The organism is Aminivibrio sp. (assembly GCF_016756745.1).
GTDB lineage: Bacteria > Synergistota > Synergistia > Synergistales > Aminobacteriaceae > Aminivibrio.
The window spans coordinates 56441-114111 of the sequence record NZ_JAESIH010000025.1; the positions used below are offsets into that span (position 1 = coordinate 56441).

The following is a 57671-nucleotide window of genomic DNA, read 5'->3' on the forward strand; positions in this document are numbered from 1 at the left end:
ACCCACGAGACGGTCCTTGTTCAGCCGGAGGACCGTGCGGAACTCGTCAACATTTTCCGCACGGCGGGGAAACCGGGGATCGCCCTCTGGGACATCTATGCCGCGGAAGGCACCGGGGCGGTGGGGAAGAACCTCGCAAGGCAGAGCATAGAATGCCTTGCCGACGGATATCCTTTCGAAGACCTGAAAGAAAAAGACAGGCTCGAGTTTGCCGTTTTGTGCAGGAAAATTCCCCTGTTGGGTAAATTTTTCTACGACACCTTCAAGAATCTGGGATTCCTTCCCCGTTTCCTCGTCATTCTTGCTGGAATCCTCGCAGTGTTTTCCATGTTCTTCTTTTTCTTCAGAAGGAGAAAATGACCATGAACCGAAGACAGGAGACAGAAAAATGCAGAAAACCAGTGTTCCCGTTCTCACCGTGGACAGCCTTCCCGGAAGAAACTTCCAATACCTTGGCTGCGTAACCGCTTCAAGCTGCCTCTCGAAATCCTTTGTCCAGGACCTCTCTTCCAACCTGAAAAACTGGACTATCGGAGGGGAACTGAACCAATACCGGGCCATGATTGACCAATCGGTGGCCCTGGTGATGGAACGAATTGCCGAAGAGGCAGGAAAAATCGGAGCGGATATGGTGCTTGGCTTCAAGTTGTCTACGACCAGCGTTTCTTCCGGAGCCGCAGAAGTTATCGGGTACGGGACGGCCGTAAAGCTGGAGAAACAAAAAAGTGCTGCAGATTGATTCTCCAGAAAGTCCCTCCGGAGGTAGGGTGGGTCATAATGAATTCTGAATATTTGGTAGAAAGCCGAAATCGAATTTTCCTGCCGAATCTGTCTCAAGCAGCTCCGCAAAGTCCTTCAAATTCAGGGGGCTATTTCAGTTTTTGATTTATTTTGTGCAACTACTGATACTCCCGAATCTATGGTATTCTTTTTGGGGTGAGAAGAGGAAATCCCCCGGCTCTTTCCCCGTTGTTCCCTGTATCATGGCGGCTGATGTCAATATCGGACTTTGCATAGACAACCGTATGGAGGGGGAATAGGTATGGCCAAAAAAAAGTACAGAATAGCGATCATGGGCGCATCCGGCGCCGGGAAAACCGTCTTTCTGGGTTCCTATTTCAATTTGGTCACCAATCTCGGCCATGGTAAGCCCGTATCCCTGAATACTCCGGAAGCGGACGGTGAGGTCGGCCGGATCATCCGTACACTCTTCAAGCAGCAGGTTCCGGTGAAGGAAAAGGCAAAAAAAGACCTTATCTCTTATTCTGTGGTTCCTCTTGATATGGATGCCAGTTTTATCGAAGTACCGGAGGGCGGTTCCCCAAAACAGCGGAACTGGCAGGATCACAAATTTCTTCCCGAATTGAAATCCGCTGACGGTGTGCTTTTTTTTCTTCCTGCAGACGACCTGATGAAAAACCCTGAAAGAATTGCGCGAGAAAACGGAACCTTTCAGGAAGCTCTTTCCTTCCTTCTTGAAAACAATTCTTCACGATGGGGCAGCGGGGAAAAGGTCCCGGTAGTCTTTCTCTTTACAAAGGGAGACACCGTTCCTGATGTTTCCGTCGAACAGCTTACAGAAAGAATGATAGAGGTCCTGGGCAAAGACCGGCAGAAATCCTCCGCCCTGTCAATCTTTCTTTCCGCCGGCAGCGGAAACATCAAGGCTTTCAGGGTTGTTGCCATCGGCAAATGGCCGGACCAGAAAACCCTTCCGAGAGAATACGAACCTCAGAATGTCATAAAACCAATGGAGGAACTCTACAAAATGATGAGCAGCCAGGAGAACGAACGCAGAAAGATCAAGTCCGCCGTCCTTGCCGTGGTCGCCCTTCTCGTCGTATCGACGGCCGTTACCTGGGGCATGGACCACTACCGGTGGAGGAGCACCAAAAACGAGGCCCGGAAGCTCGCGGCGAACTCGAAATATGAGGATGCCCTGAAGATCGTGGATTCTTTCGGGAAAAGCTATATCTTTCCCGACCCCATCCCCCTCATTCCCTCGGCCCTGCGGGGAGGAGCGGACAAGGACGCTTTTCGGAGCAGAATTCTCAGATCCTACGAACAGGCTCTGTTTGACCGGCTTCTGCCGCTTATCCGGGACCTTGACACCGTAAAAATGCCTGACGTGACGTCGGGGAAGTACCTGGACGCATCCGGTAAAGTTGAAGAGTACCTTGCAAATTCCGCCTTCCGGACAGTAAACCAGGCCAACTATGACAGGGTCCAGTCCATTCGGTGGTACTTCGAAGCCGGGCAGGCGCTTCTGGGGAAAACCGCCGATGAAACGGAAAATGCGCGCGAAGCCTACAGCCTCATTGAAAGCTGGCTTGATTTTCTGCCGAAGCTTCCCGAACAGTGGAAGACCGAAGGGGCACAAAAGGCGGCTGACCTCTTCTCCTTCTGGGCAGATATGGTTTCCCCTGATGCGGAAATCGAAGAAGTGGAGGCTTTCGCTGCCTCAGCCGCACGGCTTTCCGACAATCCCAACGCGTCGGAAGAGCTGAAAAAACTCATAGCCGACCGGTGTGCGGCATGGAAGGACATGATTTCCGCCAAGTGGACAGAGCGGGGAGCCGCATGGGTTCAGGAGGCTTCCGCCCTTGTACCGGAAGAAGGGATCGAAAAAATCAAAGCTCTCATGGAGAGAGAAGGCCTTCCCGAAGACATCGGCAAAACCCTTTCAGACGCCCTGGAAGGCCAGTATATCCGCCTTGCCGAAACTCTTGCCGGGGACGAAGGCGCGGACAGCGAGAAAATCAAGGGAATTCTTTCCCGTTATCCGGAAATGCCCGGGCAAGCCAGGCAGATCCTCTCTGACCGCATTCTCACCATTGCAAAGAATGAAGTCTCCGTCGTCTCCGCAGGGATAGAGGCTTCCGAGTCCCTGGAAGCTCTTGGAGCCAGGCTCTCCGACCTGGAGCGTTCCTGGACGGACTACCCGGCCGGAAAGGAAGAAGTGGCGCAGAGTTTCGAAAAGACCTTCTCCAGGCTCGTGACTTCCGAATGGGAGAAAATTGCCGAAGAAGGGGCCGCCCTTGCGGACAAGAAAGACTTCGCCGGCGCAAGGGATTTGTATATATCTTCCGTCGAAACCCTCACCGCCAAGCTTGAAAAGGCAGGGCTCGGAGCATTCGGAGACGGCGCCGTGGCCGAAGCGGCTGAAGTCCAGGGCAAAAAGCTCGGGGAACTTCGCCAGGCCCACCTCTCTGCCTGCAAATCAGCTTTCGAAAGGCTCAAATCCTCCAAAAACAAAGAAGACATAGCAGCTGCATCAGAAACACTAAAGGATTTCGCCTCCCTCTGGCCGGATACGGAAGAAGGGGCGGAAGCCGGAAAGACCGCCCTCTTCCTTGACGCGGCCAGCAACGGGGCCAAAGCCGTCCTGACCATAGTCGGCGGCGACTTTACTTCTGCCGATTCGCTTCTTGACACCCCCGACATGAAGATTCTCCTGAAAAGGGACGGCACAACGCTGCTAGAGACCAAAACGGCGGACAACGAGGTCCGGCCGGTTTTCGGCGAAAAGCACGAATTTACCTGGGACGTGGACTCCCGCTTCACATTCATCGGAATTGAAACAGGGGGCATTCTCGGCTCTGACAAGGAAGTCTTCAACGTAACGGTTGATGCCGGGGGAATCTTCGGTTACGAAAAGCTCGGCGGAACCCTCAAAAACGGCGGTAATTCCATCACCATAAAACTGGACATCGACCTTCCGGAATCTCCCTGGAAATAGTCCCCTAGAAATATTGGAAGCGGAAAAAAGGCGGCACCCTGCAACGGGGGCCGCCTTTTTTCCGTCTTTTCATGGAGCGGGTGTCACTTCTCGGCGTATTCTCTTATAAATTCCCCAATAAGCTCTGCCGCATCTTGGAATTCAACAACTATTGACTTTTTATAGCTAGCTTTTTTGACATTAATTTTGTTGATCAGTTGACCCTCTCCCAGGCATCCTGCGTCAGCATGTATACCACGGTTTGTCCGAGCTCTTTGTTGTCCTGTACCGCAACTCGGATGGATTTTCCCGTTCGTGTGTGCTGTATCCGGAATATCTTCCCAAGCCCTGTCGTGCCGACAGGAAAACCTCCCTGGGATTCAAGCTCGTCACAGACCTCATATCCTGACATGTATCCCTTCTTGTAAATTTGCCCTAAAACATTGATTGTACCGTCAAGGCCATACGACACAAAGTACCAGTCGAAATACGATGAACCGGAAATCCTGTACATTTCAAGTTCTGCCTTGAAGGTAGTATTCCAGTCAATGGTATCCGGCTCGCCCACGTTGTTGTACACCCAGCTTCGTTCCAGAAAAAAGTCGAGCCGCTCGGCAAGATCCTGGGAAATGGAAGCCAATGCGGTGGAAGCCGAAAGACAGAGAAGAAAAACCGTAACGAAAACAATTGTGCGATTTGCGGCGTTCTTTTTTGGCATGAGAGCAACCTCCCTGAAAATTATTTCAGATATACCAAATATAGTATATCGAAAAGCATGGAAAGAAACAACCAAAAAAGACCGCGTTGCCTTTTCCGCAACTCTTTTCCCAGGGCACATCACTCAAAAGCAGAGGGAGGAAAAGGGTGTGAATTCACTTTTCCTCCCTCTGCTCCAGTATAAAGGCAAAAAAATGGCGGAGAAGGAGGGATTCATTACCATTTTCCTCTCTTTTTATGAATTGTTGCAAACACTGCATTCTTCAAAAGCCCGTTGTGCAGTTTTGTAACACCACTTTGTAACACCATATCAGACCCCGCAACGGTTTTATTCTACATTACGGAACACCAAGGTTCAAGAAGCAAGACCGATTTTTCGTATGGTAATCAGAAAGTTCAATATGACTCTGAGCTGTTCTTTGACAAGATTTTCCAACTGAATTTGGAACTTTTGAAGCTGAGTGTTTCGATGAAAGAAATGATTTTTTATTAGCCGTTAAATTTGGGCATGAAATTGTGTTTTTTTTCCTTCATCCCTCTTTCACTTCACTTTTTTTCAACTCGAAGAGATACTTCTAAAAATTGGGCTTTAGCAACCTATATTATGTTGTAGGGGTTGACAGCAGCTGATGATCACAGTAAATTGTGAGCATTATATGTTGTGTTTTTTTATTTGGTGAAATAAATCTATCAATTTCTCAGAAAGACATGTAATGTTTGATCGTCAGGAAATCCCGTCCTTTCTGAAGCAGCAGCTCAAGCAGCCTAGGTTCAGGAGGAGATTCAAAATGGCAGAACCTCTCGCCGATATCGTAATTCACAAAATGGAGCAGGCGGCAGAGTTGTATCACCGCCTGGTCATTCTTGTGGCTTCTGCTGGTTCGGGTAAGACCGCTGTTCTTCTGGACGTCCATAAACGCACTGCAGCTCCCTATATTAATGTAAATCTGGAACTCTCCAGGCGCATGCTCGATCTCACCGAGCGGCAGAGAGCATTGCAGATACCCCGTCTTCTCTTGGATATTGTGGGAGAAGACCCTGTCGTCTTGTTGGACAATATCGAAATTCTCTTCGACGTCTCGCTCAAGCTGGACCCGCTGCGGCTTTTACAGGGACTCTCCCGGAACAGGACGGTGGTTGCCGCGTGGAGCGGATCCATTATCGGCGAAAATTTAGTCTACGCAGCGCCGGATCATCCTGAATACAAACGGTATCCTGTGCAGGCCCTTCTCGTAGTCAGCCCCGAGGCGATTGCATGGTGAACCGGAAAGAACTCACAAGGGGGCAGACGCAATGAAATACGGAGAGCTCATCCAGTTCGAGCCCATTGAGACTACCATCCAGCTTCGGGACGCCGATAAGGCTTCAGCCGCGCAACATCTTGTTCAAACTTACGTCATCTCGGGGGAGATGGCCGAAAGGCTGGTGAACCTTGTCATTCCCCAGCTTCAGTTCGATCATCCCATGGACAACAAGGGCCTGCTGGTTGTGGGCAACTACGGCACAGGCAAATCCCATCTCATGTCGGTATTATCAGCCATTGCAGAAAACGATAGCCTGCTCCCGAACCTGAACGACAGAAACGTGGCTGCTGCGGCAGCCGGGATCTGCGGTCGCTTCAAGGTTATCCGGACCGAGATAGGGGCCACCACAATGTCTCTCCGGGACATACTTGTCGCCGAACTGGAGGAACACCTGACAGCCATGGGCGTACCCTATTTATTCCCGGCTGCTGACAAGGTGCCCAACAACAAACGTGCCTTCGAGGAAATGATGACGGCCTTCCACCAGGTTTTCCCCGATCACGGACTGCTTCTTCTGGTGGACGAACTGCTCGATTTCCTTCGCACTCGAAAGGACCAGGACCTGATACTCGACCTCAATTTTCTTCGGGAGGTCGGGGAGGTATGCAAAGACCTTCGTTTCCGCTTTATCGCCGGTGTCCAGGAAGCCATTTTCGACAGTCCCCGTTTTTCTTTCGTGGCCGACAGTATCAGAAGGGTAAAGGACCGCTTCGAGCAGGTACTCATTGCCCGCAGGGACGTCAAGTTCGTGGTGGCCGAACGTCTGCTCAGGAAAACAGCCGAACAGCAGTCAAGGATTCGTGACCACCTGAAACCTTTTACCAAATACTATGACCGCATGAACGAGCGCATGGACGAATTTGTCCGGCTCTTCCCCGTACACCCTGACTATATAGATACTTTCGAGCGTGTGACTGCCGTTGAAAAACGGGAAGTGCTCAAGACTCTGTCTCTGGCCATGAAGAAGATGCTTGACAAAAATGTGCCACAGGACGAGCCCGGCCTTATCGCCTTTGACAGCTATTGGAGCACCCTTCGAGAAAATGCCTCGTTCCGTGCCATTCCAGATATCCGGGCCGTCATCGACTGCAGCCAGGTGCTTGAATCCCGTATAGAGAGCGCTTTCCCGCGCAAACAATATAAACCTATGGCTCTGCGCCTTATCCATGCGTTGTCCGTGCACCGCCTAACCACCGGCGACATTTACGCCCCCATGGGAGCGTCCGCGGAAGAACTGCGCGACCGACTCTGCCTTTTCGATCCAATGATTGCCGAACTGGGCAGCGATGAACCGGACAAAGACCTGCAGACACATGTGGAAACTGTTCTTCGGGAGATCCATAAAACGGTCAGCGGGCAATTCATCTCGTCCAACCAAGACAACCGCCAATATTACCTGGACCTTAAAAAAACAGACGACTACGATGCCTTGATCGAAAAACGGGCCGAAAGTCTCAATGCCTCCCAGCTCGACCGATACTATTATGAAGCCCTTCGCCGTGTTATGGAGTGCACAGACCAGACCTACGTGACGGGCTACAAGATATGGCAGCACGAACTCGAATGGCTTGAACGCAAAGCGGCCCGCCTCGGGTATCTATTCTTCGGTGCTCCCAACGAACGCTCCACCGCTGTGCCGCAGCGGGATTTCTATATCTACTTCATCCAGCCGAACGATCCTCCTCGGTTCAAAGACACGAAAGAACCGGATGAAGTCTTTTTCCGGCTGAAAGACATCGACGAAGAATTCCAGATCGCACTGAAAAGCTATACTGCCGCCCTGGACCTTTCCGCCACGTCATCGGGCAATGCCAAGGCCACCTATGAATCCAAGGCCAACGGTTTCCTGAAGAAACTGGTCCAGTGGCTGCAGAAGAACATGACCAACGCTTTTGAGGTCACTTACCAGGGCCAAGCCCGGACCATTGCCGAATGGGCAAAAGGCAAATCTATTCGGAATCTGTCCGGTGTGGCCCCCAATGAGACTATCAACTTCCGAGACCTGGTAAACACCATCGCCGGTATCTGCCTGGCGCCCCACTTTGAGAACCAGGCACCGGACTATCCCTTCTTTTCGATCCTTATCACCGGCAGCAACCGCGCCCAGGCGGCACAGGAGGCTCTGCGGGCAATTGCCGGCCAGAGCCGCACCAAGCAGGCCACATCCGTTCTTGATGCTCTGGAACTGCTCGACGGCGAGAAGCTGGATCCCTACAAATCCAAATACGTTAGGATTATTCTTGACGCAGTCAAGGCCAAACCTCACGGACAGGTGATAAACCGCAGCGAAATAATTCAGAGTGACCACGGTGTAGAGTACATGAACACCGGAGGTTCCCGCCTCGAGCCCGAATGGGTGACTGTTCTGGCGGCGGCACTGGTGTACTCGGGGGATATCGTCCTCGCTATCCCGGGCAGGAAATTCGACGCAACCGGGCTTCAGCAGCTCGCTGCGTCCGGCATGGATGAACTGGTCCGGTTTAAACATCTGGAGCAGCCGAAGGACTGGAATATTCCCGCCCTCACTGCGCTGTTCAAACTGCTTGACATGCCCCCGGGCCTGGTACAGCTGGTCACCCAGGGGAAAGACGATCCGGTACAGAACCTGCAGCAGTCAGTGGGCAAGGTTATCAAGCGCATTGTCATGGCACAGCAGGCCCTGCGTGAAGGGCTCTCCTTCTGGGGGCTTGATCTGGCTTCCGTGTCACGGACAGCGAGCGGAGGATCGGATGACGACCGTCAAAACCGGAACGTGCAGCTGGAAAACGCGAAAACGTTCTTTGAGTCGCTCCAGGCCTATTCTTCCCCGGGAAAGTTGAAGAACTTCAGCTACAGTGTTCCCGACGTTCAGGGCCATGGCAATGCCGTGAAGACTCTCGATGAACTGGACGCTCTGCGCGAATTCATAATGGGAAACGGAACGACGGTGTTCTGGCTCTCTGACGCGGAGAGGGCGTTGCCTCCGGATCACGACTGGGTAGACCGCATGAGGACGATCCGGCAGGATGTGCTAGATATCCTCAAGAAAGCAAACCCGGCAGAACTCGCTTCACAATCCCGCAGCATCAGTTCACAGCTTCAGGGATTGAAAAAAGAGTACATTACTGCCTATATGGGGCTTCATACCAGGGCGAGACTGGGCGTCAAGGACGACAATCGCAAGGCGGGATTGCTCAACGATCAACGCCTGCAAACCCTGCTCAAGTTGGCCGGTATCGAACTGATGCCCCGGCAGCAGCTCACAGAATTCCAGAACCGGCTGGTCGAGCTGAAAAGCTGTTTTGCCCTGACAGAGAAAGATCTTGACGCTACACCTGTCTGCCCTCATTGCGGTTTCAGGCCGTCAGTAGAAACTAATGTACACGCTGGATCTCAGTTGATAGACCAGCTGGACGATCAGCTTGAGGCCTTGATAACGAACTGGACATCTGTAATCCTCAAAAACCTCGGTGATCCCGTCACCCGAGCCAACATGGAACTGCTGAAAGCTGACGATCGTGAGAAACTAAAGATTTTCATCAAAACAAAAGAACTGCCCGAACCTCTTGACAATAACTTTCTCCATGCTCTGAAGGAAGTTCTCTCCGGCTTGGTCAGGGTCACCGTAAAATCACAGGAGCTGCAGCAGGCCCTGCAGGTTGAAGGCGGACCGGCTACACCGGCGGAAATGAAAAAACGCTTTGAGGAGTATCTAGAACAGCTCACCAGGGGAAAAGATCCTGCAAAGGTGCGGATTGTCATGGAATAAGAGTGACTTCGCGGGTGACCAACTCTGCCGAGCTTGGTCACCTGCGAAGTGACCAAGCTGAGACACAAGACGAAAGCGAAGGATTATGAAGATGAAAGAAAACAGTTTGTTCGACTCGCTGCTTGAAGAGCCGCAGAAGCCCTCCGATCCGGTGACTTGTCTCGGCATGACTTTCGAGAACGACGAGGCCCGCCGTGCCCACTTTACCGAGGAACTGCGCAAGAAGCTGCAAGACCCTGAGTTCCGCAAGATCGAAGGCTTTCCCATCGGCAGCGACGAGGACATCCTGAACCTGAGTGATCCGCCGTACTAAACCGCCTGCCCGAATCCGTGGATCGCCGACTTCATCGCCGAGTGGGAGGCGCAGAAGCCGGAGCAGCCCGAAGCTTACCACTATCACCGGGAACCCTTTGCCGTCGATGTGAGCGAGGGGAAAACGCACCCATTATACAAGGCGCATTCATATCATGCCAAAGTACCTCACAGGGCCGTAATGCATTATATCCTTCATTATACTCAACCAGGCGACCTCGTTTTAGATGGGTTCTGTGGTAGTGGTATGGTAGGAATAGCTGCACAGATGTGTGATGACCGAAACGAAATCCTTTCGCTTGGATACAAAGTTGAAAAGAATGGGGATATAGAGTTTGCAGGCGAAAATGTACTAAATAAATCGGCAAATTCCTCTAAAATTGGATATAGACACTCGATAATAAGTGATTTGGGTGTTTCTGCAACAAATATTGCAGCAAATTATTTGCTGCCATTTGATATTCCTGGTTTCGAAGCTAAGGCACGAAAAATACTCAAAGATTTAAAAGAAGATCTTGGATGGATGTATCAAACATATCATATCGATGGAAAAACAAAATGCCAAATAGAGTACACGGTCTGGAGCGAGCTATTTTCTTGTCCAGAATGCGGCGGGGAAATTGTTTTTACAGAACAGGCATATGATGAAGAGAGTCAGATGGTTTCAAAAAACATAATATGTAATCATTGTGGAGCTAATGCAAAGAACAAGCAAGCCTTAGATCTGATGTTTGAGACAAGGATAGAGAATGGTGTTTTCATCGAAAAGCCAAAAAGAATTCCAGTTTTAATCAAATATAAGTATGGTAAATCAACTTTCGAAAAAAAACCAGATCAGCATGATGCAGACGTATTGAAAAAAATCGAGGCAATGCCCATGCCTGATGTAGTTCCATTCATACCTATTCCTGAAATGCAGATGGCGAATGTAGGTCGGATGAAAACAACTAAAATTAGTCATATTCATTTACTATTCCTACCGAGGGTACTTCATTCAATGAGTTATATCTGGAAAGCCGTATCACTTGAGAAGAACTCTCGTATCAGGCAACAATTATATTATCTATTCGAGCAGGGAATATGGACAAGCTCTATTTGTAATTCATATAGACCAGCTGGTTTTTCGCAAGTCTCTCAGTATATGAAGGGAGTGTATTATGTTCCTTCTCAACATTCAGAATTGAGTCCATGGTATGTCCATGAAGGAAAGTTGAAAAGACTTACCAAAGTATTTTCAAGCCAACCTCGCTCACTTGGAACTACAGTAATTTCAACAGCAAGCTCAACAAGTATTCATTGTCCAAATGATTCTATAGATTACATTTTTACAGATCCACCTTTTGGTGAGAATATCTATTATTCAGACCTGAATTTCCTTATTGAGGCATGGTTAGGAGTTTTTACAAATCCAGCTAAAGAAGCAATTATTGATAAGGTTAAAGAAAAAAAATTATCTGATTATCAATCACTTATGGAGCAATGCTTTAGCGAATATTTCAGAGTTTTAAAGCCGGGCCGCTGGATAACAATCGAGTTTTCCAATACAAAAGCATCTGTCTGGAACAGTATCCAAACAGCTATTGCAAATGCTGGCTTTATTGTAGCCAGTGTTTCAGCCCTCGATAAAAAACAAGGTACTTTTCAAGCAGTTAATACACCCACAGCCGTCAAACAAGACCTCGTTATCTCGGCCTACAAACCCAACGGCGGCTTTGAAGATCGCTTTCAGAAAGAGGCACAAACGGAAGAAGGCGTTTGGGACTTTGTTCGTACACACTTGAAGTATTTGCCGGTCACCAAGCAACAGGGAACCTTGCTACAGTTCGTCCCGGAACGTGATCCACGCATCCTGTTCGACCAGATGGTAGCCTACTACGTCCGAAAAGGCTACCCCGTGCCGATCTCCAGCCAGGAGTTCCAGATTGGGCTGTCGCAACGTTTCATCGAGCGCGACGGCATGTTTTTCCTGCCGGATCAGGTGGCCGAATACGACCGCAAGAAGATGACCTCGGGTGAACTCAAGCAGATGTCTATGTTCGTCTCCGACGAGGCATCCGCCATCCAATGGCTCCGCCAGCTCATCAAGGAAAAGCCCCAGACCTTCTCCGACATCAATCCGCAGTTTATGCAACAACTTGGCGGCTGGAGCAAGAACGAGGCCCAGCTCGACCTGCGCGAACTGCTGAACCAGAACTTCCTCTGCTACGACGGCAAAGGCCCTGTGCCCGAGCAAATCCACGCCTACCTCTCCACCAACTGGAAGGAACTGCGCAACCTGCCAAAGGATGCCCCGGCGCTGGTGACCAAGGCCCGCGACCGCTGGTACGTACCCGATCCCAACAAGTCGGGCGACCTGGAGAAACTACGCGAGAAGGCTCTGCTCAAGGAGTTCGAGGAATACAAAGAGGTCAAAAAGAAACTCAAGGTCTTCCGCCTCGAAGCTGTCCGTGCCGGTTTTAAGAAAGCTTGGCAGGAACGGGATTACGTCACCATAATTTCTGTGGCTGAAAAGATCCCCAATAATGTTCTGGAAGAAGACCCCAAACTGCTCATGTGGTATGACCAGGCAGTTACTCGTTTGGGTGAGGATTGAGATATGCCGAAAGTCAAGAGGGAAGTTACAGAGTTTAAAAGACGTGCCATCAATTCCTTAGTGCTTAGTGTCGAGTTGTTTAACCGACCTCATGAACAGGGCCGTGCTGAAGGTGTTCTGATTCTTATGCATCACGCATTTGAAATGTTACTAAAAGCAATCATAAAAGACAAAACAGGTACTGTTCACATAAAGGGTGGGAAATACTCGTATAGTTTTGATAAATGTTTGGAAATGACGGAGAATTCGCTCAAAACGCTTTCGGCCGATGAGCGTGCAACTTTGTCCATTCTCGATGCACATCGAGACACTGCGATTCACTACTACCAAGAAGTATCAGAAGACCTGCTTTATCTACAAGCACAGGCTGGAGTTACTCTTTTTGGCGATCTGCTTAATCGAGTTTTCAATGAGAATCTTGCTGATTGTATCCCAGATCGTGTGCTGCCAGTTTCGACTCGTCCCCCGAAAGATCTGAAAGTGTTAATTGATTGTGAACTAAGACAGGTCGATCAACTATTACTAGTGGGGAGCCGCAAAGGGATTCAAGCAGCGGCGAGATTACGATCGATCCTTGCGTTAGCCACTGCAACACGTGATGATTCAGAGCGGGTTTCTGAAGGTGAACTCAGAAATGCCATCAGGAGGAGACGGCGGGGAGATGACTGGAAATTAATTTTGCCTGAGGTCGCCCAACTGAAGTTAGAAACCCAAGGAAACGGAATTCCGATTTTCCTTCGAATCAAGAAAGATGCTGACCTTGCTGTTCGTCTAGCCAAGGACGGTGAGACGGTCGTTGGAGCTTTGATCAAGCAAGAATATGACTGGCTTGATAAATACAACCTAACTGTTACTGACATCGCTAAAAAAGTTAAACTTTCTATTCCAAAGGTGCGAGCCTATTTGTTTGAATTGGATATATGGACAAATCCTGAAATGTACGGTGAAAAGAAGATCAAGGCTCAAATTTATAAACGCTATACCAAGAAGACATTGGAGGCAATACGTGAAATACTAACACGGATTCCTGTTGAGGCTGTTTGGGAAAAATTTGGTAAAAGAGCGATGGGTAAAGAAAAATGATGGCATGGTATTACACCCCAGGCCACAAACAACTCTGCCAAATTATTGAGGAAAAAAGCCTCTGGGGACAGACAATGTGCCGTGTCTGGCTGCCAAACCAGGACACGATAGTTCGTGTGCCCCGTTCCGCCTTGCGGCCATTGAATGTAGATTTGTATCCGGAGGTCGAAGCGAACCGTATTGCCTATGTTTCCTCAGCGGCCAAAGTGGCTGATGTGCTCGAAGGCTCTGCCGGAGCTTCTGACGGTACTATTTTACTGGCACCCATGGAGTCTAACGTCATCCCGCTGCCCCATCAGCTCCAGGCCTTGTCCCGTGCCATCTCGGGAGACCGTGTGCGCTATCTTCTTGCCGACGAGGTAGGGCTCGGCAAGACCATAGAAGCAGGCCTTGTCATGCGGGAACTCAAACTGCGCGGTTTGGTGCGCCGCACTCTTGTTGTTGCGCCGAAGGGGCTGGCCACCCAGTGGGTAGCAGAGATGCAGACCCATTTCAACGAACAGTTCCAGCTCGTGCTGGGAGAAGACATTACCACGTTGCAGCGTATGGCTTCTGGTGCAGAAAATAGAGGTTCTGCATGGTCCTTGTTTGACCAGGTCATTGTATCCCTTGATTCCGTTAAACCTGTAGAAAAACGGCGTGGCTGGACGAAAGAACGAATTGCCGCATACAACCGAAATCGTTTCGAGGATCTTCTCACTGCAGGTTGGGATTTAGTGGTGGTGGATGAAGCGCACCGGCTGGGCGGAAGTACCGATCAGGTTGCCCGCTACAAGCTTGGAAAGGGGCTTGCGGAGGCGGCCCCTTATGTACTGTTGCTTTCTGCCACGCCTCACCAGGGAAAGACTGACGCTTTTCATAGGTTGATGAATCTGTTGGATGAGGAAGCCTTTCCTGACATGGACAGCGTCTCCTGTGAACGGGTGGCCCCCTATGTCATCCGCACCGAGAAGCGAAGGGCCATCGATGCAGAAGGCAAACCCCTTTTTAAACCCCGACGCACCCAGATGATTCCCGTGGCATGGGAAAACCGCCATCACCTGCAGAAAGCTCTCTACGAGGCTGTGACCGAGTACGTGCGCGAAGGTTACAACCAGGCCCTGCGGGAAAAGAAACGGCACATCGGGTTTCTAATGATCCTTATGCAGCGCCTGGTGGTTTCCAGCACCCGGGCTATTCGCACCACGCTGGAACGGCGCCTTTCCGTTCTCAGAGGTGGAGAAGCGCAGGCCGGCATGCGCTTGGCAGAGTTTGAGAATGGCCCGGAAAAAGCGGAGGATTACGATGAACTGTACGACATGGATGGACAGGAGCTGCTTGATGAGCTGCTGAAATCCCAAATTTCGGCCCTGCAGAGTGAAATGATCCATGTGGAAACCCTGTTGGATGCGGCAGTTCGCTGTGAACAGGCTGGATCCGACGCAAAGGCAGAGGCATTGATTGAGTGGGTTTATCAACTTCAGGCCGAGGAAAACGAACCGGACCTGAAAGTATTGGTCTTTACAGAATTTGTCCCTACACAGCAGATGCTGAAAGAGTTTCTTGAAGCCCGTGGAATTCCGGTTGTCGCTCTGAATGGTTCCATGGACATGGAAGAAAGAAAAGAAGTCCAGGATGCCTTCCGGAAAACGCACCGCGTCCTCGTTTCTACCGACGCGGGCGGCGAAGGCCTGAATCTGCAGTTTGCCCACGTGATCATCAACTATGATCTTCCCTGGAATCCAATGCGCCTTGAACAGAGGATAGGCCGTGTCGACCGTATCGGACAGCCTAGGATGGTAAGGGCGGTTAATTTCGTTATTGAAGATTCAGTGGAATTCCGTGTTCGCGAAGTGCTGGAGCAGAAATTATCGGTGATCTTCAATGAGTTCGGCATCGACAAGACAGGAGATGTGCTCGATTCCGCCCAGGCTGGTGAATTGTTCGAGGATGTATTCGCGTCGGCTATTCTTAACCCGGAAAATATCGAAGCCTCTGTCGATCAAACGGTGGAGCGGATACGGGATGAGATCCGGCAGACTCGAGAAACATCATTTTTTTATGGCATTTCGGAGGAAGTTGATGTGCAGGCAGCTGAGCGGCTGCGGTCCCATCCCTTGCCATACTGGATTGAACAGATGACGGTCGGTTATCTGAATTCATCCGGTGGGTTGGCGAAGCGCAAGCGCTCCTGGTGGGATCTCCGATGGCCGGATGGTGTTGAAATGCGCAAGTGCGTATTCAATGCCCGGGATGCTGACCGCCTGACAGATGCGTCACTGATTAATCTGGAGAACGCCCGTATTCGGGGACTGGTTTTGAACCTTCATCAAATTACCATGGGTCAGCCCTTGCCCTGCGTTGCGGTAAACGGCCTGCCGCCAGGTATTTCGGGTTTTTGGGGATTGTTTGAGATACGGCTCCAGGCGGGGGGGTACACGAAAACGCAGTTCCTCCGTATCCCTATGGTGCGGCGAAGCTACCTCAGTGTCTTTCTGAGTGAAGATAGGACGCTTTTTCTGCCCACGGCACGGCATATTTGGGATGCCCTTGTGAGTGGGGAAATCCGGATGGGTTCAGCACTTGATCAGGATCAATCCATTGCTGCCCACAGGCATTTGCATGAGGCTGCTGAACAGGCAGGCCGTGAGGTGTTCGAAGCCATGAAACATGCACACCTTCTTTCAGTAGATCGAGAGGAAGAACGCGGAATGGTTTCTTTTGTCTCCCGCCGGAAGGCCATTGAACGGATAGGCCTGCCGGAAGTGAGGCAATTCAGGCTGTTCCGCTGTGACGCAGACGAAGCTGAATGGAGACGTGAGCTGCAATCAGCCCGCGAACTTCTGCCAGAAATCAGACCGCTGCTGATGCTTGGGATAATTGAGGTTTCCAAATGCAGTTTATAACAAACGGCCCTGAAATCCCTGATAGTCTTTTGCATGCACATGAAGAAGGGCAAGTGGTGTTCTTCTGCGGGGCAGGTATATCTTACCCTGCGGGCCTGCCTGGTTATGAAGGATTGGTTAACGAGATCTATAAACGATTGGGAACTAGCTTTAATGATCTTGAAGAAACTGCTATGGATAATGGTCAATATGATGTTGCATTGAATTTGTTAGAGCAAAGAATTCCAGGGCAGAGATTTGCTGTTCGTAAAGCTTTGGCACAAATACTGAAACCGAAATTGCGCCGCAAAGGGGCCAAAGAAATTCAAATGGCCTTGCTGCAACTTGCCCGTAACCGGGAAGGAGCATTACGGCTTGTTACTACAAATTTCGATCGTATCTTCGAACACGTGATCAAACAAACCAAACAGTCCTGTTGTGTTTATTCCGCCCCACTTCTCCCCATTCCCAAGAATAGTCGATGGAATGGACTGGTCCATTTACACGGTTTACTTCCCGTCTCCCCAGATGAAGGCGCGTTAAACCACCTTGTACTGACCAGTGGTGATTTTGGCCTTGCCTATCTCACCGAGGGATGGGGCGCTCGCTTCGTTAGCGACCTTCTCAGCAACTATGTGGTTTGTTTCGTCGGCTACAGCATTGGTGATAGGGTGCTCCGCTATATTATGGATGCTTTGGATGCGGATCGGATGATGGGTCAGGTGACACCTCAGGCCTATGCTTTTGTTCCATGCGAGCCAGGAAAGGAAAAGGTTGTAGAAAAGGATTGGAAGGCCAAAGGCGTTACGCCTATAATTTATAAAATACCGGGAGGTTCCCAAGATCATTTAGTGTTGCGCGATACGTTAAGAGTCTGGGCAGAAACCTACCGTGACGGAATTTTTGGGAAAGAACGTATTGTTGTAGAGCATGCCCTGACTCGGCCTTCGGCAAGCACACAGCAAGATGACTACGTAGGGCGAATGCTCTGGGCCCTCTCTGACGATTCCGGGCTCCCAGCGAAGCGTTTTGCGGAGCATAACCCCGTACCTTCAATAGAATGGCTTTCTGAGTTCTCAAAGGAATGTTTTCAATGCGAAGACTTATCCAGATTCGGTATCCCCGCATGCCCACCGATTAAATGTAATGAGTTACGCTTTAGCCTTATCGACCGGCCGACACCTTATACCCTTGCTCCAAAGATGGCGGTTGTAAGCAGGCAACACGGGAGTAGTTGGGATATGAAAATGAGTCAGATTGCCCACTGGTTGACTCGGCATCTCAATAATCCTCAATTGGTTCTCTGGCTAGTGAAACAAAGCGGGGAACTCCATGAAAACATGGTAAGGATTATAAATGAGGAATTAGATTACCTTGTAAGCTTGGAACGTGAAAAAAATAAGAAAAAACTAGATGAGATTCGCGCAAATGCACCGAATTCAATACCCGATGCAAGGATGCGTGTTTTATGGCGAATCTTGTTAACAGACCGTGTCAAAGTGAAGCGTAATCTTGGAATTACTCGATGGATTAATAGCTTCAAACGTGACGGTATGAATACTTTTTTACGGATGGAACTGCGGGAATTACTTTCGCCGATGATTATCTTGAAAGAACATTTTCGTTTGAGAGATGAAAATGAAACATTGGAGTCTCAATCGTCTTTAAGGCAATTAGTGGATTGCGAATTGGTCCTTGCAGCAGATGATGTTTCCATTTTTTTGAGAGATCTTGTAGATGAAAAGGGTTGGCAGGAAGCATTGCCCACGCTGATGGAAGATTTCCAGCACTTATTGTTCGACGCCTTATGTTTAAAACGCGAAATAGGGAAAGCCTATGAGCAAAAGGACCGGTCTTATTTAGATTTGCCATCCATCAGCCCACATGAGCAAAACTATGGATTTCGCAACTGGGTTTTTTTGATTGAACTGCTTCGAGATGCGTGGTGTGCGGTTAAAAAAATAAACCCATTGCGTGCTGCCCAAACAGCGAAAGAATGGTTTCAATTGCCGTTTCCGACATTCAAACGATTGGCTTTTTATGCTGCAAGCCAAGGTGATCTGATCACTCCAGAAGATTGGGTGGATTGGTTGCTTATTGATGATGCCTGGTGGCTCTGGTCCGTTGAAACGCAACGGGAAGTTTATAGACTTTTCGTTCTAAAAGGAAAATCTCTTTCTTCCTGGTCACAGGAACGACTGGAAAATGCTATCCTGCTCGGGCCGCCCCGAAGGATGTTCCGGGATGACATTGAACCTGATTGTTGGCAGGAAATAGTTGATCACTCTGTATGGAGGCACCTGGCAAAGTTGGAAGCATCTGGTCTCCGTATGGGAGATGAAGCGCGAAATCGATTGGTTGATTTGTCGGTAGCTTACCCCTTTCTACAATTGGCTGCAAACGAAAGCGATGAATTTTCTATATGGATGAGCGGATCGTGGGAAACGGATTTCGAAGAGAAAAAAGAAATTACTTTCGCGCCGCGAAAAAGAAGTGAGTTGGTCCAATGGCTGCAAACTACACCAGTCGATAACGATCGATTTTATAAGGACACCTGGGGCGATACCTGTCGTACGAGGTTCTTTCATAGCATTTTTGCATTGTGTGATATTGCAAAGAAGAAAATTTGGCCAAAAGACCGTTGGCGTGAAGCACTTCGGGTATGGAGTCAAGAGGGGTTAGTCTTACGGTCCTGGCACTATGGTGCACCGTTGGTCCAAGAAATGCCTGATGATGTGTTGCAGGAGATATTGCATAGTGTCACATGGTGGTTAAGAGAGGTTTCCGAAACAATTGAGAAACACCAGGATATCCTGTTGAATCTATGCAAACGTATTTTGAATCTCCCATTAGAAGCTGGTTCTAACATAATACGAGAAGAGAAATCTCTGAGTGAACCTGTAACTGATGCGATCAATCATCCTATAGGTCACGTAACGGAAGCACTGCTCAACATTTTGTTCAAACGTAAGCCTAATGACTCTGATTGTTTACCGGATGATATTAAACCCATTTTTACACAACTATGTGAAGTCCGATCCGACCTGTTCCGTCATGGCAGAGTGATATTGGCATCCAGGTTGATCGCGCTCTTTCGCGTTGATCGATCCTGGACAGAACGTCATTTACTTCCTTTGTTCCAATGGGCAGATGATCATGAGGAAGCAAAGGCAGTATGGGAGGGGTTTCTTTGGTCTCCACGCCTGTATCAACCGCTTCTGATTGCCTTCAAGTCTCAGTTCCTAGAAACGGTGAATTACTATGACGAACTAGGAGAGCATTGCCGCCAGTTCGTGGCATTTCTAACATATACTGCGCTTCACGCGGTAGAAGGGTATTCAACTGGAGATTTCCAATCAGCTTTTCAAATGCTGCAAAGGGAAGGGTTAGAATATGCTGCTCAAACCCTGGCACAGGCGATGGAAGGTGCAGGTGAGCAAAAAGAGGAGTATTGGAATAATCGTATTCGGCCATTCTGGCACAATATTTGGCCTAAGTCGCGTGACCTTATTTCCGGTAGTATTGCAGAATCATTTGCCCGAATGATCATCGCTGCCCGAAACGAGTTCCCTTCGGCTCTGGAAACAGTCTACGATTGGCTATATTCGATTGACGACTTACATTTTATCCTGCATCTTTTAAAAGAATCTGGTTTGTGTAAGCAGTTCCCAAAGGATGCACTACATTTTTTAGACGCTTTTGATAACGTCCAATCATGGAATCTTCAGGATTTGAAGGAGTGTCTCGAATCTATTGTCGAAGCAAATTCGGTTTTAAAGAAAGACCACCGTTACGAAAGGCTGATGGAGTGTGTTAGAAGAGGTGCGCTATGAACCCTTGTCTATCAGGTTTAAATGGTTGGCGAGAATTTGTACTCAAAGAATTCGTGCCGGGGATTAGCAAGCTGATCCTTGTTGCAGACCCCGATGATCTTCTGACAGAGGAAAAACTGGCGTTTGGGCTTCAGGAGCGGGGATTCGACCTTATCGAGTTCAATGACCCGGTGGAATTTCGGTTCGCCTTTGAATCGAGATATCGCTCTATCTGGGACCAGGGAAAAGAGGCCAATTTGACGGTGGTTCTCCGCCTGCAGGCTTCCGAGCTTGGTTCACTGCCGTACGATCTGCTCGAGGCAGGCCGTAAGCTTTCGTTCAGCCTTGGGACACTCTTTCCCAACTTGAGCTGCCCTGTGGTAGAGAAGCTTGACCGAAGCCTTCTCGACACTCTCTTTGAGGCTCAGCAGAAGTCATCTCCGGATCGTATGGGGGAAAACGCCACTAAGGATTTCATTCTCCGTTCCGTGTTCGGCATTGCCGCAGAGCTTATCGGAGATGATGTGGAACTGCTTCGGGCATTGCTTCGGTTGCATTATGGAAAGTCGCAGATCCCGCAGATATTGGCGGAACGAGTTATACAGGTCCTCAGAAGTCACAAAGAATTTATTGACTGGCCGCTTGAGGAAATCGTCCCGGACGGCGAAGCGTTCTTTGCCTTTTTGCAGGAACGCTGGCCTCTCTTTTTATCCAGAATTGGCGCTTTAGGCCGTGCAGGAGAAGAATTGGCGAAATCCGGCTTCAGGTATAGCGGCCCCGATCATCTTCCCTTTGATCATCAGGATGTGAGGATATATATCGACAACCTGTTCCTTGAGGGGAAACTAATCCCCGTTGAGGTTGAAGGTATTGATTATGATCCTGGATCGTGGTTTCGAAGCGGCATTATTACGACCGGTGTGGACGATGAAGAACTGCGTATCGTCCGCCTGTTTGATATGGTTGAGCAAAATCTGCCTACAGCAGAGGCACGACACTCCGAATGGGCCGTCTTCGCACTGAAATGGGCAGAGCTTTCTTCCCTGGTTTTCTGCCGGAGCAACGATGAACATCAGACTAGGCTCAGGAAAATTGGTGAGGCGTTGAACACGAATTTTGCCGGTTGGCTGACAGGGCACTATTCCAACCTGGTGAATCTGCCGCCTACGAATCCTGCCATGGTGCACCATGTACCCCGCCGCCTGGCCCGTGATATTGAGGATTCCGCCGACAGTCGTATTGCGCTGATAGTGATCGATGGTCTTTCGCTTGACCAGTGGGTCACTATGCGCTCGTCTCTGCAAAAGCAGGATCCGGAATTTCTCATGCGCGAATTTGCTGTTTTTGCATGGATTCCCACGCTGACCCCTGTTTCGAGACAGTCAATTTTTTCCGGAAAGCCGCCACTTTATTTCCCGTCGTCTATACACTCAACGAATAGTGAGGCGAATCTTTGGAAACAGTTTTGGGAGGGGCATGATTTATCCAGAATGGATGTTGTGTACCAGCGGGGACTTGGAGATGGCGATGCATCCGCTCTTCTCGATGCTGTAATCCAGCCCGGGAAGACCAGGGTAGTGGGGCTCGTCGTGGACAAGATCGATAAGATCATGCACGGCATGCAGCTCGGTTCGGCTGGAATGCACAACCAGGTAAAGCAGTGGTGCCAGGGCGGATTCCTTGCTGAATTGGTACGGATGCTGCTGGATTACAGGTTTGATGTTTGGCTGACCGCAGACCATGGCAGTATTCAATGCGAAGGAAGAGGCCGCCCCTCTGAGGGCGTTATTGCCGAGACTAGAGGCGAGCGGGTTCGGGTGTATCCCACACCGGAACTTCGGTCCAGGGTTGCCTCGTTGTTCCCGTTTGCCCACGAGTGGGATCCGACAGGCTTGCCGGCGGACTATTTTCCCCTGGTGGCCTGCGGATTTGATGCATTCGTGAATCCGGGAGAGATGATTGTAGGGCACGGAGGTATTTCAGTCGAGGAAGTCATCGTGCCCTTTGTAAAGATAGAAAAGAGGACGCGTTGATGGGCAAAAGGCATGAATCTATCGGCATCAAGCAGGTGATCCGGTTTGAGTGGATGCAGAAAACAGTCAATCTGCTGCTGGCCGGGCTTGATGCTAAAAAAATCCGACAGGAATTGCATGAGTTCCTCGCTGACAAAAAAGGGAACGGTTCAAAAGGGGAGCGGAGTGACCAGACCCGGACATTTGCTGTCAACAATCTGATGAAGATATGGGTTTCTCCTGAATCAGAACTGATGCCTCTGCGGGATGCATCGCTTTCCTTTATGAGGGAAAACTCGTCAATGGCTCTTGCTGTTCACTGGGGAATGATTTCAGCAGTCTATCCTTTCTGGTTCAACGTCGCTCGTCAGACAGGTCGTCTGTTGGCCTTGCAGGAGCAAGTGACCCAGATGCAGATCATAGGCCGCATGAAGGAGCAGTATGGTGACCGGCAGACCGTTAGTCGCTATGCGAAATATGTCCTCCGTTCCTTTGTAGCGTGGGGGGTACTGAAAGACTCCAAGACCAAAGGCTGTTATGAGAAAGCACCTGTGTTGTGCATTACAGATGGAAACCAGGCAATCCTCATGCTTGAATCTGCACTTATGGCTGCCCCGGAGGCCAAGGGCATTTTGAGGTTGCTCCTGAATAATCCTGCTTTTTTCCCATTCCGGTTTCCGGAAATAGCCGGCGACTTTGTTTCCAGGCACAACAGCAGAATCGAAGTGGTTCGCTACGGACTGGATGAAGAGTTGCTGAAGCTGAGGGATTAGAAGAGCCGGCATTAAATGCTGAGCATTTAAAAAAACGATTTTTTTAGCAAAAAGATGGAAAATGAATTTTTTTCGCCTTCTCTTGCTCATCTTGAGACAAGTCGCGCCTTCTGCAGCATTAGTCATGTCCCCTTTAACAACCCTGTCCAGGACCGCCGATCTCGTCGCTTCTTTCAGGCTCAAAAAATCACTCCTCATCGTCCTTATAGAGCAGATAAAATTTAGATCTCTATTACCGGGTAATTGATCCCTGTCCGGTTTCAGGTATGAAATTATCACTGTCTCGTAACAAATTTCTGTTTCCGTAAAGTCGTTGTTTTTTTATTTTGTTTTTGGTATAGTGTCATTAAATAGACTATGAAACAAAGTTTCATAATATAAAACTAGGTGGATTATGGAAGAAAAAAAATACAAATTAAAATTATTGGAAAAAACGTCTGAGATTTTTGCCTGTTTTGATTTGAGTCATCCAAAGTTGACATTTTCTGAAATCCTAAAACTTAAACCAAATCTGGATAGGACCGCAGTGTACAGAATTCTAATTAACTTACATGAACTGGGTTTTTTGGAACTTGATAAGAAAACCAACTCATTTTCAATCGGTGCAGAAATATACCGGCTTGCTTACATAGGCATTCGTAGTTTTGAGCTACGAGAAGTTATTAATCCTTTTATCAATAAATTAAGAGATGAAACGAAGGAGACTGTGATTGTTAACGTCGTGCAGAACAATCATGGAGTATGCATTGAGAGGATTCAAGGAATACACAATATCTCCATTACAGCTAATCCTGGAAGAGTCGTCCCGTTGCTCCGAGGGGCGAGTGGAAAAATTTTGGCTGCGCACTTGCCACATGAAGAGTTGAGAAAAATCTATGAAAAAGAGAAAGATTCTCTGAGAGGAAAAAGTTTTGAAAGCGTTCTTGAAGAGATGGGGCAAATAAGAAAGAAAGGTTATGACACTACTTTTGCAGATCTAGATCCTGATACCGCTGGGGTTTCATTTCCAATATTTGCCAATAATATGGAGGTGATTGCCGGGGTAAGCGTTATAGGTCCAGTTTTTCGTTTCACGCCAGATGCATTAGAGAACATTGTGAGTAGGACTCGAGTTTGCGTTTCCAATATTTCAGAAAAACTCAAATATATTTTGATAGGGGGCAACAAAGGCAATGTATGATCTTGTTTTAAAGGGAGGAAAAATCTGTACTGCGCATGATTCCTATTTTGCTGATATTGGAGTCGTGGATGGAAAAATCATAGAAATTACAAATTGCATTGATTTTTCAAATGCAAGAGAAGTGGTTGATGCGGCTGGACTTTTGGTGCTTCCTGGGGTATGGCATACACACTGCCATTTCAGGGATCCGGGGGTCACAAACAAAGAGGATTTCGAATCTGGGTCTAAGCTTGCTGCAGCTGGAGGAATTACCTTTGTTATTGATATGACAAATAATGAACCTGCGCCAGCAACTGTTGAAACCTTTCTCGATAAGAAAAAAAATGCAGAAAGTAAAAGCCATGTTGATTTTGGATTGTACGGAGCTGGTCTTCACCCGGATCAGGTAAAAAGCCTGTTTGATCTTGGAGCTATTGGAATTAAGGTTTTCAACACAAGGCACCCGAAAGACGTATATCCTTATATTTCTACACTTGGGGTAGTCGACCACGGGGTGCTATATGAAATTTTTGAAGAAACGGCTAAAACCGGGCTTGTCTGTGCTGTACACCATGACGACTCTGACTGGGTAAAAAGGATGGTTTACAGAGACTACATAGACAAGGGGAACATAAATGCAGCTGCATACGTGGATGCCTTTGCAAAGGGGTACATGTACGGTCATGGGATGGTTTCAGGGCTTGCAAGCTCACTTTACCTCGCAAAAATCGCTGGGGTAAGGCTCTACGTTCTCCATGTAGGGGTCATGCCAGATGGTGCATACGACCTAATCGATTTTGCAAAGAGTTCCGGACAGCCTGTGTACGCAGAGCTTGAGGCGTGCTCCTTCCTTATTGACAGGGCAATGGCTGAGAAATTGGGTCCTCGTACATATGTCCACGGAAGAAATATTCCGAGAGCCAGAGATGCCTTGAATAATGGGCCGTGTGATGTTCTTGTTCTTGAACATGCCCCTCACCATAAAGATGAGGTTGCAAAAGGCTGGGATGACAACTTTGGAGCTCCTTTAGGAGTAATAGGAGCGCAAGAATTTTTCCCCATGATGCTCAATGAAGTAAACAACGGAACCCTTACACTTGAAAGATTGATCTACCTCACTTCAGAAAATCCATCAAAAATTTTTGGAATTTACCCGAGAAAAGGAATTATTGCTGTAGGTTCAGATGCCGATTTCACAATAGTTGATATGAATAGAGAACACGTACTGTCTTCCGAGGAATCTCTTTCCAGATCAGGCTGGACTTCCTTCGATGGAGTCAAGGTCAAGGGAATGCCTGTTTTTACTGTAGTAAGAGGAAATGTGGTTATGGAAAAAGGCGTTGTTAAAGGGGCTCGTGGTTTTGGGAAAATGATATCTCCGAAAAAACAATAATCAAGGGAGGTAAAAAGATGAGCATACCGTTTGGTCCCATTTATCCTTATACATTTGGCACCTGGGTTGGTGTGGGTTTTTGGTGGCTTTTGATTGGATCAGTGATTGTTTCAATAATCATCACTGTTAAAACCAAGGATTAAGTTATTCAGCTTAAGGAAGGAGAATGATCATGGCAAACCATACAATGTACTGGATTGCTCTAGCGGTTTATCTCTTGGCCACCATTCTTATAGGATATATTGCTTATAAAAAAAGCCTTACTCTCGAGGATTTTTATTTGGGTGGACGAAATATCGGGCCATGGGCACTTGCGTTTACTTACGTAGCTACATGGAACAGTGCTGTTACCTATATCGGGTTTCCAGGAACAGCATATAAGTTTGGAATGGCAATGGTTGCAAGTGGCGTACTGAGCGCTATTTTTGCAGGATTCTGCGGTTGGCTTTTGCTGGCACAAAGGCTGAAATTTCAGTCAAAAAAACTCGAAGCTCTTACTGTTCCTGAATATATCGAGCTTCGCTATAAAAGCCATGGCGCTAGAGTCTTATCCACCATTGCGATAATCATTTTTACTTGTGTCTATCTCGTTGCCCAGTATGCAGGAGTAGGATACATAATGCAGTTGTATCTTGGTCTTCCATATGGTGTCAGCATTGCAATAATGGCAATTGTCATGGCATTATACACTGCAATCGGGGGATATCTGGCTGTTGTATGGACAGATCTCCTGAGCGGAATAATAATGACCCTTCTCTCAGCTTTTCTGTTTGTTTTCTGTCTTGACAAGTTTGGTGGATGGACCGCCATTTTCCAGGCTTCTGCGGAAGCCATGGGGCCAAAGTTTAATGAGGTACCAGGTTTGATGGGCCCCTTGGCATTTACTTATCTTGCTTTTTATACACTGGGAGCCCTTGGTTCTCCTCAGCTGGTTGTAAGGTTTTTCAGCTTTAAGGATAAAAGGGTGTGGCGCTATTCCCTTGTTCTTATGGCTGTTGTATTAGCACTTCAGACTCCAATGATGGCTTTTACCGGTATTGCGGCAAGAGTTGCTGAATTTAAGGGACTTATACCTGCTGGAGTTATCGGGGCTAACACAGATTACACTATGCCCGCATTCATGATTCATGTCGCACCTACAATTGCGAGTGTACTATTCCTCGTTGCCGTCGTAGCTGCTTCAATGTCCACTGCAAATTCCATACTTCTTGTTGCAGGAACGGCTTTTGCACGGGATTTTCTGCAAAAGGGAATCAGGTTGAACATTACGGATGATCAGGTTAAAAAGATTACGTCAATCGCGGTTCTTGTTATTACTTTCGTTACAGCATTTGCATCTATGAGGAAACTTCCAATGGTCGTTCTCCTTTCCGCCATGCAGCTGACTATATGTGGAGCAGCTTTTATGCCCAGTCTAATATTCGGTGTTTGGTGGAAAGAAGGAACAAAAGCTGGCTGTGTTTCATCCATTGTGGTCGGTATTTTAGTTCCGATATTGCTCTTTACACTTCTCAAGCCTTACAATGTTTTTGGGCATCCTTTCTGGCCCTCACTCATCTCTTCATTTTTAACGTACTATTTCGTCAGCAAGGCTACCATTAAACTGCCTCAGGAACATGTAGAGTCCCTGTTTGCATTTGAAAAAAATTAAATAAAACTAAATAGCAATAAATAATGGTATAGGGAAAATATGGGGAAATATCTATTAGCCATAGATAATTCCCCATATTTTTTGTGTTTTGAGGGTGATTGGGTACACCGGAGTAAATTGAGCCACCGTTCCGATGAAGTGGAGCCGGCCTTCCGACGGGAGAGCCATATGCATATTCAGAACCTTCTCATAAGATGGATGAACGCGTTGCACGCCGGGACGTGAATCCATCTACAGGAGGTAGTCATGACAGACTATCGGGAGATACTTCGGCTGAACCATCAGGGAAAAAGCGGCAACGGTGCTTGAGGATTGTGCCTCTCTTCTGTTTGTTGCAAAATAGAAAGGGACAAAGTTGCAAAGTAAAATTCCTCACTATTGCATCGGGGGAATCCCCGGAATTGCAAAAGGGCCATTGAAAGCATGAACCCATGCCCTGTACCCTTTGAGTGTTATCCAGACACTTCAGGGGGAGGGAACGGAGGATGCTGACAATGACCCGGATCAATGATATCAGAAAAGCCTATTTCGAGAATGGCTGCACCATCAGCGCCATCGCGGCAAGGTTCGGCATCGACCGCAAGACCGCGAGGAAGTACATCGAGAAAGAGGACTTCAACGAACCGCCTCCGGCCCAGCCGGCAGCAAGCCGGTGGCCCAAGCTCGAGCCCTGGCGGAAGCAGATCGACGAATGGCTCGAGGGCGACGTGAAGGCAAGGAGGAAACAGCGCCACACGGCCAAGCGGGTGTACGACCGCCTGTGTACGGAGGTGAAGGACTTCGGATGCTCCTACCGTACAGTGGCCTCCTACGTGAAGGAGAAGAAGTACCAGATCTATTCGGGTGTTCGCGCCGCATTACCTTTGGAGCACAAGGCGGGAGAAGCCCAGGTGGACTTCGGCAGCGCCGACTTTTACGAAAACGGAAGGCTCTGTTCGGGGAAGTACCTCAACGTCTCCTTCCCCTACAGCAATGCCGGCTACCTCCAGCTCTTCAGGGGAGAGAACCGGGAATGCCTCTTCGAGGGCCTGAAGGCAGTCTTCGAACACATAGGAGGAGTACCTCCGCGGCTGTGGTTCGACAACATGTCCACCGTCGTGGCCCAGGTACTCAAGGAAGGAAAGCGGGATCTGTGCGAACCCTTCCTCCGCTTCAAGGAACACCACGGGTTCGAGGCGGCCTTCTGCAACGTGAACGCCGGACACGAAAAGGGGAACGTGGAAAACAAGGTCGGCTACCACAGGCGCAACCTCCTGGTCCCCGTCCCCCGGTTCGAGGATCTCGAGCAGTACAACAGGGAACTCCTCCGCCTCTCGGAGGAGGACCATTGCCGGGAACACTACAAGAGAAACAGCACCATCGAGACCTTGCACCGGCAGGACAAAGAAAACCTTCACCCCCTGCCGTCGGCGGAATTCGACTGTGCAGGCTACGAAACGGTGAAAACGGACATCTGGGGCAAGTTCCGGCTCGGCGGAGTTCATACGTACTCCACCTCCCCCAAATACGCCGGAGGGAGGGTTCTTGTCAGGATATCAGCGAACAGCATCACTCCCCTGGACGAGAACCACCGCCCCGTAACGGAGCACCGAAGGCTGTACGGCCCCGGGAAGCAGGAGGCCATGGACTGGCTGCCCTACCTCACCCAGCTCTCCCGCAGCCCCGGAGCCCTGAAGTACTCCGGAATCTGGACCATGCTGCCGGAGGAACTGCACGCCTTTCTGGACGGCAAGGACAAAAGCGGGCAGAGGAATGTCCTGAGAACCCTTGCCATTCTCAGCGAACGGGACGGATTTGAAAGAGCCGTGAAAAGCGTGTCCGAGGCAGTGCGGCGGGGAGTGGAAGACCTTGACAGCCTGGTGGTCCTTCATGACCACCTTCACAGGGAACACCCCGCCGACCGGATGCAGATTGACGAAACGAAGCAGCCTGGAATCCCGAGGCTTCCCGAAGTGCACTTCACGCTCTCAGCCTATGCAGACCTTATTCCCGGAGGAGGAAGGCTGCCGTGCTGAAGGACGAACTGCTCGCATGCTGCAAAAGACTCCGGCTGAGCCGGAACCTGGCGGACAACAGCGAACTTGTGGAGGCGGACAGCAGGGAGGAATACCTCCTCAGCCTTCTGAAACTTGAAATCGGGCACAGGGAAAAGGGCAGACGGGACCGCCTCATCAAGGCGGCCGGGTTCACCAGCTGGAAGACCTTTGACGGCTTTCACTTCGACGACGTCAAGCTCCCGTCGGGAGTCACTCCCGACTACCTGGCCAAAGCCCGTTTCGTGGAGGAGAAGAAGAACCTCATCCTGTACGGCAACGTGGGAACCGGAAAGACCCACTTAGCCACGGCCATAGGGATCGAGGCATGCAGACTCGGAATGAGCACCGGTTTTTACCGGACGGCCAATCTGGTCAACCGCCTCTCCGAAGCCAGGAAGACGGGGAAACTGGGGAAGCTTCTGGCGGCACTCGGCAAACTTGACCTGCTGATCTGCGACGAATGGGGGTACGTCCCGCTGGACAGGGAGGCGGCCCAGCTTCTCTTCCAGGTAATCTCGGACAGCTACGAAAGAAGGAGCGTGATAATCACCACAAACCTGGAATTCAGCCGATGGGTGGGAATCTTCTACGATGAGCAGATGACGGCGGCGATGATAGACCGTCTGGTGCACCACAGTTACCTGCTGCTTTTTGATGGCCCGAGCAACCGGGTGAGAGACTCTTTGATGCGCAGGGGGGTGTGAAAAATTCCCCACCCCCCTGCTGGGGAAAAATCTTTGCAACTTCGAGGATTTCCCTCTTGCAAAATACACTCTCTTCGCCTTGACTTGACCGACTCCATGCCGGCGCGCCGGGTGGTGTCTCTTTATGTGCGTGCCGGTGGCTCTAACACTCCACGCGGGTGGTTCAGTTTCGCCGTGTTTTCAATTTTGCGAAACGCGTTTTTTAAAAAGCCACTTGCTCGCAGATATGAGAGCCGCCTCCGCGCTTAAACAGAGCCATCGGCGCGAGGTTCTTGAGCCACCCCTTTGGACTGCATCGTCATAGGTTGTAAACTCCCTGATTTGAATTCGTACGCAATAATCCGGCATGCGTTCAAATTGTAGGGATAATGGCCCCCCTCGGGAAGAGATCGGCCAACTCCCTTCAGGGAGATTTGCCGGCTCTTTTTCAGGACACCAGTGGCTCTGGTTTTGAAGAAAGTCGGCTTTCTCACAGTGGGCTAAGAAGCACTGTCACTGTTAAATCGAGTTTTGCACCTTCGCTGAATGTATGACTTCCCCTATTTTTTCCACACCCTTTGCAATTTCGGAAAAACTTAGATGAGCATATCCCAGGATAATTTCGTTAACATGACGTCCATGATTCTGGAAGGAAAAGTCCTCAACGGGATAGACCGTTACGCCATTTGCTGTAATTTTGCGGACAAGGTCTTCGGTAAAAACAACATTATGGAACGAAACAAGCACGTGAAGTCCTGCGGTTTGTCCCTTGATTTCAAATTCGCCTGGAAAACGGGCATTGAGTTCGGAAATTAGATATTTTCGTTTTTGATTATAAATTTTATTCATTTTTGCAGTGTGTTTTTCCAACCGTCCGCTGTTGATGAATTCATGTAAAACGTGTTGTGACAAAGATTCCGAGTGGAGGTCGGTGTTCATTCTATATGCTTTATACCGGGGGATAAGGCTGTCGGGCAAAAGCATGAAACCAAGGCGAAGAGCAGGGGTCAAAATCTTGCTGAACGAACAGACATAGATCACCCGGTCAGGGTTAAGTTCATAAAGGGAGCTTATTGGTGTTCCTTCAAATCGGAATGTGCTTCCGTTACCGTAGTCGCTTTCTATTACATAGCAATCATTATCGGAAGCATACTGGACAATCGCCTGTCTTCTTTGAATGGGCAGTATGCTTCCCAGGGGGTATTGGTGAGAAGGAGTAGTGTAAATTAAGGAAATGTTGGGATCGCTTATCAGAAACGATGTGTTCATTCCTTTATCATCCGCCTCGATTCCTGCGAGAGAAAAACCGGCAGAGGCAAAGATATTCAGAATGCTGGGATGGATCGGATCTTCCACCAGTACCTTATTTTTGCTTTTGTAGAGAATTTTAGAAATGAGAGCCAGCCCCTGGGTAGCCCCGGATATGATCATTACATTTTTGGGGTCGCACTCAATCCCTCTTGTTCTGAATAAGTACTTTGATATACTCTCTCTCAGTTCCCACACACCCGCAAAGTTGCAGTAGCGGAATGCTGACAGGGGAAGAGAACCGCATATTTTACTGTAGAGCTTTCCCCATTCTTTTTGCGGAAAGAGAGAGAAATCCGGGATTCCGGATCGGAAATCGATAGTTTCTTCCTTCGTATCAAAAGGGGCAGATAGAGCAGCGCGGTCTTTCTTGTACATCCTTTTCTGCTGTTTTGCAATTCCTGTAGCAACAACGGTTCCTGAGCCTTGTTTCCCCTCAAGGAATCCTTCGGCAACCAGCTGACTGTAGACTTCAAGGACGGTATTTCTTGAGACATCCAGTTTTTTTGAAAGATCTCTTGAAGAGGGCAGCCTTTCACCTGGTGCTGCCTTCCCTTCCAGGATTATTTCTTTGACGTAAGAATACAATTGTCGCTTCAAAGAAGTACCGCTATTTTTCTCCAGGCCTTTCCACACAATAATCACTCCTGAAAGTGGCTCCCCAATAAAAAGATAAAAGTGGTGCTTTAAAAACCAATTTCAAATGGTAAGGTAATGGCGATAGATGGAAAACGACTCACTTCATGATCGCCACAGAGTGGAACTTTGACAGCAGTCCGATGCGAGGTGACCGTCACTTTCATTTCAGACAGTGTATCGGGTCACAACAAAATCTTTCATTCCGTGCTTTTAAACTGCACATCAGAGAGAAATACCTCACGCAGAATTCGTCAATCACTTTTTTCCGAATAAAAAAAAGAGACATCAAGTGGACTGCCCTGTTAATTATACATGCCGGCAATGGTCACCGGAGACGGAACGGGAGCCACACGGAACTGAAAAGAAACTGGTCCTGAGGTTCAAAGAAAAGAAACGTGAAGGGAGTGAGTGGAAAAATGTAAACCGCTTCTTTCCTGGAGTTTCGAAATACCGTTTCTTGATTGAGAAAAGGCTGTCAGGCATCAAATTTGGCTCATGGAAACCTAACGACAGGAGGAAGAACCTCTATCGAGGGCATTCATACTTACATCATGGTAGAAAATACAACGCGAGCTTTCGGCTGTCCTTTGAGATATATTCAGGGCTACGGTGAATTCAGTAATCTGGCATCGTATACTGCGAAATTTGGAAAAGCATGCTTCATAATCGATGGTTTTCTTTTTGAAGAATTGAACGCGCGCTTGAAGGCTGTTTATAAGGACGACTCCGGGATTTTCCTTTCAGTGTGTTTCAAGGGGGAGTGCTGGGACGGCGAGATTGAACGTATCGCGAAGATCGCCAGGGGAAATGGAATTTCCGTAATTGTAGGGGTCGGCGGAGGAAAAACGCTGGATACGGCCAAGCTGTGTGCCGATGAATTGGGGCTTCCCGTCATTATTGTTCCTTCTTCTGCATCAAATGATGCTCCAGTAAGCGAGATCGCGGTTCTCTATACCGAGAGCGGAGAATACATCGGCTCAAGGAAAATGAAGCGGAATGCGGAACTCGTTCTTGTAGACAGTGAAATAATTGCAAAATCACCCCGGAGACTCTTTGTAGCCGGAATGGGCGACGCCCTTGCAACTTGGTTTGAAGCCAGGGCAAACGAAGCTTCCGACTCTCCCAATTACGTCGGTCAGGGATATAAGCGCTGCAAAATCGGCATGGCCATTGCAGAAACGTGCCACGAGACGCTCTTTAATGACGGTAAAAAAGCCTTGATGGCTCTCGAAAGAGGAGCTATCACTGAAGCAGTTGAAAACGTAATCGAAGCCAACATCCTCATGAGCGGGCTCGGGTTTCAAAATACCGGGCTGGCCACGGCCCATGGAATTCATTCCGGTCTTACCGCAGTTCCTTCTACTCACAAATACCTCCATGGTGAAAAAGTTGCTTTCGGAATAGTCTGCCAGATGATTCTCGAAAACAGTCCTGAAGAAGAGATTGATGAAGTCATGGCCTTCATGGTCGAAATCGGTCTCCCTGTAACTCTGGCCCAATTGGACGTTGAAGCTACCCACGAGAATATTTCTGCCATCGCTTCCAAGACAGTTCAAAATCCCCTGATACATCACGAACCTTTCAAGATTACCGGTGAACTTGTGTACAGCGCAATTCTTGCGGCAGATCAGCTTGGCCGCAGGTATCTCGAAAACAATTGATTCAAGGGACAGGCATCACAGCTGTTGAAGATGATTTACGTTTTCAGATTCTATCTTGAAGGAGGAGTAGTAATGAAGCGTTCTTTTCGTATCCTGATGATGTGTTTGGCAATTTTCTGTTCTTTCTCGTTGCTCAGCGGAGTGGCCGGTGCGGCAGATAAACCGCTGTCACTTGAGTTTGGCCACATCCAGAATCCCGGGCATTCTCTGGCCATCGCACCTGAAGAATTTAAAGCCATGGTTGAAGAGCGGTCGAACGGCAGAGTCGTGGTCAATATTTATCCCTCGAGCCAGCTTGGTACCGCCCGCGAGATGATGGAGCAGGTTTCCATGGGCACCCTTGACATGACCTGCTGTGACACTGCGGACTGGGCATCAGCCCTCAACATCCCGAAGCTTGCGGTATTCAATCTTCCCTTCCTGACGAAAAACCTTGCGACTCAGGCTACTCTCATTCGGACAATAGTCCCTGAAGAAGTGCCGGCAATGATAGAAGGGGCCGGTGTCCGCCTTCTCATGACCTATTCCAATGGTATTCGTCAGCCCCTGCTGAAGCACAAGCCGCTCAACAGCCTTGATGACATTAAGGGGCTCAAAATGCGTACTGCGGAAACTGCCATGTATGTGGACCTTTGGAATGCTCTTGGGGCAAGCACCGTGACCTCTGCCTGGAGCGAAGCATACACGCTCCTCCAGCAGGGAGTGGCGGATGCTCTTGAAGCAGACGTAACCGGTCTTGTGAACCAGAATATGCAGGAAGTCGGAAAGTACCTCTCAAAAATAGGCCATCTGGGCGCGATCTACTGTGTGTTCATTAATGAAGACAAGTGGAATTCCATTCCTGAAGATCTCCAGAAGATAATCCAGGAGGCGGCCCTGGAAAGCCAGGAGAAGCAGCTTCTTGGACGGCAGGCTTCTGACGATGCAGCCGAGCAGGTCATGGTCAAGGCCGGAGTTGTCATCAACGAAGTCAGCCCCGAGGAACGCAACAGGATGAAAGATGCCTGCAAGGCAATCTACGAGAAATACGAAAAAATGGGACTTGGTGAACTTATCAACCGTATGCTTGCACTGAACTCCTAATACGGACAAAGAATCTGCCTGAAAAGTGTGCGCATAATGACAGCCTATGCGCACACTTTTCTTTTTGAAAGGGCTGAATCGCATGAATAAGCTTCTAAAAATAGACCGGTTCATTGAAACCGCGCAAGTTCTGTTCTGTGCCCTGATGTTTACCTTAATACTCATTTTCGGGAGCATACAGGTTTTCGGGCGCTCGATTTTTAGCGCTGCTCCTCCCTGGACCGAGGAAGCCATGCGCTTTTGCGGGATCTATCTCACTCTGATAGGCTCCGCCCTCACGGTCCGGGTAGATGGCCACGTATCGGTGGACATTCTCATCGAACATATGAAAAGTCACAAAGTCAGGGCAGCGTTGTATCTGTTCTCCAGGCTCCTCTGCGTTGTCTTTCTCATTCTCTTTTTTCCCGGTTCCATTACTCTGGTTGAGAAAAGCACGCGGTCCCTGGGAGCCGCAATCCGTATCCCGTACTCGTATATTTACGCAGTTGTACCAGTGGGTATTTTGATGATGCTTTGCTCCTATGCCAGCGCTATTCCCCAGTTTACAAGGCAATATCTCAAGGGGGAAAGATAAATGCTCACAATAGCGATTATTGGCCTGTTGGTTTTTCTTGCATTGGGCGTGCCAGTGAGCTTTGCCATAGGGCTCGGCGGACTTCTGGCCATTCTTTTTGGAAGCAACTTACCAGGCTTTATGGCCGTGCAGCAGATGATCCGCGGAATGAACTCCTTTGCTCTTATGGCGGGGCCTCTTTTTATCCTTGCGGGGGAAATAATGGGGGCTGCGAACCTTTCAAAGCTGATTCTGGACTTTTGCCGCTCCGTTATTTCCTGGACCAAAGGCGGCCTGGGGATGGTCTCAGTAATGGCAAACATGATTTTTGCCGGCATTTCAGGATCCGGGGCTGCAACCATGAGCGCCATCGGTTCCCTGACCGTGCCTGAACTGAAAAAATCCGGCTATCACAGGTCCTTCGTGGCTTCTCTCATTGCCGGTTCCGGCGCTCTTGGCCCTATCATCCCCCCCAGCACCAACATGATAGTGTATGCCTCTTTGACCGGTTTCTCTACGGGAAAACTTTTTATCGGAGGTATTGTACCGGGAATCATTATCGGCCTTTGCCTTATGGGAATGTGTTACTGGTATGCCAATAAATACAAGGTTGATCTTGGTACCGGTACGTTCGACATACGGCTTGTCTGGAAAACCTTCAAAAAAGCCTTTTTCGCCCTTATCATGCCTTTTATCATTATCGGGGGCGTCACTTCGGGCTTTTTTACCGCTACAGAGTCCGGAATAATAGCCTGCCTGTACGGTTTGGTTTGCGGATTTTTCATTTACCGTACTCTTCAGTTGAGAGACCTCTATACGATTTTCAAAAGAGCGACAGCCTCTTCGGCAATGCTCATGATGCTCATGGGTATGGCAAATATATATTCATACATTTTTGCCCGTGAAAATCTTGCTGGACACATTAAGGACCTGATGACTTCAATCTCCACAAACCCGACAGTAGTGGTGCTCATCATTATTGGCATAATGCTTGTCATCGGCTGTTTCATGGAAACCCTCGCAGCTACGGCGGTTATTTTGCCGATCGTCTATCCGATCATAACCAACCTGGGTGTTGACCCACTCATGTTCGCTGTGCTCTATTCCATTGCCACCGTCGTTGGCGCCCTAACACCGCCTGTGGGGCTCTATCTCTTTATGTCGATGAACATCGCCGAAGCGACCTTCCAGGAAGCGATACGGTACAGCGCACCGGTCATCCTGATCATTTTGGCAACAATGGGTCTGATTGTGCTTTTCCCTCAGCTCGTTACATTTCTTCCGAACCTGCTGATGGGGGCTTAAGTTTGAAATAGCAAGAAAAGGAGCTGGACAAATGAAACTCACCCTTGAAACAGTCAGGATAAAGGACCTGCAATTTGGCAGCGATACGTGTCTAAAAAACGGGGTTCTCTACGTCAATAAGGATGACATCATCTCAATTGCTGAGAGTGAACCGGTATTCAATACACTGAAAATAGACATCGCCCGCCCCGGAGACAGCACGAGGATAATTAACGTTGTCGACGTTATCCAGCCCAGATGTAAAGTCTCAGACGGTATCGATTGGCCGGGGGTCCTTACGGAAGAATACGACATAGCGGGCAAAGGCGTAACACGAATCGTTGAAGGAATGGGAATCGTGCTATGCCAGAATAACACGTACTGGTCCCGCAAGTGGGGTTCATTTGACATGAGCGGGCCCTGTGCTTCGATCAATCCTTTTGCAAAAATGCCTGAACTTGTCATAGAGCCTCTCGCCCCTGAGGGAGCAGATTTCCGGGAGTACCGGGAAGCGGTTCGGCGCATAGGTTTTAAAACGAGCGTTCTTCTCGCAAAAGCGACAATGGGGGCTGAACCCGACGAAGTTGAAGTGCTGGACAATGAAACCAGCTATCCAGGATTGCCAAGGATTGCCTATTCATACCAGATTTACTCAAAACAGTACGATACTCAAAATTACCGGGAACCGATGTTCTATGGGAATGCTGTTCCTGATATCCTGCCCATCGTTGTCCAGCCAACGGAAATACTTGATGGCGCTATTGCACATTGTGGAGGTTTCCGCTGCGTTACTACCTATGAAATTCAAAATCACCCGGTAATCCTGGAACTTATGCGTCGTCATGGAAAAGAATTGAACTTTGCCGGAGTGCTGGTAACCGTTACATCGGTCGAAGCAAAACACCGGTCACTGGTTTCCAAGATGGCGGCGAACATCTTGAAGGAAACTTTACGGGCAGACGGACTTATCGTCACCAAAGGCGTTGGTGGTGCATCAACTCTTTGTGTGGGTGCCATCGCCAGCGAAGCAGAGAAACTTGGAATTAAGTCTGTGCCCATCATCCAGATACTGAATGGAAAAAGCAATCTCAGTGTTGAATGCCTTATCAGTGAGCCGAATGTCGATTCAATCGTCTGTTCTGGTACCTACTATCACAACTTCAAACTCCCGCCGGTAGACCTCCTTCTTGGAGGCCCTGAGGACGCCCTCTATCTTAGCGGTGATGATGGCGTTATCGGTGGGCACAAAATCGCGACCGGAAATCCGGCTAAGGGAGAAGTCTGGTCTACCTATATGAAGCAAGTCGGCCTGATGAGCCAGGTTGGAGCTTCTTTCGGCAAAGCGGTCGATTATTGAAAAATGTGGAGGTAGGACTATGAACGGCAAAAAATGGAGAGTCGTCTGTTTCATCAATCAGTTTTTCGGCCAGATCGGCGGAGAAGATATGGCCCACGTAGGTTTCAGCGTGAAGAACGAAGCTGTCGGCCCTGCCAAACTTTTTGAGACCCTGATGAAAGATGAATGTGAAGTGGTGGGAACGGTCATCTGCGGCGATAATTATTTCGCTGAAAACACGGAAACTGCTGTTGGGGAAGGTGTTGAACTTGTAAAAAACCTCGAGCCCGACCTGTTTATCGCAGGCCCCGCGTTCAATGCCGGTCGATATGGAATCAGCTGCGGAAATATGGTTTCGGCTGTTGGTAAAACCCTAGGTATTCCCACCGTCACGGCCATGTATCCTGAAAACCCTGCAGTAGAGCTTTTTCGCAAGGACACCTATATTGTAAAAACAGGCATAATGTCGTCAGAACTAAGAAAAACTGCGCCCCAGATGGTCAGCATTGGGCTTCGTCTGCTTCGTCAGGAGCCCATCGGCAGCGCGATGTCCGAGGGCTATATCATCCGGGATATTATCCTCAACGAGGAGCAGGAAGAAAATGCAGCGGTGCGCGCAATAAATATGGTGCTGAAGAAAATTAAGGGAGATCCCTTCGAGAGTGAACTGCTGCCTCCCAATTTTGACATAGTGGAGCCTGCACAGCCCGTCTCCGATCTCAAAAAAGTCAAATTGGCTCTTGTATCGGACGGTGGACTTATCCCGGAATCAAATCCCGATAAGCTCAAGCCGAATGGAAGTACTACCTGGGGGCAATACAACTGGGAGAGCCTCATTGGGGAAAAGCATTTCGTTATCCATAGCGGGTATGACGGAACATCGGTTCTCGAATTGCCTTACCGCCTTTTCCCTTGGGATGCGCTGCAGGAGTTGGTAAAAGAAGGCAGGCTTGGTTCACTGGATACGGATGTTTTTGTAGCCTGCGGTAATTGTGCATCGGTAGCCGCCTCACAGGAGAAGGGACGCCGGATTGCAGAGGCCCTGGAAAAGAGAGGTGTCACTGCGGCCATTTTGACATCCACCTGAGGAACAAGTACTCGTTGCGGTGCAACGATTGCAAAAGAGATTGAAAGAGCGGGAATTCCGGTAACCCAGATCTGTGCTGTTGTGGACATCGCGAAGTCTGTGGGGGCTTCCAGAATACTGCGTGGGTTTGCAATTACATGCCCGGTGGGAAATCCCACCCTGGGAGAAGCCGATGAAAAAAGACTCCGGCGCCGCTATGTGGAAAAAGCCCTGGAAATGCTTGCCAGGCCAGGACAGAGGGGCATGGTTGAAGACCTGATCTAGGAGAAACAACTTTTTTCAGAAAGAATGAGGGAAATTACGATGAGAAAAAAGCTCTTGGGAATTGACCTTGGTACCGGAGGCTGCAAGACAACGTTCATCGATCTGGACGGAAATATTTGTGCTTCCTCGTTTAAGGAATACCCGTCAGAGCATCACAGGCCCGGATGGTCGGAACAGGATCCCTCCCTTTGGATAAACGCTCTGCTGGATACCGTGAAAGATTGCAAATCGCAAATGTCAGACGGCTTTTCCGGTGTAATCTGCCTGGCCGTCACCGCTTCGACCCACAACGCTGTCCTGCTGGACAAGCACGGCGAAGTCATTCGCAGATGCATCATGTGGAACGACCAGCGAAGCGGAAGCCAGTGCGAAAGCCTGAAACAGCAGTACGACGAAACTATCTTCAGGATTGGCATGCAGCGTCCAACACCTACGTGGACCTTGCCTCAGCTTATGTGGGTGAGGGAGAACGAACCGGAAAACTATGCCAAGATAGACAGGATCATGTTCACAAAGGACTATGTACGTTCCTGGCTGACCGGTGATTTTTGCACCGACGTGGTGGATGCCCAGGGAAGCCTCCTGTATGATGCCAGGGAAATGAAATGGTCACCCGAACTATGCGGAATGATAGGACTTCCCCTTCATACACTGCCGGAAATCAGGCTATCAAAAGAAATAGTCGGCCATGTACAGGCTGAAGCTGCCCGTCTTACAGGCCTGCCTGAAGGACTTCCTGTCATTGCCGGGTGTTCCGATACGGCCGCCGAGGATTTTAGCGCCGGTGCAACCAAGGTGGGGCAGATAATAGTAAAACTCGCGACGGCGGGGAACGTGAACGTTGTTGCAGACATGCCCAATCCCCACAGCAAGACATTTACCTATCCCTACTCGATAGAAGGGCTGTGGTACACCGTTACCGCTACCAACAGCTGTGCTTCGGCCTACCGCTGGCTCCGTGATAGTCTTTACTGCGGTGACAAGGCAGCCTGCGAGAAAAATGGAGAAGAAGTTTACCGTTTGATGGATGAGGAGGCTTCCAGCGTTCCTCTCGGGGCAAGGGGACTTATATTCCACCCGTTCCTTCTCGGGGAGCGATGCCCCTATTTTAACCCCAAAGCCAGAGGAGATTTCTTCGGCCTGAGCATGGTTCATTCAAGGCCGCATTTTGCGAGGGCATTGCTTGAAGGAGTGGCTTTCAGTCTTTATGACTGTCTACAGGTTCTTGCAGATTTCAACAGGAACCTCGAAGATATTGCAATTATTGGCGGTGGAGCAAAGAGTCCTCTCTGGAGTCAGATAATATGCGATGTTTTCGGCCTTGAAGTGAAATTTCCCAGAAATGCTGAATCCTCCTACGGCGGGGCTCTCCTTGCGGGCGTAGGAGCGGGAGTATTTCAATCAGAATATGAGGCTGCAGAAAAATGCATCAAAATGAATAAAACGTATGTGCCGAACATGGAGAATCACGAGAAATATCTGAAATACTATAAGATCTATAAAGAAATTGCGGACGCATCCTTCCCGATTTGGGAGAACCTCGCTCAAATAGCAAATGAGTAAAAGCAAGGCCCCGTCAAAACGACGGGGCCTTTGCTTTATCTCTTGCCAAACCAACCAGTCCTGGCCCCAAAAGCAGATGGCAGATTGGGTGTTTTTTCGCAGAAAAGATTTCCTCTGGGGGAGGCGCATTCCCACTAGACATAGCGGCTTCGGAAACACTGCGGTTATCCGGTATGGAAACCGATAAAGGATAGCCTGAACATCGCAGAAGACCTCTTTTTTGTAGAGGCTGAGACGGACAAGTTTCACGATCTCCTCGATTTCATCAGGCGTTCTGTTTGCGCAGTTTTTCAGACGCCGTGATGAGTCCTTGCTCCATAGTTCATCGTTGTCATGGTGCTCCTGGCGTTTTAGCCACTTGTAGAGCCAGGCTTTCGATTTGTCGAGTGAAGCGCAGATGGATTCAGGCTTTTCGCCATTACGAAAACGTTGAACGGCCAGAATTCTCTGCTGCTCATCCTTATTTTTCACGGGTTCCACCTCGGTAATATTAGGATACCCATGAAGATGAAGCGAAATCGGAACTATAGCAAGAAATACTTTTATAAAGGATGTCCCGGCACAAAAATCAGTCTACAATCTCTTAGCATTCAAAAAGTATTTATTTCTGTGTAAAGTGATCTGTGAGAATAAACGGACGGAACGGCCAAGTGTGAATCGGCCGCTCCGTCCGTTTATTTGCTATTTGCAGAACTGCTGCTTTACCATTTCCCAAAGCCCGTTTTTTTCCAGGACGGTTTTGGTCAGCAACAGTGTCAGAAAGACCGTGCCCGAAGTTCGACCGATGGAGACTTCACCGCAGACCGTCGCCAGATTTTTGATTTCATCCGCCGGAAGGCCTGTCAGTTTCGCAGCTCTTTCCACCGCGCTCTCTATGGCCAGGTTTAGGTTTTGTCCGGTGCCGACCACCTGGACGGGGAATCTTTTTTCCATCTGGCCTGGTTCCTTTTGCAAAAGGACGGTAGCGGTGGTGTACTCTGCTTCGGAAAACGGCTGGAATCGCTTATCCACCAAGTCGGCCCGGGGTATGATAACCGGCCCTTCGAGGGCCAGCCCCTTGATGACCTTGACCCGAAGCGTGACCCGGGCGCTGATGTCGAGGGTATGGCCAGCCAGTTCTCCGTTCCCCTGGGTAAGATGGACGTCGCCGAGATAGATTCCGGCTCCCTTTATCTTTACAGGTGAAAGAATCACGCAGCCCTCGCTGACGGTGTTGATGTCCATGTGGGCGTCGGTGATGTCCGATACTGTGACGGTTTCGAAGAGTCTCGTTTTGTTGAGAGAATCAATGAGGTCACCCGAATTTTTTGATGAGGGCATGGCCTTTGCGGGGGAGCAGCCTATATTCCCTATCATGGGGCAGGAGCGGATGATCATGTCTTCGATATCCGACTTTGCGAGTATGGTCGCCAGGTTCTGCTGCGATCCATGGGGGAGATAGACCTCGCCCCTTTCGGTTTTCCTTGCCGCTTCCTGTGCCATTTCAGCAGGCAGGCTCACAGCTATTTTTGTCGCATCATCTATTGCGACGGTGTAGCCATTTGCAATATCCTGAGGAATGATGCTCTGTCCGCATTCGCTGCATTTGACCGCCTCGGGCCCGATACCTTTTAGAACCGTCTTCGGGTAATATGTGCCGCAGGAGGGGCACTTGGCATGGAGTGAGGGGTCCTTATCGAAGTTTTCGGGGATTTTTCTGCCCGTTCCTGAGGCCGCATAGTCGGAAAGGACTTCAATGCGTTCCACGAACAGGGCTACAGTATCGCCGGGCTCGGTTCCCGCGACCTCAACGGGGCAGGTCACTTCGTGTCCGCTTTTTAGATGGGGCGTTATCATGGGGCCCCAGCATCCCGGAGGGGTTTCTGCAATGAGCACGTCTCCATCGTGCACTTTACCGCACATTTCTGAGGATCCGCCTACGATATCGGTGTATTTTTCGACAGTATAGGAGTTCTTGGAATTCATGGCGATGAGGTTTTCCTCCCTTGGACGTTCTTGATAGAAAAGGGTGAACCCCTGAGCAGAAAGTTCACCCTTTTCCATTGCGTGTGTTATCGAAAGTTCTGTTCAGTGCCTCTTGTATCGGACGCTATTCGAAAATCTTTGCCATAAACGTGCTGTCGTTGGGTTTCGTGACCTTACTTACGACCACCATGACCACGGCAGAAACCACTAGGCCCCAGACCAGGGGGTTGAAGCCGAGGGGGTTCGGATTGGACTGCGCGTAGAGGACGAGAAGGGTAATGAACCCTGAGATCATGGACAGGAGTCCTCCCATGGGGGTGCCGCCCTTCCAGAAGAACCCGAGGATGATGGGGACAGTGAACGACGCTGCGAAGCCGGAAATAGCAAACATGACGATGTCCTGCAGGAACTTTGGCGGGTTGAACGACAGGACCATGACTATTGCGCTTATTGCAACTGTCGCGATATAGCTTGTCGTCTTGATCGCCTTTTCGCTGGCGTTGGGGTTGAAGTTCCGCTGGTAGATGTCCTTCATTATCGCTCCGCTGGTGGAGATGATGAGCGAAGACACCGTGGACATGACTGCTGCTAAGGGCGCCGAAAGCAGTATGCCTGCCATGACGTTACCGGAATATTGGAGCACTATGGTAGGGAAGATTCTGTCAGGAACATCGATCTGGGGTATAAGCGCCCGGGCTGCAAGGGCACTCACAAACAGTGACATGAACCACACCAGGGTGATCAGGCTGATGAGGGCTCCTGCCCGTTTCAGGGACATCATGTTCTTGACGGTGAAAATCCTTGTGACCACGTGAGGCTGTGCCATAACGGCAACGCCGAGGATGAAGAACGTTGAGAACGCTGTGGGAAGGGGAAGGAAGTTCTTCGGTCCCGGGGGTGTGATAAGGTTGGGGTCAAGTTGAGCCAGCTGGCGGGTGATCTCGGGTAAACCACCAGCTGCTTTTACCATTATGAACGCGATAACAACGGATCCTCCCAGCATAACGATGCCCTGGAGAAGGGTGTTGTACGCCACGCCGCGGATACCGCCGATGGTGGTATAGAGGCCCACTATCACGGCGAAGGAGATTATTGCCCACATGTAGGGGATGCCGATGAATGTCTCGAGAATGCGTGCAGCGGCGATATACTGGGACACCATGTAGGCGACGCCGAAGACAAGGATTGAGAGTGCGGCGATGATGCCCATAAGCCGGCTCTGGAACCGTTCAACGAAGAGGTCAGGGAGAGTGACGCAGTTGTGTTCGGCTGCGAAACGGGAGATCCTCCGGCCGATGGCAAGCATTCCGATCATGCCGAGAACGCCTGCGCCTGCCTGCCAGAGGAGAGCGGTCCATCCCATGGAGTAGTAGACTGCGGGTGTTCCGATAAAGGTTCCGCCGCTCGTCCATGAGGTCGCCCACATAAAGGCCACGATCCAGGGACCGAAAGACCGCCCGGCGACGTAATATTCCTCGGAAAAGTTCTTTGCGTTCTTCCGCCTGTAGTACGCATAGACCGAAATACCGATGAGAACCACGAAGTAGCATGCGAATACCATAAGAGTGACTGGAGATGCCTGCATTATTTTTCATCTCCTTCCATGACGAAGAAACCGTAGACTATGGTGAGCAGGACCATCAGGATCCAGGGGATGACGACTCCGAAAAGAATCCATGAGGGAATCCCCCAGATAATGGTGATTTCCTCAACCGGTTTGTTGTATCCCAGGAAGTATGAGATCGCGCATGACAAAAGGATGTAGATCATCGTTGTCGAAAAGGCGAATTTAAATTCTTTCAAAGACAATGCGTAAGTGCTTTTTACCTGCTCCTTTGGCATTTTTTGCAATGAAGCCACCCCTCTCTTTTTTTCAATGCTGTTCCTTTGTGCTCGAGACCACTGAACTCGTCCACTCTGAAAAAAGGGAGTCCTTTAGGGGAGCTCCCATTTTCAGTGATATGGACCTGGCACAATCAACGGATAGGTTGATCATTCGACAAAGTTCCTTTCCGCTGATAGTGAACTTCAATCCCGCCAGGGCCAATCCGGCCACAACCTGTCCGATGTTGTCAAAGATTGGTGCACCGATTGCGAGTACCCCTTTATCAACTTCTTCGTCACTCAGTGAATACCCCCTTTCGCGGATTATTTTTGCTTCTTGGAGCATTTGATTCCAGGTTTTTGTATTTTCCGTAAACAGTTGTTCGGTATTCCTGGTAATACTTATAATCTGTTCTTCTGGAAGATAGGCGAAAACAGCCTTTGCAGCAGCCCCGCTGTTGTAGGGTATTACTTTTCCGATGTCACAATAAAAGCGTACGTTTTCAGAACCATCAACCCTATCGATAAAAACGAGATGGGTTTCCTTCCTAAGGGCAAAAGTCACGGTTTTTCCAGATTGCTGGGCAAGATTTTGCAGGAATGGATGAGCTACATCCTTTAAATTTAAATTTTTCAGGAAAAATGCTCCAAGTTCGAGGACTCGAGAATCGAGGCTATATTTTTTCGTGTCTGGATTTAGGTCAACAAGATGGCGTTCACGGAGGGAAAGAAGGATCTTATACACTGTGCTCTTATTAATTCCAGTAGCACGGCTTATTTCAGTAAGACCAAGTTCATTTCGCTGATTATCAATCCACGCAAAGAGAACGTTTAATACGTTTTCAGCTGAATGTAGAAGTTCCAATTCGATCACCTCGATGGTTGTATATAGCAACCCATATTTCCATAGGACAACCTTATTCTATTTTCCACAAATCCTATTGTCAAGCCTAAATCCGCAGGTGCGCCCCCTACTGAAAGTAGAAATGTAGTCAAACGGGGAAATGAACAATTCTTGTGCCCCCGTTCCGTTTTTTTCTTTTTATGTCCTGGTCCCGAAATGTGGATGACAGATGGAGTTTTTTTCGCAGAAAGGATTTCCTGGGAGAGGCGCATTCCCACTAGACATATCGTCTGCGGACACATTGCGGATATGCGGGTTGGAAACCATTGTTGCATCGACACGGAACTTTCACCGATCTATCAGTGTCGATGCAACAAATTTTTGAAGCGATCCGCCAGGTGGCGCAGTTTATGGAATGTTTTTTCGTACCCTTTGGAAAAACAGAGGCAATTACTGTTAAGTGAACATGGAACCAATTATATTGTTTGGTGAAGGTGGGCTCCATTAACATAAGATTATTAAGCGTTAAAAATTGGGAGGTTTTACGATGACAGAGAGAAGGATAACCGATATCGGGGACGGCATTGTCTTGATTGACAACAGTAGACTGTGGCATTTCTATGCCTCCACCGGTTTTACTGGAGACCACGAGAAAGTTATTGAAGAGGCGGAAAAAAAAGGTGAGCACAATATTTATATTTGCCGGTCGTCAGAGAACGTGTTCAGGCTTGAGGCTGTCGAGGGGGATGTGAATAAGGTTGCCAGAAACGAGACGGCCATTCTGATAGGCCCTGAAGTCCTTTCCCTGAAAGAGAAGGAAATCGACGTATTCAATACGGATCTTTTCCATTGGGACCTGGTTGTCGGGATTGCTCCGGAAGGCGGGGAGACTCTGGCTCATCGTATTGTCAAGTCTGCCAGAAATATGTCGGAGGAGGAGCGGAAAAAAATCCCGTTTCACCTTTTCTCTTACGAAATACTGGCCATGGAAGACAGTGCCGGATTCTCCGTTGCCCTGATGATGGCTCTGGAAGGAGTCTTTCCTCCGGAGATGATAAATGAGAAAGTTATTGATATCGACCCTAACGGACGGATACTGTTCCATCTCTATGATTACGAGGATTATAGAGAATATATTATCCGAAATTTCTTTACGAGAGAACGGCTGATAAATTCCGGCAACGGATGGGGGGACAATCTTGCTTATTGGACTGTCGTGGATGGGACTCTTCCAGAAAAATATACGTATGAGCCGGAAATACTGGAAAAATACAGCAGTCGTGGTGATCCGCTACTGAATGCTATTATAGCAAACAAGCCCGACTTTGTAAGGAACTTCCCGGTGGAATCCATGACGGCAGAACAACTAGAAGACCTGATGAACACGAAAATATTCTGGAACGAAAACGAGGAAACCTTCAAGGCTGTTCTCGTAGCGAAGGACAAGTATCCCAAAGACGAGATAACAGCGATCTTCTGGCTTATAGAAAAAGATGATCAAAAACAACGGGCGGCGGAGCTTTTTTACGAAATCGAGTTTCCTGAGCTGTCCAGGGAGAATGTTCAGGCAATACGGGAAGTTCACCTGAATTACTTTAAAAACGAATGTTTATTTCTGGAGCCTGGGGACATACTGTAAGATCCAACCGGAGGTTTGGAGATGATGGGAAAGACAGCAGAAACAGAATCTTCATCTGCTGATGAGGATTCCGGGCGACTGACAACAACCGGGAAAGGATCGGTTGTGCCATCTGCTCATCCCGCAGAGAGGGCGGCTGTCGCTGCTGAAATGTACGGTTTGGTTGTTAAAATTTGGCCGAGCCACTGCCATTTTTATGCTTCCGCTGATTTTTACGGGAGCCACCGCGCCGTCATTGAACAGGCAAAGACAATCGACGGGTTTGAAATTTTCCTCTGCCGTCCGTCGGAGAACGAGAACGGCTTCCTCCTCGAGCCGGTGGAGGGAGATTGGGAAGAGCTTATTACCGGCGATACATCGGTAGAAATAACTCCCAAAGTCCTTCTCTGGAGGCAGGAAGAGGCCAAACGATCCCTCTTTACTCACTATCATTTTGATGACAGGCCCAGGGATGGAGAGACCTTCGCCCATTTCATCGCGGAAACCGCTCTTTTCGTCAGCGAGGATGAACGGAGAAAAATCCCCTTTCACCTGTTTTCCCGGGAGATTCTCTCTTTGAGGGACATCGCCGGATGCTCGGTAGCCGTAGTGATGGCGGCCAACGATGTTTTCCCGCCGGAGATGCTGAGTGATGACAACATCGGTACGGATCCCCAGGTGCCCTTTTACCTGCTTTTTTACAGCAGGACCGACGGTGGCGACGTCGACGGTTTCGACAGGAAGCCTGACGAAAAAATTCTCACAAAGGAACGCCTGGTGAATCCTTTAAATGCCGGAGACAGGTGGAGCGGTACCGGCCTTGCCATCCCGGCGGCCCTGAGCGGCCGCATTCCGGAATCGCTCCGATACGCCCCCGACATCCTGCAGATAAAGGCGTGGGTGGGATGGTCGGTGCTGGAAATCCTTATTGAAAATGACCCTGATTACATACGAAGCTTTCCTGTGGAATCAATGGCCCCTGAAGTGCTGGGGACCGAAGTGAACCTTTATTTAGAGAGGGAGCACGGGTACAGGGGCCGACCTTTGAGGGACATCCTTGCAGAGGCGGGTATTTTCCCCGGGGACGAGACCGAGGCGATGTTCTGGCTTATAGGTGACGACGAGAAAAGAGTCCGGACTGCGGAGCGGTTTTATCGGGTTGAATATCCAGAGCTGTACGAAGAGACGATCCGGTTTATACGGGAGATTCACCTGAAGCATCTGAAGGCCGCGGAAATATCGGAAGAACCGGATTTCACGGAGCGGTATATATTGTAACGTTTCAACAGAAGGTTTTGTGATGGTGGAGAAAACAAAGAACAAGGATGGTATTTTCTGCTTGGTAATTTACCTTGACCGGAATGACCACTACTAAGACTTTTCACGTTTTGATGAGGAGGAAGATTGCGTCATATCCTCCGTTTTTAAATGAGAGGTCTGTAAGACCAGAACTTTGCATTTGCCTTTTCCATCTTTAATATGGTGGTGGATGGAGGGGTGACCTATCTCGGATTCACGACACTTTGGATTTTCTGTAGATGCGATCCAGCCTAGTACTCCGAGGAGTGACATTACCGGGGAAAGTAATTTTCATCATTTCCAGATATGGATTCTATTTCCGAGATATTCTTTCGGAGCGGGAATTCCCATGCAGGTAAATCTTAATCAATGAGCGGCAATGAAGAGGGAAAACGGACTGTTCTTTTAGAAGCCCGTATTTTTTTCAAACATAAAACCCGGAACTGAAAAATCCAGTTCCGGGTCAACCATGCCAATCCGAGACGATGCGCGCCCGGCCTAGCCATTTGTCGCCGAGTCCATGGGATGTCGGGGCGAGTTCTGCCGAGTTCCGGAATCTCAAAAGCGAGACCCGGTAGAATGAGAAGCTCGCTTCAGCTTCGATTATTCCCAGGTTTTCGATCTCCAGTTCTCGTCGATGATTCCAAGCCGGAGACCTTTTCCGACTAACCCCCGATGCCGTTTGTCAAGGCGCAGGGTATGGCATTTGGGGCAAAGTACTCTCAGGTTGCGGATTTTGTTTGTTCCGTTTTTCCCCGAGTGAATATGATCGATATGGCAGCGAAAGAGGGAAAGTTCCTTTCCGCAGTGAGAGCATTTTCCGTTGCAGCGAATCCATACAATTTTCCGTAGCTCCAGCCATATCGTTCTAGGCGGACGTCTTTTCGGCATCGGAAATGTACACAGATTCTTCGATTTTTTCAACCCGGAACCGTCCTGATCCTATGGACCGGCTGTCTCCCAGTCCTACAAGATTTCCAGCGTCGTGGATGATGGAGCGCATGGCGATTTTGGACACCAGGGTATTATCGAAGACAAGGGAAAAACTGCATTTCCACCCGCTGGAACAGGCAACCCTGTAGCGGACGTTTTTCCCACGGGTTGTGGGATTCCGGACTCCGCAAACATCAATATAGACATCCTTATCCTTGGCATTATGAAACGCTTCGGGAGTAACAAACATTTCCTCGGGAATAAAGCGGTCCACCAGAATTTCTTCGTCCAAAATCTGCAGCGTGGCCGCCACGCTTCTCTGCAGTGTCCCTTTTCCTTCCCGCGTAAACCGTGCTGCATCGCGCAGGCAGCTGAAAAGATAGCTGCCCTTTACGAAAAGCCGGCGTTCCGGAGTGGCCAGTACTGTCTGCTTCCACTCATCCGGATTATTGCCGGCAGAACCGGTTTTTCGCTTTTTCTCCCCCGTCAGCATGCTGACCGAAAACGCGTTCCACAGGAGGGGACGGGTGCCCTCAATCCATGACTTGAGAATCACCATGTTGGACACAAAACTTCACTCCTTTCAAGCTTGTTCTCCTGCTTACGGAACCATTATAGCTTATAGGGCTTTATGTGTAAATAGTGTCGTTATTTCTTCTATGATAAACTTTTAATATGCAACAGAGCGTTAGCAACACTCTTGCCTTTGTGACTTCCAGAAAATGGGGAAAAATCCTTACGGAAATGAGAGGAAGGTACATGCAATGGGACAGCGTACAAGTCCTTTATTGACTTTCGTTATTGACCAGGAATTACTGGAAAGACTCGACGATTTTCGTTTCGAACAAAGGTTCCAGTCCCGGGCGCAGGCGATCCGCTGGCTTCTGGAATGGGCTCTGGACAATGGAGCGACCCCGGAAGAGAAAGACTGACCCCCCTTTCCGCCTTTGCTTTCGGGGGATGCAAGGGGGCGAAGGCCCCCTGCCGAAAGGGAGTGTTGGCGCCAGCCAACGCACCCTTGAGCCTTGCAGGGGCAAAAGACGAAAAGCAAGCCCGCAGGAAAGGACCAGCGGACTTCAAGGAACACACGAGCTGCACCGGAAAAAGGTGATCGGAACGCAGGCAGGACCCCCTGCAAGGCCTTTCATTTCGCCTTGCGGTTCGGGGAAGAGCCGGGGAAAATTTACAGATAACGTAAATACTTGCGGGGTTGTTTCAGGGGTGGAAAACGGGCGTTCCCTATTTTTCGGCAAGCGCGGCTGGAAAAGGCCGCTGGTTTAATTTCGTGAGATTTCGGGAGTGCTTTCCTTCAATTCAGCCTGTTCAATTTCCGCATCGTCCTCCCCAAGTTTCAGTGGAATTTCGGAGAGTTTTTTTGAAGGGATTTTCTCTGCGTCCCTTGATTGGAGGGCAAGAAAAAGACGATGGACGTCTTCTTCCCTGTAATTCAGGATCCTGCGAAGAGCGAGCTCTTTTCCGGACTCGTCCTTCAAAATCCAGGTATCTCGTTTCCCCCTCCGTATCCTGGAAATCGACCAGCCCTGCAACCCTATTACTTCTTCAAGCCGGGAAAAGGCGGCATCTTCCAAACGAAGGAGTCCACGAAGAATTCGTCGCGCCTCTTCCCGGGTCAGCTTCGCAACGAGCCGTTTTGCCAGGGTCAGGTCCGCCTGGAGCTGCTCTTCCGGAGAGTGGAGCGGTTCTCCCCGCTCTGCCATGACGATTTTCTCCGGAGAAATATGCCGCCGTTTCCCGGGTTTTGACACGGATTTCCAGTCGATTGGGTACCCTCTCTCCTGGAGCCATCCGCCCAGGGCCTCCCGCAGGGAAATCACTTCCCTGCGGATGGAAATCCTGTGTTTGTGTCCTTCATCGTTTCTTGGACGATAGGAAATATGAAGGTGGAGATTCTGGTCCCGTTCCTTCTTTCCGGAACCACCGGGCAATCCTTTGTGGAGGGACCACAGCACGTCCGTGGAATCCAGCCCGAGTTCCCGGACGAGAGTGGTGAGTGCATCCCTGATTTCTGCCTTCGCCATGCCGTCGAAGACCAGATTCGGCAGGGGCAGAAACAGGCGCACCTGGACGCAGGCATCATGGCGGGCTCTCCCCGCAGGAGTGTCGAGAGGGGAGAGCCCCGTTTCCATTTCTGCTATTTCTTTCCATCGATTGGCGGCTTCCCTGCGGTCGGATATTTCTCTATCTCTGCTTTCCATACCCCAAAGAAGACATTCCTTTTCCCTCGTGAGGTAGGAAGCATGAGCGGATGCCGAATGTACCGCCCGCACCCCGGAACAGAAGGACGAAAACCTCACGTAGGGTTTCCACATGATTATGATTGATTTGTCTCTGACGGGGGAACCGTGCCGCCCTGAGAGGCATCCTGGCCGGCAGGCGCCGCCTCTTTTTTTAGTTTTTCCGAAAGCGCTTTCGCCAGACCAATGACAGTTTTTCCTGCCTTTTCCTTTGCCGCCTTTTTCGACTCCACCGTTGAATTTTTGCTTTTCTGCAGGGCGTCGATTTCAATGAACTGTTCGTAAATCTGGAACTTCACATCCTCGTCGGAAATAGCGCCGAGAAGAGCGGTTCCGAGAAGGATCAGACCACGCGTCCGGCAGTTGCGCCGTTGCTCCAGTACTTCCTTTTCAAGCTGCAGAACCCATTTCCTTGCTTCTTCCAGGGCCTTCATCTTGCTGTCTCCGGTGATTACTATACGCACTTTTTTGCTTCCCACGCTTACCGCCTCCAAAGAGAAATTGTGGTATTCGCATTTAACATAGCGGTTTGCATAGGGCTAAACAAAAAACGCGAGGATAAAAACGAGGGAACTTAAATGGCGAAAGGCGTGTTCTTCAAAATTGGCTGGGGGAGGGAGGTATGAAGCTCAACCCAAGTGACACGCCGGAAAACCAAAGGACCGTGGGATCGTTCATGTGTGCACCTCGTTTCCTTCCGCGATGCGGTATACTTTGATTAAACCATCAACGGAGGTGTTCCCTTATGTGTGCCTACAAGAAAAAGATGCATGCTATAGAAGTAAGCTCTGAAGCGGATGCCGAAATGGTTGTCATAACAGATACGGAAGATGTTGGAAACGGCGAATCGTCCGTTTTCATTCACATTGACCAGCTTGATATGGTTATCCAGTGGCTCAAAGAAGCCAGAGAGGACATCATCAACAGTGAAATAGGCTAGGCCCTGACTGACAAACTCACTCCGGAGTCATCCCGGGGAATTGCTTATTGTAGAATTTCTCAAGACCGTTCATGTCGTTTACCATTATTCCGGCGAATCCTGTACGGTCAGTTTTTTCTGACCAAACAAGCTGGACGTTTCTTACGGAGTACTGAATAACAACTTTTTGGAGAGGGAAAAGGAAGAGAAACATCTCCCTCTGAGCGTATGAGGGGAGCAAAGAAAAAAAATCCCCCTTCCGGGGGACTGTAGATCTTGGGGCTGAGAAACAAATGTGCGAAAGAATTTTGACACTGCCAACCTTTGAGAGTCGCTTTTGCGGAGGCAGATAAATTTTCTGAGAACGAATCGGAAGCCATATTTTGGCTGACCCTGGACGAGGATGACGATAAAAGGATCCATGCGGCAGAAATCTTTTTTCAGCTGGAGTATCCGGATACGTATAAACAATACATCCAGTCGTTACGAGCTATCTACAGAAAAAAACGTTCTACAGAGCTTATTTCACTTTAAAAGCTTGCAGGAGGTTGTGCAACGACAGAGAAAGTGTTTTTTGCAAGGGGGAAATCCCCCTTGCAATTTCTATTTTGCAAACAATTTTGCGACAGGTTATCAAGGTGCAGAGCCGCTCCTTTTCGGTGGAGTGGCTCTCAGAGAATCGCGCAGGTGGCTCTAGAAAAACGCGTTTTGCATTCGTGGATCCGGCGGATGACCTTCACTAGCTTTTCCCTCTGCTTTTTTCGTTCCTTCCTGGCAGCGGAATTCTTTAGGCTAGTCATAGTAGCCGCTCCAGGATGTTTTGAGCCCCCTGCACATCTCCTCCACAGGATATTCCACGTGATCCCGTACAACCTCGTACTTCAGCGACTCTGAGGTTCTTTCGAGAAGATGGCCAAGGCTTTTTTTAGGATGTCACGCTTACGCCTGGTGAAGGCCAGTTCTTCCCGGAGAGCCTTGAGTTCTTCTTCCGGGGTGAGGACCTTGCCTCCGGACTGAGCAAAGGCGACGGCTCCCATTTCCTTTTTCTCCCACTTTCTCCAGGCATAAATCAGATCTACCCGAATTCCAAGGTCTTCGGCAACCTTAAAGGAAAGCTTCCCTTCCGCCACCAGCCGGAGCACTTCCTGCTTGAATTCAGGGTCGTAGTTCCGGCGTCTCTCTCCCTTTTTCCATGTGAGGCACCTCCAGTGGTGGAATCATTCCCCTTGTCGGGCCTTCATCTGTGTCCGTCAATTCCGGGGAAGGTCATTCAGCAAGGAAAGAGACGTTATGGGATACTCTTCAAATTACCTCCTAATTCATCCATGCGCTTGTAACTTCAGAGAATTCTCGAGGCGAAAAACATCTCTTTCGCCATTCTTCGACGATGCCTGGAACAGGCAAACCGCGTGCTCCGTATCGTGCCTGAAGTGTGGCTGCTAGGGTTGCTGCAGAACGGCGCATTTCCACTTTCTTTTCAAAGGTCAGAACTGAGTCGTCCTTGTCGTACGATGTTTCGCCAAGCAGTCGACCGAGTTGATGTTGTGCGGCTTCTTCCAGGACGCACATCTGCTGCTTTGCATAAAATTGACCTGACGTCTTCTTTAGAATGCGAACGACTATCGACATTGCCCGACTCGTGGAATGTCCAAAATGCCACGTAAGATATTGACTAAGCATCAAAAGCGGATCTGGTTCCACCGAACCGTCATCCGCATCCATATTTCCGAAAACAATCCTGGAGATAGCTTCGAGACCGTCTTTCTCTCGGTCCTCTATGTTCGAAATCAAGGATGATTTGATTCGATCAAAAACATCGAATTTTCGTTCTGGGAAAAGATGAAGGCATGCGGCCTCAGCCTCCAGAGTATGCAGGGAATGCTTCCGCATTTCTTCAAAAAGCCGACTGAGAGAATCCTTGATTTCTGCAGGAGAATCCGGGCTGAGCTTTGGGCCCACAACCTCGGCAAGCAGTGAGGCAATGGAAGCGAATCTCGCCCGAAATTCTTCAGGAATAGATCCGAACCACGCAGGTCCCCTTTCTTCCTTATCCAGCATGCTCTTGTCAGCATCCCACCACACAAGCAGTTTTTGCAATATCTCAACAGCATCTTCCCTCGTCCAGAAAATCTCTTCGCTGCTATTTGCTCCAAGGATTTCCGTCGCAAGAGGAATGCTTCCCCCCGTAATAGCAATACCACCTTTCTGCTTGTCCTTCTGAACCGGAAAAGAAGCAGCCGTAACATAGTTCCTGAAAAGTTTCGCAAGATCAACGCCTTCTGGATGCGGAAGGCTCAAAAAAACGAACTTATAAAAATCAGTGCCTTCCGGCAGACCATATTGGTCGGTCACTCTCCAGAGATCAGATGCCAGTCTCTTGCTTTGTCCGGCATCGAGTAATTCCATCTTATGAAGCTGTATCAGGGAAGAAAGCGCCCAGCGTCTGCGCTCTGTATCCTCTAACCCGGTTTCATACAACAATTTTTCAATAAATTCCGGTTGAATATCTATTCTCTTCACAGCAAACGCAGGTTTTTGATTGAGATTGAACAATAGAAACGGATTTCTAAATTCATCCCTGATAATTGGATTATGGAGGCCTTCAGGAACCGGTATTTTCAGCAAGTCGGGAATATGGTTATATTGCTCTGTTTCTGACATTGAACTAAGAAGCCTTCTGACCAAGCTCTTAACGTTTCCGTATTTCCCCTTATCGGGGGAAGCATAGATTTCCGCAAGAAAAGAGAGGAGTTTGCCTTTCATGTCACTCGAACACTTGCAGCATAGCCTCGAAATGACTTCTGGCAAAAGTCGGGCGAGACGTGTTCCAAAGTTGTTATTTCGAAAAACATCACCGGTGCGTATGTCATCCCGGCAATTGTCAAGCGTTTCCAGATAGCTTTGAATGAGCTGGTCCGCTTCTTTGTCGGTAAATTTATAAATTGATTCGCGGTTGAAGAGCTCGTCAGCGGCCTTCGTGTCTCCCAACCTGGCAAGCGTGGCGGCCGCCCAAAAGGAAGAAGACCGTGAAATACGCTGCAAACATCCCATAGCAGTTTTTGTTGCAAATGTATAATTTCCAAGATGAAACGGTATTCCTGCATCTTCGCAGAAGCGGAGGAAAGAGTACGCATTGAACAGCTCCTGATCAATGCCCCCCGTTGAGAATGTCCGGGTAATCCGCCCTACGTCAAATTCATGCTTTTCCGAGATGCTTTTTCTCTGAATGGGTGGAGCACTCAGAGCCAGTTCAAACAGCTTCAATTCGCCCCATGGATCGCATTTGTAACCTTTTAATTTACTCCAACGATCTTGGAACTGCTTATTTTTATCTTGAAACTCACCCAAGTTGTTTCTTTGAAATGCAGCGGCGTTTTGAATATATTCTCCCAGAAGCATTGCGTTACTCTCTTGGGAAAACATGGAAAGATCAGGCCTTCCTTTCTTGCTATTGGTACTTTTTCTGATCCTTTCAAGGGCACCTCTAACAAGAATTTCCGCTTGGTTAACCAAACCGATCTCAGCTAGTAAAGCCGCGCGCTTCACCATCCAATAAGGATGTGATTGGTTGGGTAGCCAATTTTCAAGTCTTTCTTTGACATTGGGCAAATCCAAGGTAAAAAGGCAGAAGAGAACACCTTCATAATTCAAAAATTCTTGTTGCTCCACCGAAAATTGATCAGAAATTGCCTTGAGTCGTTTTTCTGCTTCCTTCCATTTTTTAAGAAGCCCTTCCTCACGGTAGAACCGAAGCATGGCAAGTGCTAGTGCTATCCATGCTTCCTTAATTTCCTTCCAGGGAAGGTTGCAGACCACCTCTGCCCCAGCGCGGGACAGGCGGTTTTTGGATGGATTGTCCTTATCGAAGGGGTAGCACCTTTCGAGAATTACTTCACATATCGTGGCAACTTCGGAGAAAAGCGGCAGCAAACACCGTTCAAGCCGCCAGATCAACTCGAACGTATATTGGATATCCAATCCTGGGGGAAATTGATCCATACCCAGGGAATAATTGACCCAATCCTGTGTGTATTTCCAAAGTCTTTCGCGATTACTATTTGGCAGGATCAGCCATCCCGGATAGTCTTGTCGCTGCTTCCGCCATTCTTCCGTGATTTTCTTTACCGCTTCGATGCGGTCCGCAGCCTGAGGGGGAGACATCATTTTTTGAGTAGTCTCAGGCCAGCCGGGTAATTTCGGTTCCTTCGTTTCCATAAAATCAAGAAACTTCTTTAAAGCCTGCTTGTGGTCATGCTTATCGATGCCAGAACAGCAAGACATATTGACAACCGTAATCCCACGTTTCACTAAAAGTTGTATCTTTGCTGACGACAGGTCAAAGGCTCCTAAAAGATATATTTTCTGCATTTTGTCTCTGCCGAGATTATCGCGAATCCAGCCAAGCCACTGGAGAAAGTTCGGATCATCCCCGGAAAACCCTACCAGACACAACGTATTTTCCAGTAGAGACTGCTGGACGGTATTGACAAAAGGAGCATTATCATACGGATACCGCCGATAATCCTCCTCGGTGATGACAAAGGGGCGCTCGGATGGAAAGCTGCCGTGAAGCTTTACAATTCTTGGTTTGTCAGCGTAAGGGATATCCTCTGTATTGACAACGGGCCGATATCTCCTCGTCACTACTTTTGCGCTAGCCCGTTCAAGCAGGGTATCATAATTGGTCGTGAACACATCCACCCACGGTAATTCAAGAATCTGGACATGAAGATCGGATGGTTCGATAGTGAGATCAGGAATATTGTCTCGCAGCAAATTATCCAGCGCAGGCCGACCGAATGCTGCCTCCACCTCATCGGCCAGTCTCAAGACATTCAAATATTTCTTTTGGGTTGAATCAGGCTTTTCGCCACGTGCCTTCTGGAAAAAAAGGTCTCCCAACTGGTTCCAATCAGGAAATCCATCGCCCGCGTTCTTGCTGAAACCGGCGCCGACCATGACCGCGGCACGGTTAGACCAAAGGCGATCCGCAATTTCGTTCAGGTAGGGCCGTATGGATTCCGGCACATCAATATGGGATTCTTTGCTCATATTTACCTCCCCCGGATTTCCGGCAAACATGGCGGTATGGACTGCCCAGAGATTTTCAGCACGATTCTCGAACTACGCCACTGCATTGGCTGAAATCCTGCATTCTTCAATAAGGACACTCTCTTCTTTCAATAAACATTTTCCCAAATATTACCATATATTTCTTTGAGGCTCGCATGTTTGCAGATCTTTTCGACAGGTTATCAAGGTGCAGAGCCGCTTTGTCCAAATGGGGTGGCTCTTACCCCGCGCGCCAGTGGCTCTTATATCTGCGAGCAAGCGTCTCTCTAAAAAAACGCGTTTTGCATTTTACCTTTACCAAAGTT

Annotated in this window: 41 protein-coding genes and 3 pseudogenes (1 of these 44 cut by a window edge); 30 read left to right on the top strand and 14 right to left on the bottom strand. The window is 49.1% G+C overall.

All coding sequences use genetic code 11. The features are described from left to right. The 3 genes from JMJ95_RS02165 to JMJ95_RS02175 form a co-directional block, all read left to right on the top strand. On the top strand, positions 1-360 hold the final stretch of the coding sequence (locus JMJ95_RS02165) for a hypothetical protein (protein ID WP_290681986.1). The gene continues 1713 nt to the left of window position 1, outside the view; the window shows 360 of its 2073 coding nt (coding positions 1714-2073); its start codon lies beyond the left edge, outside the window; it ends in the stop codon at positions 358-360. A gap of 28 nt (positions 361-388) precedes the next feature. After that, complete coding sequence (locus tag JMJ95_RS02170; RefSeq protein WP_290681988.1) at positions 389-739, top strand: heavy metal-binding domain-containing protein; 351 nt, start codon at positions 389-391, stop codon at positions 737-739. 303 nt (positions 740-1042) lie between these two features. Further along, entirely contained in the window at positions 1043-3739 is a 2697-nt protein-coding gene (locus JMJ95_RS02175) for a hypothetical protein (protein ID WP_290681991.1), read from the top strand. A gap of 193 nt (positions 3740-3932) precedes the next feature. Here JMJ95_RS02175 and JMJ95_RS02180 read toward each other — a convergent pair whose 3' ends face one another. Then, a complete protein-coding gene (locus JMJ95_RS02180) occupies positions 3933-4436 on the bottom strand; it encodes a hypothetical protein (RefSeq protein WP_290681994.1) in 504 nt (167 codons plus the stop codon). Here JMJ95_RS02180 and JMJ95_RS02185 point away from each other — a divergent pair. From JMJ95_RS02185 to istB, 16 genes and pseudogenes are all read left to right on the top strand, one after another. Continuing rightward, entirely contained in the window at positions 4435-4725 is a 291-nt protein-coding gene (locus tag JMJ95_RS02185; RefSeq protein ID WP_290681997.1) for a hypothetical protein, read from the top strand. The genes JMJ95_RS02180 and JMJ95_RS02185 overlap by 2 nt on opposite strands. Before the next feature lie 498 nt (positions 4726-5223). Continuing rightward, positions 5224-5697, top strand: a complete 474-nt coding sequence (gene brxF, locus JMJ95_RS02190; protein ID WP_290682000.1) for a BREX-3 system P-loop-containing protein BrxF — start codon at positions 5224-5226, stop codon at positions 5695-5697. Positions 5698-5728: 31 nt separating this feature from the next. Continuing rightward, positions 5729-9487 (top strand): DUF6079 family protein, encoded by a 3759-nt coding sequence (locus tag JMJ95_RS02195; RefSeq protein WP_290682003.1) that lies wholly within the window; start codon positions 5729-5731, stop codon positions 9485-9487. A gap of 85 nt (positions 9488-9572) precedes the next feature. After that, positions 9573-9800, top strand: a complete 228-nt coding sequence (locus JMJ95_RS02200; RefSeq protein ID WP_290682006.1) for a hypothetical protein — start codon at positions 9573-9575, stop codon at positions 9798-9800. 108 nt (positions 9801-9908) lie between these two features. Next, positions 9909-10064, top strand: a pseudogene (locus JMJ95_RS13890) (DNA methyltransferase); the annotation flags it as partial. A 3-nt stretch (positions 10065-10067) separates the two neighbouring features. Further along, the gene (locus tag JMJ95_RS02205) at positions 10068-12392 is read left to right on the top strand and encodes a DNA methyltransferase (RefSeq protein WP_367153739.1); all 2325 of its coding nucleotides are present in this window, start codon (positions 10068-10070) and stop codon (positions 12390-12392) included. A gap of 3 nt (positions 12393-12395) precedes the next feature. Then, entirely contained in the window at positions 12396-13475 is a 1080-nt protein-coding gene (locus tag JMJ95_RS02210; RefSeq protein WP_290682012.1) for a DUF3644 domain-containing protein, read from the top strand. Further along, positions 13472-16360 (top strand): DEAD/DEAH box helicase, encoded by a 2889-nt coding sequence (locus JMJ95_RS02215; RefSeq protein ID WP_290682014.1) that lies wholly within the window; start codon positions 13472-13474, stop codon positions 16358-16360. Before JMJ95_RS02210 ends, JMJ95_RS02215 begins: the two co-directional genes overlap by 4 nt. Then, positions 16348-20172: an anti-phage defense-associated sirtuin Dsr1 gene (gene dsr1 / locus JMJ95_RS02220; protein ID WP_290682017.1), complete on the top strand. Its 3825-nt coding sequence runs from the start codon at positions 16348-16350 to the stop codon at positions 20170-20172. Before JMJ95_RS02215 ends, dsr1 begins: the two co-directional genes overlap by 13 nt. Further along, the gene (pglZ, locus tag JMJ95_RS02225; RefSeq protein WP_290682020.1) at positions 20169-22184 is read left to right on the top strand and encodes a BREX-3 system phosphatase PglZ; all 2016 of its coding nucleotides are present in this window, start codon (positions 20169-20171) and stop codon (positions 22182-22184) included. The genes dsr1 and pglZ overlap by 4 nt, the downstream gene beginning before the upstream one ends. After that, positions 22184-22936 carry a hypothetical protein gene (locus tag JMJ95_RS02230; protein WP_290682023.1) on the top strand — a complete coding sequence of 251 codons (753 nt, stop codon included), beginning with the start codon at positions 22184-22186 and terminating at the stop codon, positions 22934-22936. Before pglZ ends, JMJ95_RS02230 begins: the two co-directional genes overlap by 1 nt. A gap of 394 nt (positions 22937-23330) precedes the next feature. Beyond that, the gene (locus tag JMJ95_RS02235) at positions 23331-24116 is read left to right on the top strand and encodes an IclR family transcriptional regulator (protein WP_290682026.1); all 786 of its coding nucleotides are present in this window, start codon (positions 23331-23333) and stop codon (positions 24114-24116) included. Then, the gene (locus JMJ95_RS02240) at positions 24109-25488 is read left to right on the top strand and encodes a dihydroorotase family protein (protein ID WP_290682029.1); all 1380 of its coding nucleotides are present in this window, start codon (positions 24109-24111) and stop codon (positions 25486-25488) included. The genes JMJ95_RS02235 and JMJ95_RS02240 overlap by 8 nt, the downstream gene beginning before the upstream one ends. Positions 25489-25660: 172 nt before the next feature. Next, positions 25661-27139 carry a sodium:solute symporter gene (locus JMJ95_RS02245; RefSeq protein ID WP_290682032.1) on the top strand — a complete coding sequence of 493 codons (1479 nt, stop codon included), beginning with the start codon at positions 25661-25663 and terminating at the stop codon, positions 27137-27139. Positions 27140-27633: 494 nt separating this feature from the next. Then, entirely contained in the window at positions 27634-29154 is a 1521-nt protein-coding gene (gene istA / locus JMJ95_RS02250) for an IS21 family transposase (protein WP_290682035.1), read from the top strand. Beyond that, entirely contained in the window at positions 29148-29879 is a 732-nt protein-coding gene (gene istB / locus JMJ95_RS02255) for an IS21-like element helper ATPase IstB (RefSeq protein WP_290682038.1), read from the top strand. Before istA ends, istB begins: the two co-directional genes overlap by 7 nt. Positions 29880-30377: 498 nt before the next feature. Here istB and JMJ95_RS02260 read toward each other — a convergent pair whose 3' ends face one another. After that, positions 30378-31802 (bottom strand): PLP-dependent aminotransferase family protein, encoded by a 1425-nt coding sequence (locus JMJ95_RS02260; RefSeq protein WP_290682041.1) that lies wholly within the window; start codon positions 31800-31802, stop codon positions 30378-30380. A gap of 491 nt (positions 31803-32293) precedes the next feature. Here JMJ95_RS02260 and JMJ95_RS02265 point away from each other — a divergent pair, with 491 nt between their 5' ends. The 7 genes from JMJ95_RS02265 (at position 32294) to xylB (ending at position 40636) form a co-directional block, all read left to right on the top strand. Beyond that, positions 32294-33466: a glycerol dehydrogenase gene (locus JMJ95_RS02265; protein ID WP_290682044.1), complete on the top strand. Its 1173-nt coding sequence runs from the start codon at positions 32294-32296 to the stop codon at positions 33464-33466. A 72-nt stretch (positions 33467-33538) separates the two neighbouring features. Continuing rightward, entirely contained in the window at positions 33539-34549 is a 1011-nt protein-coding gene (locus JMJ95_RS02270; RefSeq protein ID WP_290682047.1) for a TRAP transporter substrate-binding protein, read from the top strand. 145 nt (positions 34550-34694) lie between these two features. Then, entirely contained in the window at positions 34695-35123 is a 429-nt protein-coding gene (locus tag JMJ95_RS13895; protein WP_367153740.1) for a TRAP transporter small permease, read from the top strand. Continuing rightward, positions 35124-36407 (top strand): TRAP transporter large permease, encoded by a 1284-nt coding sequence (locus JMJ95_RS02275; RefSeq protein ID WP_290682050.1) that lies wholly within the window; start codon positions 35124-35126, stop codon positions 36405-36407. Positions 36408-36438: 31 nt separating this feature from the next. Continuing rightward, the gene (locus tag JMJ95_RS02280; protein ID WP_290682053.1) at positions 36439-37743 is read left to right on the top strand and encodes a glycine/sarcosine/betaine reductase component B subunit; all 1305 of its coding nucleotides are present in this window, start codon (positions 36439-36441) and stop codon (positions 37741-37743) included. Between the two features lie 19 nt (positions 37744-37762). Then, positions 37763-39073, top strand: a complete 1311-nt coding sequence (locus tag JMJ95_RS02285) for a glycine/betaine/sarcosine/D-proline family reductase selenoprotein B (protein WP_290682056.1) — start codon at positions 37763-37765, stop codon at positions 39071-39073. Between the two features lie 39 nt (positions 39074-39112). Further along, positions 39113-40636, top strand: a complete 1524-nt coding sequence (xylB, locus tag JMJ95_RS02290) for a xylulokinase (RefSeq protein ID WP_290682060.1) — start codon at positions 39113-39115, stop codon at positions 40634-40636. 183 nt (positions 40637-40819) lie between these two features. Here xylB and JMJ95_RS02295 read toward each other — a convergent pair. The 5 genes and pseudogenes from JMJ95_RS02295 to JMJ95_RS02315 all read right to left on the bottom strand — a co-directional run. Next, positions 40820-41107, bottom strand: a pseudogene (locus JMJ95_RS02295) (helix-turn-helix domain-containing protein); the annotation flags it as partial. A gap of 210 nt (positions 41108-41317) precedes the next feature. Continuing rightward, on the bottom strand, positions 41318-42601 hold the full coding sequence (locus tag JMJ95_RS02300; protein ID WP_290682063.1) for an acetamidase/formamidase family protein: 1284 nt from the start codon (positions 42599-42601) through the stop codon (positions 41318-41320). Between the two features lie 124 nt (positions 42602-42725). Further along, the gene (gene panF, locus JMJ95_RS02305) at positions 42726-44186 is read right to left on the bottom strand and encodes a sodium/pantothenate symporter (RefSeq protein ID WP_290682066.1); all 1461 of its coding nucleotides are present in this window, start codon (positions 44184-44186) and stop codon (positions 42726-42728) included. Then, entirely contained in the window at positions 44186-44443 is a 258-nt protein-coding gene (locus JMJ95_RS02310; protein ID WP_290682466.1) for a DUF997 family protein, read from the bottom strand. The genes panF and JMJ95_RS02310 overlap by 1 nt, the downstream gene beginning before the upstream one ends. Before the next feature lie 31 nt (positions 44444-44474). Next, on the bottom strand, positions 44475-45290 hold the full coding sequence (locus JMJ95_RS02315; protein ID WP_290682069.1) for an IclR family transcriptional regulator: 816 nt from the start codon (positions 45288-45290) through the stop codon (positions 44475-44477). A gap of 526 nt (positions 45291-45816) precedes the next feature. Here JMJ95_RS02315 and JMJ95_RS02320 point away from each other — a divergent pair. Continuing rightward, positions 45817-46908 (top strand): hypothetical protein, encoded by a 1092-nt coding sequence (locus tag JMJ95_RS02320; protein ID WP_290682072.1) that lies wholly within the window; start codon positions 45817-45819, stop codon positions 46906-46908. A gap of 150 nt (positions 46909-47058) precedes the next feature. Then, positions 47059-48165, top strand: a complete 1107-nt coding sequence (locus tag JMJ95_RS02325) for a hypothetical protein (RefSeq protein WP_290682075.1) — start codon at positions 47059-47061, stop codon at positions 48163-48165. Positions 48166-48789: 624 nt separating this feature from the next. On the opposite strand, the gene JMJ95_RS13900 is transcribed toward JMJ95_RS02325, so the two are convergent. Both JMJ95_RS13900 and JMJ95_RS02330 read right to left on the bottom strand, forming a co-directional pair. Beyond that, positions 48790-49077, bottom strand: coding sequence for an HNH endonuclease signature motif containing protein (locus tag JMJ95_RS13900; protein WP_133957042.1), 288 nt, complete (start codon positions 49075-49077; stop codon positions 48790-48792). Next, positions 49055-49687, bottom strand: a complete 633-nt coding sequence (locus tag JMJ95_RS02330; RefSeq protein ID WP_208321081.1) for a hypothetical protein — start codon at positions 49685-49687, stop codon at positions 49055-49057. Before JMJ95_RS02330 ends, JMJ95_RS13900 begins: the two co-directional genes overlap by 23 nt. Positions 49688-49883: 196 nt before the next feature. On the opposite strand from JMJ95_RS02330, the gene JMJ95_RS02335 reads away from it, so the two are divergent. Further along, positions 49884-50051, top strand: a complete 168-nt coding sequence (locus JMJ95_RS02335; protein WP_166670003.1) for a hypothetical protein — start codon at positions 49884-49886, stop codon at positions 50049-50051. A 345-nt stretch (positions 50052-50396) separates the two neighbouring features. Here JMJ95_RS02335 and JMJ95_RS02340 read toward each other — a convergent pair whose 3' ends face one another. Together JMJ95_RS02340 and JMJ95_RS02345 are read right to left on the bottom strand one after the other, a co-directional pair. Next, entirely contained in the window at positions 50397-51335 is a 939-nt protein-coding gene (locus JMJ95_RS02340) for a hypothetical protein (protein ID WP_290682085.1), read from the bottom strand. Positions 51336-51451: 116 nt separating this feature from the next. Beyond that, positions 51452-51853 (bottom strand): hypothetical protein, encoded by a 402-nt coding sequence (locus JMJ95_RS02345; RefSeq protein WP_290682088.1) that lies wholly within the window; start codon positions 51851-51853, stop codon positions 51452-51454. 266 nt (positions 51854-52119) lie between these two features. Between JMJ95_RS02345 and JMJ95_RS02350 the strand changes: the two genes are divergently transcribed. After that, positions 52120-52314, top strand: coding sequence for a hypothetical protein (locus JMJ95_RS02350; RefSeq protein WP_290682091.1), 195 nt, complete (start codon positions 52120-52122; stop codon positions 52312-52314). Between the two features lie 16 nt (positions 52315-52330). On the opposite strand, the gene JMJ95_RS02355 is transcribed toward JMJ95_RS02350, so the two are convergent. The 3 genes and pseudogenes from JMJ95_RS02355 to dsr2 form a co-directional block, all read right to left on the bottom strand. Continuing rightward, positions 52331-52534, bottom strand: a complete 204-nt coding sequence (locus tag JMJ95_RS02355; RefSeq protein ID WP_290682094.1) for a hypothetical protein — start codon at positions 52532-52534, stop codon at positions 52331-52333. A 640-nt stretch (positions 52535-53174) separates the two neighbouring features. Beyond that, positions 53175-53462, bottom strand: a pseudogene (locus JMJ95_RS02360) (transposase); the annotation flags it as partial. A 145-nt stretch (positions 53463-53607) separates the two neighbouring features. Continuing rightward, entirely contained in the window at positions 53608-57345 is a 3738-nt protein-coding gene (gene dsr2, locus JMJ95_RS02365) for an anti-phage defense-associated sirtuin Dsr2 (protein ID WP_290682097.1), read from the bottom strand. Between the last annotated feature and the right edge of the window lie 326 nt (positions 57346-57671).

What these genes read in the sequence shown, in the direction of transcription:
- JMJ95_RS02170 (WP_290681988.1), top strand. Translation starts at nt 389, where the DNA reads ATGCAGAAAACCAGTGTTCCCGTTCTCACCGTGGACAGCCTTCCCGGA.
- JMJ95_RS02175 (WP_290681991.1), top strand. Translation starts at nt 1,043, where the DNA reads ATGGCCAAAAAAAAGTACAGAATAGCGATCATGGGCGCATCCGGCGCC.
- JMJ95_RS02185 (WP_290681997.1), top strand. Translation starts at nt 4,435, where the DNA reads ATGAGAGCAACCTCCCTGAAAATTATTTCAGATATACCAAATATAGTA.
- JMJ95_RS02180 (WP_290681994.1), bottom strand. Translation starts at nt 4,436, where the DNA reads ATGCCAAAAAAGAACGCCGCAAATCGCACAATTGTTTTCGTTACGGTT.
- brxF (WP_290682000.1), top strand. Translation starts at nt 5,224, where the DNA reads ATGGCAGAACCTCTCGCCGATATCGTAATTCACAAAATGGAGCAGGCG.
- JMJ95_RS02195 (WP_290682003.1), top strand. Translation starts at nt 5,729, where the DNA reads ATGAAATACGGAGAGCTCATCCAGTTCGAGCCCATTGAGACTACCATC.
- JMJ95_RS02200 (WP_290682006.1), top strand. Translation starts at nt 9,573, where the DNA reads ATGAAGATGAAAGAAAACAGTTTGTTCGACTCGCTGCTTGAAGAGCCG.
- JMJ95_RS02205 (WP_367153739.1), top strand. Translation starts at nt 10,068, where the DNA reads ATGTGTGATGACCGAAACGAAATCCTTTCGCTTGGATACAAAGTTGAA.
- JMJ95_RS02210 (WP_290682012.1), top strand. Translation starts at nt 12,396, where the DNA reads ATGCCGAAAGTCAAGAGGGAAGTTACAGAGTTTAAAAGACGTGCCATC.
- JMJ95_RS02215 (WP_290682014.1), top strand. Translation starts at nt 13,472, where the DNA reads ATGATGGCATGGTATTACACCCCAGGCCACAAACAACTCTGCCAAATT.
- dsr1 (WP_290682017.1), top strand. Translation starts at nt 16,348, where the DNA reads ATGCAGTTTATAACAAACGGCCCTGAAATCCCTGATAGTCTTTTGCAT.
- pglZ (WP_290682020.1), top strand. Translation starts at nt 20,169, where the DNA reads ATGAACCCTTGTCTATCAGGTTTAAATGGTTGGCGAGAATTTGTACTC.
- JMJ95_RS02230 (WP_290682023.1), top strand. Translation starts at nt 22,184, where the DNA reads ATGGGCAAAAGGCATGAATCTATCGGCATCAAGCAGGTGATCCGGTTT.
- JMJ95_RS02235 (WP_290682026.1), top strand. Translation starts at nt 23,331, where the DNA reads ATGGAAGAAAAAAAATACAAATTAAAATTATTGGAAAAAACGTCTGAG.
- JMJ95_RS02240 (WP_290682029.1), top strand. Translation starts at nt 24,109, where the DNA reads ATGTATGATCTTGTTTTAAAGGGAGGAAAAATCTGTACTGCGCATGAT.
- JMJ95_RS02245 (WP_290682032.1), top strand. Translation starts at nt 25,661, where the DNA reads ATGGCAAACCATACAATGTACTGGATTGCTCTAGCGGTTTATCTCTTG.
- istA (WP_290682035.1), top strand. Translation starts at nt 27,634, where the DNA reads ATGACCCGGATCAATGATATCAGAAAAGCCTATTTCGAGAATGGCTGC.
- JMJ95_RS02270 (WP_290682047.1), top strand. Translation starts at nt 33,539, where the DNA reads ATGAAGCGTTCTTTTCGTATCCTGATGATGTGTTTGGCAATTTTCTGT.
- JMJ95_RS13895 (WP_367153740.1), top strand. Translation starts at nt 34,695, where the DNA reads ATGTTTACCTTAATACTCATTTTCGGGAGCATACAGGTTTTCGGGCGC.
- JMJ95_RS02275 (WP_290682050.1), top strand. Translation starts at nt 35,124, where the DNA reads ATGCTCACAATAGCGATTATTGGCCTGTTGGTTTTTCTTGCATTGGGC.
- JMJ95_RS02280 (WP_290682053.1), top strand. Translation starts at nt 36,439, where the DNA reads ATGAAACTCACCCTTGAAACAGTCAGGATAAAGGACCTGCAATTTGGC.
- xylB (WP_290682060.1), top strand. Translation starts at nt 39,113, where the DNA reads ATGAGAAAAAAGCTCTTGGGAATTGACCTTGGTACCGGAGGCTGCAAG.
- JMJ95_RS02300 (WP_290682063.1), bottom strand. Translation starts at nt 42,601, where the DNA reads ATGAATTCCAAGAACTCCTATACTGTCGAAAAATACACCGATATCGTA.
- panF (WP_290682066.1), bottom strand. Translation starts at nt 44,186, where the DNA reads ATGCAGGCATCTCCAGTCACTCTTATGGTATTCGCATGCTACTTCGTG.
- JMJ95_RS02310 (WP_290682466.1), bottom strand. Translation starts at nt 44,443, where the DNA reads ATGCCAAAGGAGCAGGTAAAAAGCACTTACGCATTGTCTTTGAAAGAA.
- JMJ95_RS02320 (WP_290682072.1), top strand. Translation starts at nt 45,817, where the DNA reads ATGACAGAGAGAAGGATAACCGATATCGGGGACGGCATTGTCTTGATT.
- JMJ95_RS02325 (WP_290682075.1), top strand. Translation starts at nt 47,059, where the DNA reads ATGTACGGTTTGGTTGTTAAAATTTGGCCGAGCCACTGCCATTTTTAT.
- JMJ95_RS13900 (WP_133957042.1), bottom strand. Translation starts at nt 49,077, where the DNA reads ATGCCGAAAAGACGTCCGCCTAGAACGATATGGCTGGAGCTACGGAAA.
- JMJ95_RS02335 (WP_166670003.1), top strand. Translation starts at nt 49,884, where the DNA reads ATGGGACAGCGTACAAGTCCTTTATTGACTTTCGTTATTGACCAGGAA.
- JMJ95_RS02340 (WP_290682085.1), bottom strand. Translation starts at nt 51,335, where the DNA reads ATGGAAAGCAGAGATAGAGAAATATCCGACCGCAGGGAAGCCGCCAAT.
- JMJ95_RS02350 (WP_290682091.1), top strand. Translation starts at nt 52,120, where the DNA reads ATGTGTGCCTACAAGAAAAAGATGCATGCTATAGAAGTAAGCTCTGAA.
- dsr2 (WP_290682097.1), bottom strand. Translation starts at nt 57,345, where the DNA reads ATGAGCAAAGAATCCCATATTGATGTGCCGGAATCCATACGGCCCTAC.